At 52.8% G+C, this 57,671-nt stretch carries 47 protein-coding genes and 1 tRNA gene (1 of these 48 running past the window's edge); 18 read left to right on the forward strand and 30 right to left on the reverse strand.

Features of this window, described 5'->3' with window-relative positions:
* Window positions 1-83: 83 nt before the first annotated feature.
* The 6 genes from WCX19_RS09090 to WCX19_RS09115 all read right to left on the reverse strand — a co-directional run bounded on the left by WCX19_RS09090 (window position 84) and on the right by WCX19_RS09115 (window position 6,771).
* The gene (locus tag WCX19_RS09090; protein ID WP_373007335.1) at window positions 84-1,124 is read right to left on the reverse strand and encodes a C1 family peptidase; all 1,041 of its coding nucleotides are present in this window, start codon (window positions 1,122-1,124) and stop codon (window positions 84-86) included.
* A gap of 233 nt (window positions 1,125-1,357) precedes the next feature.
* Window positions 1,358-3,097 carry a C1 family peptidase gene (locus tag WCX19_RS09095; RefSeq protein ID WP_373007337.1) on the reverse strand — a complete coding sequence of 580 codons (1,740 nt, stop codon included), beginning with the start codon at window positions 3,095-3,097 and terminating at the stop codon, window positions 1,358-1,360.
* A gap of 107 nt (window positions 3,098-3,204) precedes the next feature.
* The gene (locus WCX19_RS09100) at window positions 3,205-3,522 is read right to left on the reverse strand and encodes a hypothetical protein (protein WP_373007339.1); all 318 of its coding nucleotides are present in this window, start codon (window positions 3,520-3,522) and stop codon (window positions 3,205-3,207) included.
* Between the two features lie 41 nt (window positions 3,523-3,563).
* Window positions 3,564-5,309 carry a C1 family peptidase gene (locus WCX19_RS09105; protein WP_373007341.1) on the reverse strand — a complete coding sequence of 582 codons (1,746 nt, stop codon included), beginning with the start codon at window positions 5,307-5,309 and terminating at the stop codon, window positions 3,564-3,566.
* Between the two features lie 710 nt (window positions 5,310-6,019).
* Window positions 6,020-6,535, reverse strand: a complete 516-nt coding sequence (locus tag WCX19_RS09110; RefSeq protein ID WP_373007343.1) for a ferredoxin-thioredoxin reductase catalytic domain-containing protein — start codon at window positions 6,533-6,535, stop codon at window positions 6,020-6,022.
* Window positions 6,532-6,771, reverse strand: a complete 240-nt coding sequence (locus tag WCX19_RS09115; RefSeq protein ID WP_373007345.1) for a glutaredoxin family protein — start codon at window positions 6,769-6,771, stop codon at window positions 6,532-6,534. The genes WCX19_RS09110 and WCX19_RS09115 overlap by 4 nt, the downstream gene beginning before the upstream one ends.
* A 323-nt stretch (window positions 6,772-7,094) precedes the next feature.
* Between WCX19_RS09115 and carA the strand changes: the two genes are divergently transcribed.
* The 4 genes from carA (at window position 7,095) to WCX19_RS09135 (ending at window position 14,504) form a co-directional block, all read left to right on the forward strand.
* The gene (gene carA / locus WCX19_RS09120) at window positions 7,095-8,150 is read left to right on the forward strand and encodes a glutamine-hydrolyzing carbamoyl-phosphate synthase small subunit (RefSeq protein ID WP_373007423.1); all 1,056 of its coding nucleotides are present in this window, start codon (window positions 7,095-7,097) and stop codon (window positions 8,148-8,150) included.
* On the forward strand, window positions 8,151-11,312 hold the full coding sequence (carB, locus tag WCX19_RS09125; protein ID WP_373007347.1) for a carbamoyl-phosphate synthase large subunit: 3,162 nt from the start codon (window positions 8,151-8,153) through the stop codon (window positions 11,310-11,312). It abuts the gene before it with no gap.
* Between the two features lie 191 nt (window positions 11,313-11,503).
* Window positions 11,504-12,106 carry a HEAT repeat domain-containing protein gene (locus WCX19_RS09130; protein WP_373007349.1) on the forward strand — a complete coding sequence of 201 codons (603 nt, stop codon included), beginning with the start codon at window positions 11,504-11,506 and terminating at the stop codon, window positions 12,104-12,106.
* A gap of 310 nt (window positions 12,107-12,416) precedes the next feature.
* Window positions 12,417-14,504, forward strand: coding sequence for a PAS domain-containing protein (locus WCX19_RS09135; RefSeq protein WP_373007351.1), 2,088 nt, complete (start codon window positions 12,417-12,419; stop codon window positions 14,502-14,504).
* A 793-nt stretch (window positions 14,505-15,297) separates the two neighbouring features.
* On the opposite strand, the gene metG is transcribed toward WCX19_RS09135, so the two are convergent.
* Entirely contained in the window at window positions 15,298-17,286 is a 1,989-nt protein-coding gene (gene metG, locus WCX19_RS09140; RefSeq protein ID WP_373007353.1) for a methionine--tRNA ligase, read from the reverse strand.
* 43 nt (window positions 17,287-17,329) lie between these two features.
* On the opposite strand from metG, the gene WCX19_RS09145 reads away from it, so the two are divergent.
* Both WCX19_RS09145 and WCX19_RS09150 read left to right on the forward strand, forming a co-directional pair.
* Window positions 17,330-18,121 (forward strand): hypothetical protein, encoded by a 792-nt coding sequence (locus WCX19_RS09145; protein ID WP_373007355.1) that lies wholly within the window; start codon window positions 17,330-17,332, stop codon window positions 18,119-18,121.
* Between the two features lie 286 nt (window positions 18,122-18,407).
* Window positions 18,408-19,997, forward strand: coding sequence for a PKD domain-containing protein (locus WCX19_RS09150; RefSeq protein WP_373007357.1), 1,590 nt, complete (start codon window positions 18,408-18,410; stop codon window positions 19,995-19,997).
* Between the two features lie 103 nt (window positions 19,998-20,100).
* Here WCX19_RS09150 and WCX19_RS09155 read toward each other — a convergent pair whose 3' ends face one another.
* The 3 genes from WCX19_RS09155 to WCX19_RS09165 form a co-directional block, all read right to left on the reverse strand.
* A complete protein-coding gene (locus tag WCX19_RS09155) occupies window positions 20,101-21,594 on the reverse strand; it encodes an RNB domain-containing ribonuclease (RefSeq protein ID WP_373007359.1) in 1,494 nt (497 codons plus the stop codon).
* A gap of 112 nt (window positions 21,595-21,706) precedes the next feature.
* Window positions 21,707-22,375, reverse strand: coding sequence for a metal-dependent hydrolase (locus WCX19_RS09160; RefSeq protein ID WP_373007361.1), 669 nt, complete (start codon window positions 22,373-22,375; stop codon window positions 21,707-21,709).
* 185 nt (window positions 22,376-22,560) lie between these two features.
* Entirely contained in the window at window positions 22,561-23,169 is a 609-nt protein-coding gene (locus WCX19_RS09165) for a response regulator receiver protein (RefSeq protein ID WP_373007363.1), read from the reverse strand.
* Between the two features lie 287 nt (window positions 23,170-23,456).
* Between WCX19_RS09165 and glyS the strand changes: the two genes are divergently transcribed.
* The 3 genes from glyS (at window position 23,457) to WCX19_RS09180 (ending at window position 28,790) form a co-directional block, all read left to right on the forward strand.
* Entirely contained in the window at window positions 23,457-25,178 is a 1,722-nt protein-coding gene (gene glyS, locus WCX19_RS09170) for a glycine--tRNA ligase (protein ID WP_373007365.1), read from the forward strand.
* 220 nt (window positions 25,179-25,398) lie between these two features.
* The gene (locus WCX19_RS09175; RefSeq protein WP_373007367.1) at window positions 25,399-27,636 is read left to right on the forward strand and encodes a DEAD/DEAH box helicase; all 2,238 of its coding nucleotides are present in this window, start codon (window positions 25,399-25,401) and stop codon (window positions 27,634-27,636) included.
* 236 nt (window positions 27,637-27,872) lie between these two features.
* Window positions 27,873-28,790 (forward strand): serine protease, encoded by a 918-nt coding sequence (locus WCX19_RS09180; RefSeq protein WP_373007369.1) that lies wholly within the window; start codon window positions 27,873-27,875, stop codon window positions 28,788-28,790.
* Between the two features lie 156 nt (window positions 28,791-28,946).
* Here the strand turns inward: WCX19_RS09180 and WCX19_RS09185 are convergent, their stop codons facing one another.
* Window positions 28,947-29,450, reverse strand: a complete 504-nt coding sequence (locus WCX19_RS09185; RefSeq protein ID WP_373007371.1) for a hypothetical protein — start codon at window positions 29,448-29,450, stop codon at window positions 28,947-28,949.
* A 488-nt stretch (window positions 29,451-29,938) separates the two neighbouring features.
* Window positions 29,939-30,370, reverse strand: coding sequence for an Sjogren's syndrome/scleroderma autoantigen 1 family protein (locus WCX19_RS09190; protein WP_373007373.1), 432 nt, complete (start codon window positions 30,368-30,370; stop codon window positions 29,939-29,941).
* 79 nt (window positions 30,371-30,449) lie between these two features.
* On the opposite strand from WCX19_RS09190, the gene WCX19_RS09195 reads away from it, so the two are divergent.
* Complete coding sequence (locus tag WCX19_RS09195; RefSeq protein WP_292424781.1) at window positions 30,450-30,713, forward strand: UPF0147 family protein; 264 nt, start codon at window positions 30,450-30,452, stop codon at window positions 30,711-30,713.
* Between the two features lie 202 nt (window positions 30,714-30,915).
* Here the strand turns inward: WCX19_RS09195 and WCX19_RS09200 are convergent, their stop codons facing one another.
* The 4 genes from WCX19_RS09200 to WCX19_RS09215 all read right to left on the reverse strand — a co-directional run bounded on the left by WCX19_RS09200 (window position 30,916) and on the right by WCX19_RS09215 (window position 34,104).
* Window positions 30,916-31,473 carry a DUF308 domain-containing protein gene (locus WCX19_RS09200; protein WP_373007375.1) on the reverse strand — a complete coding sequence of 186 codons (558 nt, stop codon included), beginning with the start codon at window positions 31,471-31,473 and terminating at the stop codon, window positions 30,916-30,918.
* 283 nt (window positions 31,474-31,756) lie between these two features.
* Window positions 31,757-32,254, reverse strand: a complete 498-nt coding sequence (locus tag WCX19_RS09205) for a hypothetical protein (protein ID WP_373007377.1) — start codon at window positions 32,252-32,254, stop codon at window positions 31,757-31,759.
* A gap of 165 nt (window positions 32,255-32,419) precedes the next feature.
* Window positions 32,420-33,682 (reverse strand): hypothetical protein, encoded by a 1,263-nt coding sequence (locus WCX19_RS09210; RefSeq protein WP_373007379.1) that lies wholly within the window; start codon window positions 33,680-33,682, stop codon window positions 32,420-32,422.
* An 80-nt stretch (window positions 33,683-33,762) separates the two neighbouring features.
* Entirely contained in the window at window positions 33,763-34,104 is a 342-nt protein-coding gene (locus WCX19_RS09215) for a hypothetical protein (RefSeq protein ID WP_373007381.1), read from the reverse strand.
* Between the two features lie 135 nt (window positions 34,105-34,239).
* Here WCX19_RS09215 and WCX19_RS09220 point away from each other — a divergent pair, with 135 nt between their 5' ends.
* On the forward strand, window positions 34,240-34,440 hold the full coding sequence (locus WCX19_RS09220) for a hypothetical protein (protein ID WP_373007383.1): 201 nt from the start codon (window positions 34,240-34,242) through the stop codon (window positions 34,438-34,440).
* Here WCX19_RS09220 and WCX19_RS09225 read toward each other — a convergent pair.
* Window positions 34,399-34,728: a hypothetical protein gene (locus WCX19_RS09225; RefSeq protein ID WP_373007385.1), complete on the reverse strand. Its 330-nt coding sequence runs from the start codon at window positions 34,726-34,728 to the stop codon at window positions 34,399-34,401. The genes WCX19_RS09220 and WCX19_RS09225 overlap by 42 nt on opposite strands.
* A 104-nt stretch (window positions 34,729-34,832) precedes the next feature.
* Here WCX19_RS09225 and WCX19_RS09230 point away from each other — a divergent pair.
* From WCX19_RS09230 to WCX19_RS09245, 4 genes are all read left to right on the forward strand, one after another.
* Window positions 34,833-34,906: transfer RNA gene (locus tag WCX19_RS09230), tRNA-Phe, on the forward strand.
* Window positions 34,907-34,937: 31 nt separating this feature from the next.
* Complete coding sequence (locus WCX19_RS09235) at window positions 34,938-35,477, forward strand: TrkA C-terminal domain-containing protein (RefSeq protein ID WP_373007387.1); 540 nt, start codon at window positions 34,938-34,940, stop codon at window positions 35,475-35,477.
* 87 nt (window positions 35,478-35,564) lie between these two features.
* Window positions 35,565-36,665: a hypothetical protein gene (locus WCX19_RS09240; RefSeq protein ID WP_373007389.1), complete on the forward strand. Its 1,101-nt coding sequence runs from the start codon at window positions 35,565-35,567 to the stop codon at window positions 36,663-36,665.
* Window positions 36,666-36,812: 147 nt separating this feature from the next.
* Window positions 36,813-38,810, forward strand: a complete 1,998-nt coding sequence (locus WCX19_RS09245; protein ID WP_373007391.1) for a cation:proton antiporter — start codon at window positions 36,813-36,815, stop codon at window positions 38,808-38,810.
* Between the two features lie 165 nt (window positions 38,811-38,975).
* Here the strand turns inward: WCX19_RS09245 and WCX19_RS09250 are convergent, their stop codons facing one another.
* The gene (locus WCX19_RS09250) at window positions 38,976-40,760 is read right to left on the reverse strand and encodes a PAS domain S-box protein (protein WP_373007393.1); all 1,785 of its coding nucleotides are present in this window, start codon (window positions 40,758-40,760) and stop codon (window positions 38,976-38,978) included.
* Between the two features lie 186 nt (window positions 40,761-40,946).
* Here WCX19_RS09250 and WCX19_RS09255 point away from each other — a divergent pair, with 186 nt between their 5' ends.
* Both WCX19_RS09255 and WCX19_RS09260 read left to right on the forward strand, forming a co-directional pair.
* The gene (locus tag WCX19_RS09255) at window positions 40,947-41,627 is read left to right on the forward strand and encodes a 2,5-diamino-6-(ribosylamino)-4(3H)-pyrimidinone 5'-phosphate reductase (RefSeq protein WP_373007395.1); all 681 of its coding nucleotides are present in this window, start codon (window positions 40,947-40,949) and stop codon (window positions 41,625-41,627) included.
* Between the two features lie 160 nt (window positions 41,628-41,787).
* Window positions 41,788-42,972, forward strand: a complete 1,185-nt coding sequence (locus tag WCX19_RS09260) for an SLC13 family permease (protein ID WP_373007397.1) — start codon at window positions 41,788-41,790, stop codon at window positions 42,970-42,972.
* Between the two features lie 189 nt (window positions 42,973-43,161).
* On the opposite strand, the gene WCX19_RS09265 is transcribed toward WCX19_RS09260, so the two are convergent.
* The 11 genes from WCX19_RS09265 to WCX19_RS09315 all read right to left on the reverse strand — a co-directional run bounded on the left by WCX19_RS09265 (window position 43,162) and on the right by WCX19_RS09315 (window position 55,393).
* The gene (locus WCX19_RS09265; protein WP_373007399.1) at window positions 43,162-44,250 is read right to left on the reverse strand and encodes a heparan-alpha-glucosaminide N-acetyltransferase domain-containing protein; all 1,089 of its coding nucleotides are present in this window, start codon (window positions 44,248-44,250) and stop codon (window positions 43,162-43,164) included.
* 1,941 nt (window positions 44,251-46,191) lie between these two features.
* Window positions 46,192-46,569 carry an MscL family protein gene (locus WCX19_RS09270; protein ID WP_373007401.1) on the reverse strand — a complete coding sequence of 126 codons (378 nt, stop codon included), beginning with the start codon at window positions 46,567-46,569 and terminating at the stop codon, window positions 46,192-46,194.
* Window positions 46,570-47,099: 530 nt separating this feature from the next.
* Window positions 47,100-48,206, reverse strand: a complete 1,107-nt coding sequence (locus WCX19_RS09275; protein ID WP_373007403.1) for a DUF362 domain-containing protein — start codon at window positions 48,204-48,206, stop codon at window positions 47,100-47,102.
* Window positions 48,207-48,715: 509 nt separating this feature from the next.
* Window positions 48,716-49,204: a ferritin gene (locus WCX19_RS09280; RefSeq protein ID WP_373007405.1), complete on the reverse strand. Its 489-nt coding sequence runs from the start codon at window positions 49,202-49,204 to the stop codon at window positions 48,716-48,718.
* Between the two features lie 254 nt (window positions 49,205-49,458).
* Window positions 49,459-49,917: a tetratricopeptide repeat protein gene (locus WCX19_RS09285; protein WP_373007407.1), complete on the reverse strand. Its 459-nt coding sequence runs from the start codon at window positions 49,915-49,917 to the stop codon at window positions 49,459-49,461.
* Window positions 49,918-49,974: 57 nt separating this feature from the next.
* Entirely contained in the window at window positions 49,975-50,973 is a 999-nt protein-coding gene (locus WCX19_RS09290) for a hypothetical protein (RefSeq protein ID WP_373007409.1), read from the reverse strand.
* A 261-nt stretch (window positions 50,974-51,234) separates the two neighbouring features.
* Window positions 51,235-51,837 (reverse strand): DUF2179 domain-containing protein, encoded by a 603-nt coding sequence (locus WCX19_RS09295; protein ID WP_373007411.1) that lies wholly within the window; start codon window positions 51,835-51,837, stop codon window positions 51,235-51,237.
* 172 nt (window positions 51,838-52,009) lie between these two features.
* Complete coding sequence (locus tag WCX19_RS09300; protein WP_373007413.1) at window positions 52,010-52,150, reverse strand: YHS domain-containing protein; 141 nt, start codon at window positions 52,148-52,150, stop codon at window positions 52,010-52,012.
* Window positions 52,123-54,597 (reverse strand): heavy metal translocating P-type ATPase, encoded by a 2,475-nt coding sequence (locus tag WCX19_RS09305; RefSeq protein WP_373007415.1) that lies wholly within the window; start codon window positions 54,595-54,597, stop codon window positions 52,123-52,125. Before WCX19_RS09305 ends, WCX19_RS09300 begins: the two co-directional genes overlap by 28 nt.
* Window positions 54,598-54,600: 3 nt before the next feature.
* Window positions 54,601-54,879, reverse strand: coding sequence for a heavy-metal-associated domain-containing protein (locus WCX19_RS09310; RefSeq protein WP_373007417.1), 279 nt, complete (start codon window positions 54,877-54,879; stop codon window positions 54,601-54,603).
* Between the two features lie 4 nt (window positions 54,880-54,883).
* A complete protein-coding gene (locus WCX19_RS09315) occupies window positions 54,884-55,393 on the reverse strand; it encodes a MarR family winged helix-turn-helix transcriptional regulator (RefSeq protein WP_373007425.1) in 510 nt (169 codons plus the stop codon).
* 244 nt (window positions 55,394-55,637) lie between these two features.
* Between WCX19_RS09315 and WCX19_RS09320 the strand changes: the two genes are divergently transcribed.
* Window positions 55,638-55,862: a ferredoxin gene (locus tag WCX19_RS09320; RefSeq protein WP_373007419.1), complete on the forward strand. Its 225-nt coding sequence runs from the start codon at window positions 55,638-55,640 to the stop codon at window positions 55,860-55,862.
* 176 nt (window positions 55,863-56,038) lie between these two features.
* Here the strand turns inward: WCX19_RS09320 and WCX19_RS09325 are convergent, their stop codons facing one another.
* On the reverse strand, window positions 56,039-57,671 hold the 3' end of the coding sequence (locus WCX19_RS09325) for a PAS domain S-box protein (protein ID WP_373007421.1). It continues 3,440 nt past the right edge of the window; 1,633 of the gene's 5,073 nt are visible here — the last part of the coding sequence; the start codon falls outside the window, past its right edge; the stop codon is at window positions 56,039-56,041.

Raw genomic sequence — 57,671 nt, forward strand, 5'->3', positions numbered from 1 at the left:
AGGTGGCAGCGTGGCAGAAATTCAGAAATAACAAAATTGCAACGGTTAATTGGCAATTTACGACTGAAGATGCCAGGGTAAAATTACGCCGCCTTTATCCGACACTTGAAAGTTGACGAGACAGTAGTGCTTTCTCCTAAAAACACCGCACTATCTTTTTTAGGATCCTTTGGGTTTGGGGGTATTGCTGAACCGAAATATTTGTCATAATACGATACATAGAAGTAGCCTTTAATACCAAATGTGGTGTTACCCCAACTGTTTTTGACAATCCATGCTCCGGGACCATCGGCGGGAGTGGTGAAGTTTGTTGCCGCATAGGTATCATCCCACCCGACAATCGTTACCGCATGCCCACCACCACCCAGTGTATCCGAAGCTGAAGCAGGCTGATAAAACGAAGTATAGGTCGCATTATAGAATGAAGCATGCCAGTATAATGATGAGGATACCGCACCCCACCGGGTCAGCGCACCTTTGATGTTGTCGTTATCTGTCCGGCTCGTGCGACCGGGGAAAAATACAACGTTCTGAACATGTATCACCGGGGAATAGGTACTTGAGCTCGTCCATACGCTCGAAGGATACGGATCTGTTGCTTCATTCACCGGACCGTTCCATCGCGTCAGATACGCGGCTGACATCGCCGTATTGCCCCCAGCCTCTTGCAGGGTACCCGGCAAGGAAAATCCGGCAAGGTTTACGAGGTTTTTCTCGGAAAAAACAGGTGTGGGCGTGGCGGGCATCTGTGTGGATTCAAGTGACGCAAATGTCGCAAAGGCCCAGCAGGTTCCGAATGGATTCTGATCTCTGACCGGACTTACCTTGTTGTAATTCCGTAAGTCATATGTTGACGGATAACTGGTAGAGCCGTATCCCGCGTTTGGTGCAAACATCTGAACGTCACTGACATCTGGACGATATATCGGGGAAGGTACCAGACCCAGACCCTGCGTGTCCCCCTGCACCTGTGAGTCATATGATTTTTCCTTCACAAAACTGATAAAATCAGGGTTGAGAGGGGCTGCATGTAATTCATCACCCGTTGCCCCCGCAATCGGAACAAACATGATCGTTAGAAGTAATGCGACAACGAGAATGACCTCTGGTTTTAACAACTTCATTGTTGAGCCTCCTTTTTTACGCTAACCTATGACACATAATAAAATCTTTGAATATAAATGATGGTCGTTTGTGCAACATCGCCCGTGCAACATTTGCCTGTACAGAATATTCAAAAGCAGTGAATAATTATCAGACAGGGTACTCATTTTGAGGCATGCAAACGGCCTCATGAATAATAATCAAGCGCTGTGCCCACGTTACCGTGATAAAAAAATTGGTTTAACCGGTACCTTTATGCCCAGTCTCCCATGGCTGGCACTACCGGGGTGTCGCCATTCAGGCCGAATTTTACCGTTTTGTCGGCCGTTCCATCGAAGTTATAATTAAGGTACCAGTATCCGGTCGAGGGACGGAATACGCCGATCCCGGTATGCCCGGCGCTGCTCCAGTTCCCCACGACGGGTATGTCGCCACTCTTGCCGAACTTTACCGATATATCGGCCGTTCCATCATTGTTGTAGTCCAGGTACCAGGTACTCGTCGAGGGTCGGAATACACCGATCTCAGAGCGACCGGCATTGTTCCAGTCTCCCACGACGGGTATGTCGCCATTCTTGCCGAACTTTACTGTTTTTTCAACGGTTCCATCGCTTTTGGCTCCCAGGTACCAGTACCCGGTCGAGGGACGGAATGTACCAATTTCTGTAGTTACCGTCGGCCCTCCTTCGTAGGTAAATTTGTCGGCTGCTGATATCGCAGATGTGCCAACAGGTGTGGTAACCGTGATGTCAACAGTTCCGGCTGTCCCGGCCGGGGCAATCGCGATGATCTGTGAATCGGTGGCAGCCGTGCCGGCAGTAAACGAGGTTGCCGGTGTGCTGCCAAACGTTACTGCGGTTGCTCCGGTAAAGCCGATCCCGTTGATAGTAACCGAAGTGCCACCGGCAATTGGGCCGGATGCCGGTGAGATTTTGCTGACTGTCGGGGCCTCGGGGGTTCCCGTGAACTCCGGATTCAGGAGATAAAACGTGTTCTCCTGATATGATGAGTTGCCGTCAGAAAGTACCGCATTGTAATTCATGTTCATATTAAGCCGGAACGTGCCATCAGTCCGGTTTGCGTTTGTGCCCCAGCTGTTCAGAACAATCCAGTACGGGTTGTCCGGATCCGTGGTGTCATAGCCAACAAGGAGCATGGCATGTCCTCCGTCATCCTGACCACTGTAGAGTGACGGATCAAACATGGACTCATTTGATTCTGAACCCCAGAAATTATCAAAACCGGTCCATCCGGCATCAGGTAAATGGAGAGAATAATACATGGGTCGTTTTGAATCCAGAGCGGACTCGATATTCGTGATGGCGGTGGAGTTCTCCACTCCAAATGTTGAAACAACGGAATAAGACACGGAATTCAATGTGTATGATGGCGAAGTCGCAATGGAACTGATGGGTACTGCAGTTGGTTTACCTTCTTTGGTATAAAAATCGCCATACGATGCATTCGTATTTGTCCAGGGAATGGGAGACTTGTCCGTATTATACCAGTCTGCAAATCCCGACGCCGATCCCCCGCTGCATGCATAGTGACCCGTGTCATTTTGATATTTCGAGTTAAGGTACTGAATGGAAAGCCGGTCACTTATTGAAGTGTTTACATTATGTTCGATCTCAAGGACCCCGGTTGATGCCCAGACCCAGCAGTTTCCGCACTGGCCCTGGTTTCTTTCTGACGGAATATAGGGAAGATAAGAAAGCAGGTTTGTTGAACGCGAGGATTGTTTTGATGTAAGATACCCTTGCGGTGCAGAATATTTTGGTGCTGCGTTGATCTGGCGCTGCATCTCATCCAGCTGGTTTTTTGTGAAATGCATGATGGTATATGTTCCCGGATCCGCAGAGGTCGCCACGGAATTACTCCCGTTTGTTCCTGCGCAGACCGGCACACCGATACCGGCAGCGATAGCCACGACCATAACAATGCACAGGATAAATACAGTCCTGTTCGTAAATTGCCTGAATGGTTTAATCATTTATTCTCACTTCCTCAAAACTCGACTGTTGGCACATTCCCTTGTTGTAGTGACAGTTCTGACCAGACTCAGACAACAGAAATACAAGTATAGTCGTACTTTTCCCGTTACATGAGCCATGTTCTCTTCACCGGGCGGCTCAATGACGGAATGCCTTTGTCCAGGCATTCAGTTATCTTTTTCTTTTTTTCGGGATGACATATATCTTCCGAAGTTATCTTTGTCCACTCAATAAAAAATGAGATAAGTACCATTGTATATCTGGGGGTCCTGCCGTGATAAAAAAAGAACAAGATTGATGGACATCCCCTCTCCCACGTGGATAATTTAACCCGTATCAAGTTTGAGAAGGCTGTTCCCGCGAGAAGGAGAAGACCTGAAAACCCGGAGGACCCCGGTTTAAAAATCCCCCGATACGTCTCCACGGTTTTCCGGAATAAAAAAAAGTGATTCTGACCGGGTACCTTTACGCCCAGTCTCCCATGGCTGGCACTACCGGGGTATCGCCATTCGAGCCGAATTTCACCGTTTTGTCGGCCGTTCCATCGAAGTTATAATTAAGGTACCAGTATCCGGTCGAGGGACGGAATACGCCGATCCCGGTGTGCCCGGCGCTGCTCCAGTTCCCCACGACAGGTATGTCGCCACTCTTGCCGAACTTTACCGATATATCGGCCGTTCCATCATTGTTGTAGTCCAGGTACCAGGTACTCGTCGAGGGACGGAATACACCGATCTCGGAGCGACCGGCATTGTTCCAGTCTCCCACGACGGGTATGTCGCCATTCTTGCCGAACTTTACTGGTTTTTCAACGGTTCCATCGCTTTTGGCTCCCAGGTACCAGTACCCGGTCGAGGGACGGAATGTACCAATTTCGGTAGTTACCGTCGGCCCTCCTTCGTAGGTAAATTTGTCGGCTGCTGATATCGCAGATGTGCCAACGGGTGTGGTAACTGTGATGTCAACGGTTCCGGCTGTCCCGGCCGGGGCAACCGCGATGATCTGTGAATCGGCGTCAGCCGTGCCGGCAGTAAACGAGGTTGCCGGTGTGCTGCCAAACTTTACTGCGGTCGCTCCGGTAAAGCCGATCCCGTTGATAGTAACTGAAGTGCCGCCGGCAATCGGGCCGTATGCCGGTGAGATTTTGCTGACGGTCGGGGCCGCCGGGGTTCCCGTGAATTCCGTATTCAGGATCTGGAACGTGTTCTGCTGATAGGAAGTCCCTTCTTTGGAGTAATATACCGCATCGTAATTCATACTCATATTGAGCCGGTACGTGCCATCGGTCCGGTTTGCGGTTGTGCCCCAGCTGTTCAGAACAATCCAGTACGGGTTGGCCGGATCCGTGGTGTCATAGCCGACAATGAGAACTGCGTGCCCACCGGTCTGAGTCTGAGCATTGTAGAGTGACGGATCAAACATGGACGTATTGGATCCTGATCTCCAGAAAGTCCTGAAATCTGTCCAACCGGCAGAAGGTAAAAAGAACGAATACCAAACGGCTTTGTTTGAATCCAGAGCGGACTCGATATTCGTGATGGCGGTGGTGTTTCCCACCTCATATGTTTGAATAGTGGAATAAGACATGGAATTCAGCGAGTAGGATGGCGAAGTCGCAATGGAACTGATAGGTACTGCAGTTGGTTCACCATCGTTGGTATAATAATCGCCATACGATGCATTCGTATTTGTCAGGGGAATGGGAGACTTGTCCGTATTATACCAGCCTGTAAAGGTGTACAGCCATCCCCCGCTGCATGCATATTTACCCGTGTCATATTCATATTTTGAGTTGAAGTACTGGATGGAAAGCCGGTCGCTTATCGAATTGTTAACATTATGTTCGATCTCAAGGGCCCCGTTTGATGCCCAGACCCAGCAGTTTCCGCAATTCCCCTGGTTTCTTTCTGATGGGATATAGGGGAGATAAGGAAGCAGGTTTGTAGAACCCGAGGATTGTTTTACTGTAAGATACCGCTGGGGTGCAGAATACTTTGGCGCTGCGTTGATCTGGCCCTGCATCTCATCCAGCTGGTCTTTTGTAAAATGCATGACGGTATATGTTCCCTGATCCGCAGCGGTCGCCACGGAATTACTCCCGGTTGTTCCTGCACAGACCGGTACACCGATACCGGCAGCGATAGCCACGACCATAACAATGCACAGGATAAATACAGTCCTGTTCGTAAATTGCCTGAATGATTTAATCATTTATTCTCACTTCCTCAAAACTTGACTGTTGGCACATTCCCTTGTTGTAGTGACCGTTCTGACCAGACTCATGCGACAGAAATACAAGTATAGTCGTACTTTTCCCGTTACATGAGCCATGTTCTCTTCACCGGGCTGCCCAATGACGGAATGCCTTTGTTCAGGCATCCAGTAACCATTTCCTTTTTTTCCGGGATGACATATATCTTCCGAAGTTATCTTTGTCCACTCAATAAAAAATGAGATAAACACCGTTGAACTGAGAACACGTACTCATCCGTTCTCTCTATCAGACAACTCAGTTGGGACTTGTTTTTTTCAAACGCAATTGACCCATGGCATATCCGGCCGGCAGAGCCAGATGACCAGACCGAATGCTGTTAAACCCTAAAATCCCAGGCATTCACCGTGCATCGTTTTAGATAGTAAAACAGAATTATCTTGAGATCTTTTTAGTCGGCGGTACAACCCGGTTTTTAGTCAGGCATTTCCCTCAAAAATCAACCATGTTTGAGTGAACCAGTCTCACCAAAACAAAGACCGGGTATTCGATGTTCATGATTCTGGGGGAACCCCCGTTCATCTGCGTTCCTGCCGGGCCGAAAATACAGACCTGCAATACTCCCCGGATAATGCAGTATTTCCCGAAAAATTAGTGTCAGTTCTGTCGTAACCGGGAAAAATGTTACCGGTTATCCGGGAAAAAAGGATCAGACAAACCGCTCAAACCGTTCCTTTGTGGCCTTGCAGATCGGGCAGATGCCCGGCGGCTGCTCACGTGCGCAGAGGTACCCACAGACCTTGCAGCGCCAGACCGGCAGCGGAAAAACAGGCCGTGTGGTTGTCGAGACAGTCTTGACAACAAGGGCCTTCCTTCGTTCAGAGCGTGGCGGACGACGCTCCGGCACCGGGGCGACATTTTGCTTGCCGGTGGCAATCAATTCGTTCACATACAGGGCGCAGTAACAGGCGCCGTGCTCTTCGACATCTGTATCCCTGTAATCGCAGGGGCAGATAATATCGAGGTCCTGGTCTTTTATACCGGAAGCAAGGCGGCAGGGGCAGGCACGGTACCCGTACCGCTGCTCGTTTTTTAACAGGCCCCGTATGAGATTTTTTACAAAATCGATATCAGGATTCAACCGGTACCCGTTTTTTTCGGCATTTGTCTTGATCCTCTCGTATTCAACGTCGATCGATATCTCTGGAATCTCCGGGACATTCATACCGCTAACGCCTCCCGGATCTCCTGCTCACGGAATCCAATGATTACACGTTTGTTATCGATCACAAGTGTAGGAAATGATCCACTGCGGTTCCACCGTTCTATCTCATCCAGTGCCTTATTCTGTTCATTCCCTTCAAGTAAATCGACGTAATCGTAATCGAATGCAAGCCCGAGTTCCTCCAGCAGCACCTTTGTTCTGTGGCACCACTGGCAGGTCGAGAGCGCGTACAGCATAATCGTGCCCCGGTTTTTTCCGTTGACATGGGTTGACGTTATAAAACACCTTCAATGAAATGAAATTGCGGCCTGTACTATTTAAAAATGGGGATACGGGCCACACGTATTTCAGAAGAGGGAGTTTTAAGTATTTCGTCGTGCCCTGACCAGACTGCCGGGTTGACAGGAAGGGTTGGGATTTTGTATCGGAATTATTCGTTCGCTCATTGTGGCAGAGTTCTGAACTGTCAATTGAGCCCTGTGTAATTGTTTCCCGACGGGTTCTTTCTGTCCTTGGCATCAGCGTTAATAACTAATCCGGCACATAAGCTATGGACATCATGAAGGCAGTTCTGGGATTCGAAGACGGGGACTTTGTTGTCGGCGAAGGATTCGGGGTGAAGGGTGAATGTGCAGGAGAACTGGTCTTTAACACCCAGATGACCGGTTACATGGAATCTCTCACCGATCCAAGTTATTTCGGGCAGATCCTGATGTTCACCTTCCCCCAGATTGGCAACTACGGTGTCGACCCCCAGAATTTCCAGAACCCGCACGTTTGTGCTCTCGGGTGTATCGCAAAAGAGATCTGCGAGAAACCCGAACATGAGCCTTCAATCAGAACTTTTTTTGTAGAAAATAACCTTCTCGGGATGACCGGTGTCGACACCCGTGCGCTGACTATCAAGGCCCGGGTGCACGGCACGATGCGGGCCGCCCTTGTCGTGGGAAGCGATGACGGCGCCTATGCGGTAGCACTTGCAAAAAAGACGCCGTCGATCAGTGATATTATCCCCATTCCCGAAGTCTCGTGCAAAGAACCTTACCATATCCCCGGTACCGGGAAACGGATCGCGGTTATCGATCTCGGGATCAAAAAGAACATGCTTACCAGCCTTTCGAAACGGAACGGGGATCTGTATGTTTTCCCGTATAATGTCACATCCGACCAGATTATGGCCTGCAAGCCCGACGCCCTCTTTGTGAGTAATGGCCCCGGAGACCCCAAGCAGGCCCCGGACGCGATCCGCTGCATCCAGGATCTCCTCGGGGATCTCCCGATTTTTGGCATCTGCATGGGTAACCAAGTCTCCGCACTTGCGCTTGGCGGTGATACCTACAAACTCAAGTTCGGCCACCGGGGGGCAAACCAGCCGGTGCGGTTTAAGGACGGCCGGATTTTCATCACTACCCAGAATCACGGGTTTGCGGTGGATGCCGGATCCCTGCCGGAAGGATGCCATGTTTCCTACACGAATGTCAATGACGGCACGGTGGAAGGCTTCGAGAACGAAGATTTGCGTCTGACCACCGTGCAGTTCCATCCTGAAGCCCACGGGGGACCCCAAGATACCGAGGCACATTTCTTTGACGCACTCTTCCGGAGGCTGGCGTAAATGCCCAGGCGGACAGATCTTAAAAAAGTGCTGATTATCGGATCGGGCCCAATCCAGATCGGCCAGGCAGCGGAGTTCGATTTCTCCGGATCCCAGGCCTGCCGTTCCCTCCGCGAAGAGGGTATCGAGATTGTGCTCGTCAACTCCAACCCGGCGACGATCATGACTGACCCGGAGATGGCAGACGAGATCTATATCGAACCGTTACGGGCGAACATCATTGCAAAGATCATCGAGAAAGAGCGCCCGGACGGTATCCTCTCGGGCATGGGCGGCCAGACCGGTCTCAACCTCACGGCTGAGCTTGCCGAGATGGGTGCCCTCAAAGGTGTCGAGATCCTCGGCACTCCGCTTGAGGCGATCTACAAAGGAGAGGACCGAGAGAAATTCCGGGATCTCATGAATGAGATCGGCGAGCCGGTGCCGAAAAGCACGGTGATCAACAGTTTAAGCCAGATTGACGATGCGATTGCACAGATCGGCCTGCCCGCAGTCGTGCGCCCCGCTTATACCCTGGGCGGTGCCGGCGGGGGTATCGGCAGAACCCGGGAAGAACTGACCCGGATCGTCGAACTCGGGCTCTCCCGGTCCCGCATTCACCAGGTACTCATCGAGCAGAGCGTGATGGGCTGGAAGGAACTGGAGTTCGAGGTCATGCGGGACTCGACGGACACCTGCGTCATCGTCTGCAGCATGGAAAATGTCGATCCGATGGGGATCCATACCGGGGAGAGCGTGGTTGTTGCACCCATCCTTACCCTCCGCGATGATGAATATCAGATGATGCGCAGCGCCGCCATCCATATTATCCGTGCCCTTGATGTCCAGGGAGGCTGCAACATCCAGTTCGCCTTCAAAGACGGCGAGTACCGGGTTATCGAGGTCAACCCCCGTGTTTCGCGGTCTTCAGCTCTCGCCTCGAAAGCAACCGGATACCCCATCGCGCGGGTGGCCGCAAAGATTGCGATCGGCCTGCACCTGGACGAGATCAAGAACTCGGTCACCGGGTGTACCGCGGCGTCGTTTGAACCGACCATCGACTATGTCGTGGTAAAGGTACCCCGCTGGCCGTTTGACAAGTTCAAGGGTGCAGACCGGACGCTCTCAACCTCCATGAAAAGCACCGGGGAAGTGATGGGGATCGGGAGAACGCTTGAGGAGGCGTTCATGAAGGCCAAGCGTTCGATCGATACTGACGTCCGGTCCCACACGAGCCAGAGCGAGATCCGTATGATCCTCTCACGCCCGACCGATGAGCGGTTCCACTGCCTCTTCGATGCATTCCGCCAGGGATTTACTGTCGATGAGATCGCAAACCTCACCACCATCGTGCCGTTTTTCCTTGAGAAAATTAAAAATATTGTTGACCTGGAAAAATGTCTTGCCGCTGGGGGCAGTGACGCTGATATCTTCCTTGCAAAGACCTACGGATTCACGAATACTGAAATTGCAGCACTCACCGGAAAAGAAGCAGGTGCGATCGAAAAACTGGTGGGCGCCCCGGTTTACAAGATGGTGGATACCTGTGCTGCAGAGTTTCCAGCGAGCACACCCTATTTCTACTCGACATGGGATTCAACAAGTGAGATTGTCCGGGACAACCGGAAGAAAGTTCTCATCCTTGGTTCAGGACCAATCCGGATCGGCCAGGGCATAGAATTTGATTATTGTACGGTACACGCAGTAAAAGCGTTGCGGGAAGAGGGCGTGGAAGTCCATATCGTCAATAACAACCCTGAAACCGTATCCACGGATTTTGATACTTCTGACCGTCTCTTCTTTGAGCCGATGCAACTCGAGGACATCACCAACATTATCAGGACAGATGAGTATTGCGGGGTGATGGTACAGTTCGGCGGCCAGAACGCAGTAAACCTCGCCGTTCCCCTTGAAAAAGAGATGAAACGGTTGGGCCTTCCTACGAAGATCCTCGGCACCTCCCCGGATGCGATGGATATTGCCGAGGATCGCGACCGGTTCAGCGTCATGCTGACCAGGTTGCAGATCCCGAGTCCTGCCAACAGCTCTGCCTATTCCGAGGCCGAAGCAAAGGATAAAGCGGAGAAGATCGGCTACCCGGTGCTTGTCCGGCCATCCTACGTTCTTGGTGGCCGGGCAATGGAAATTGTCCACGATACGGCAGAACTTGAAACCTACATGAAGGAGGCAGTAAGGGTGAGCCAGCATCACCCGGTGCTGATTGATTCATACTTAAGAAACGCGATCGAACTCGATATCGATGCGGTCTGCGATGGCGAAGAGGTTCTCATCGGAGGTATCATGGAGCACATCGAGCAGGCCGGCATTCATTCCGGGGACTCTGCCTGCGTCATCCCGACCCAGTCCCTCTCGCCAGAGATCGTTGCCACGGTTCGGGAATATACCAAAAAGATCGCGCTCGGCCTTGGCGTTGTAGGCCTTGTCAACCTCCAGATGGCTGTAAAGGACAATGTGGTCTATATCATTGAGGCCAATCCCCGTGCGAGCCGCACGGTCCCGTTTGTCTCGAAAGCGACCGGGCTCCCCATCGCAAAGATCGCCGCAAAGGTGATGATCGGAAAGAAACTGCGCGATCTGGGGTTCTGTGAAAAGAAGATCGAGCACGTGGCAGTAAAAGAGGTGCTCCTGCCGTTCAACAAACTGGTTGGCGTCGACACGATGCTCGGGCCTGAAATGAAAAGTACCGGGGAAGTAATGGGAATCGATTATGACTTCGGGCTTGCCTTTTACAAGGCCTGCATATCAGCGGATAACGAGCTCCCGCTCAAGGGAAATGTCTTTGTCTCGGTCAATATCGAGCAGAAAGATGAAGTGATCCCCATTGCCCGAAGCCTGCGCGATCACGGCCTTACCCTGTACGGCACAGCGGGCACCGTGGATTATCTTCACGAAGCGGGAGTGGAAGCCCATCTCGTGTGGAAGGTGCAGGAAGGTTCCCCGAACGTGCTCGACATGATGCACCACGGGGAGATCCAGCTTATCATCAACACCCCCCAGGACCGTCAGTCCCGGCAGGACCATTACCAGATCATGCGGGCGGCAGTCGATTTCGGTATCCCCTACATCACGACCCTTCAGGCAGCGCGTGCAGCGGCACTTGCGATCGATGCGATCAAACGCGAGAAGATGACTATCGAACCACTCAGTCATTATCTCAAATAATCTCAACGGGGTTTGAGGGTTCTCACTTTTTTTTAAGACGGTCTGATATATCCTTCCGGCAAAAAAGTTCCTGATAAGACAACTTCCGTATTTTCCAATGCAGACGACCGCAAAAATCGTGTTGGTATGGAATGTTACCTAATCACCTTACCTTAATATTTTCAAGACCGTAATAGTTCATGAGGAATATCATGGCGGATACAAATGTGCCCCCCGTTCCTGATGGGGCGGAGGATCTTACGAAGCAGGGGATAGATGTCCTGATCGATACCCTGCACAACAATGCCGACCCGACCATACGGAGACACGCCGCATACCTGCTCGGCAATGCAAGAACCACGCAGGCCATACGGCCATTAATCGAAGCGCTTGGGGATCTGGACAAATCCGTACGGGAGCAGGCGATGCTCGCGCTGGTGGCCACAGGTAAGGCCGCAACTGAACCACTTGCTGCGGCGATGAAAGACCCCAGATGGGAGACAAGGTACCGTGCGGCTGAGGCACTTGGGATACTTGCCGATGAAAAAGCAGTAAAGCCGCTCGTTCAGGGACTCAAGGACAACCGCGATCATGTACGATATATGGCGGCAAAAGGGCTCAAGGATCTGGGAGATTCCACCACAATCGATCCGCTGATCATTCTTTTAAAAGATGAGAACCGGATCGTGAGACTGATGACCGTGCGGGCACTCACTGCAATTGGCGGAAACAGGGTCCAGGCTGCCCTCAGGGAGGCGCTAGCCACCGAGACCGATGAGACGGTTAAAGGAGCAATGAACGAGGCGTTGAAATAACCCGGCCGGGTAAAACCCCGACACCCCGCCGCTACAATGATGAACTGAGGGGAAACGGTGTACGGTAAGCCGTTTGCCGGGAATCATGGTCCCTCCCGCAGAATTGTCAATGCCGGATTAAAGAATCACCTTTTTTGATACCATCCTACAGTCGTGCAGGATCAATTGCGTATCTTTATGGCGTCGCAGGAGTGAATACAATATTTGAAAGCCATTAACAACCCGTGTACCGGCATGGTGATGACACTTGGGACCTCATGAACCTCCTTCTGGAAATAACCGTTCTTTCTCCCATTCACTTTTAATCGTGATGGTGGTTCTTGTCATCTGCCTGGTCGGTCTCATGACCGCCTATGATTATATCAATCTGAAAAGTAGTATCGAAAATGAATTTTCTACTCTCCAGGACCAGACGGAACTGAGTATCACGGCAGCATTACGGCTGACGGACACTACCACCACCATTATGGATAACCAGCTCAACCGGCAGATGAGGGGCGGGTTTGACATACTCTCTGCCGAGTATAATCGTTCCGGTGAAAATCCGGCGGCCATGAACCTTGTAAAAGTCAAAGAAGCTTTGGGTGAAGGGTATGATATCTATATCATCAACGAGTCCGGCGTAATCGTATATACCACCTATCCCCCGGAACAGGGGGAGGATTTCCGGAAAATTCCCTATTTTTATGAATACCTGACAAAGGTCAGGATGTCGCAGGGTTTCTTTCCCGATCGCGTAGTACACGAGATGCTGGACACCGGCAAGTACCGTAAATATGCTTACGAGGCCACCCCGGATCACAAGTACGTCATGGAGCTTGGCTATTCCACACCCTCTTTTAAGGATATCAACCTCAAACTGGATGATAAGCATAATATTGCGGAGTCTGTTTCTGTCAATCCCTATATCGATCAGTTCCGCATTTTTGATATGATGGGACGGAATACTGATGACAACAGCCTGCCGGACAACCGCACGGAAGAGTTTATCACACAAGTGATTGCCAGCCGGCAGACCATGGAAATCGATGACCCGGCAAACCACCAGAAGATCCGGGCCCTTTTTGTCGATCTCAAAGACCCTCAGTATGGTTCTGATATGAGCAGGATCGTAGAGATCACCTACAATACCGGCCGTGTTCAGGATGCCCTTAACCATCTCGTTTTTATCCACCTCCTGTTTGGAGGTTTTGCCCTCCTTATCGGGTGTGCCCTTGCCTACGCATTCTCCCGCCAGATGAACCGTCCGATTGTAAAAATTGCCCGTGATGCTGATATTATCGCCAGTGGGGATTTTGAACACCGGATCGGTACGACCCAGGCCCGGGAATTTGTGATCCTTGAAAAGAGCATTAATACGATGGTGGATTCGCTCAAGGCCACAACCCAGACACTCAAAGATGAAGAGATCTTCCACAGGGACCTGATCGACCAGATGCCCATGGGAATCTTCATTAAAAAAATGGATACCCGCCGGTATGTTTTCTGGAACCGTAAAAACGAGGAAATCTTTGAGCGGCCGGCATCGGAAATAATTGGAAAGTCGGATGAGGAAATATTCCCCGCAGCAATGGCGGCACAGATAAAGGGAGAGGACGCTGAAGCGCTTACCTCCCGGCTGGAGATCAAGTGTAAGAAGGTCACGACCCGGACACACGGAGAGCGTGTTATCCATATGATTATCGTGCCGATCTATGACTCGAAGAAATCAGTGAGATACATGCTCGGCATCACAGAAGATGTAACCGAGGAGGTCACGAACCTTAAAAAAGACCTGATATTCAGCATCACCCGAAGTGATATTCTCGATCAGCTTGCCCTCATCATGACCTATCTTGAGAGGGCCCAGCTCAAGACCACTCATGAGGACATGCAGATGTTCTTTGACAAGACCATTGGATCCGTGGAATCAATTAAGAATCAGATCGCATATGAGGGAACTCTCCAGAACCCCGGTTTCATCACACCAAGATGGCAATCAGTAAATGAGGCATTTGCCGAAGCGGTCCGGATGCTACCAAAGAACAGCGTTGATATCAGGGTCGATGCAGGGAATACCGAGCTCTTTGCTGATCCGTTACTTCCCCGGATCTTTTTCACCATTCTGTCCCAGTCATTCCGGCGCGGTGGATCGAAACTCTCGAATATACAAATGACTGCCCACAGAAGCGGGGAATCCCTCATACTGGTCTACGAGGACAACGTAGAGGGGATCCCCGCTGGCGAAAAAGAGCGGATTTTCGAATTCGGGTACAGCCACGAAAATATCGTCAGCCTCTTTTTGACCCGCGAACTGCTCGGTTTTACGGGCATCACCATCACTGAGACAAGTGAACCGGGAAAAGGTATGCGTTTTGAGATTGTGGTACCAAAGGGACGGTTTAGATCGGGGAAGTAGATCAAGACAAGTCTCCCCCGGCCTTTTACCAGGATTACTGGATTTGGCTTTTATCCGTACGATCATAATTCCTGAGGCCCAGTACTTCTCTAACTTTTCCTTTGCAAATATCAGAATTTTTTAACAGGATTTGCCGAAGCGATTCCCGGTCCACTGGGGGTACCCCCTCCATGCCAGCCCGGGGTGGCACCCCCCACTCCCAAAAAAGAGAGGTACCCCCCCTGTCCGGGCATAAGAGGGCCCCTGCCCCCTTTTTTCGGCATTTCCAAAACCTGTGCTTCGCGTGGAGTTATCGTTTGAAGGCTTGTTTCGCCGGCCGATGGCTTAGTGGGGTAGGGGCCTCTTTTCTTGCAAGGGGGTACCCCCCGCTCCCAAAAAAGAGAGGTACCCCCACCCCCCGACCAATTTTTTTAAAGTATGATCCCCCATCCCCCTCTTGTGGCCCGGGAGGGGGGGCTGTCAAAAAAGGGCACTTCTGCTTCCAGATCTGCTTATACGAATTTTTGGGGGATGTTTATTCAACTTGAAAATAGAGAAGTACTGAGGCCGGAAAGATACCCTGTCCACGGGTACTATCGGACGGGTTTATCTCATAAAAACGGGAACTGGGATCCCGGTGAAATTATCCAAAATATTAATTCGGGCAGGGACTGGTCGGTCGAGACTACGTGATTCATTCGCACACGTTGTATGCGCCCCTCAATAAAACAGGGCTCCCATTGGAAAGCAGCAGCATTTTCATAAACCACCCTTCAGGGATTCCATTGCAAAAAAAAGCGAAGATCCAAAAAAATTATCGGATCTTTGTGCCCGGCTCAACGGGTTTCTCCGGTGCGAGGAGCGATGCCGCATCCCCGGCTGCGAGGATCATACCGTTGCTTTCCACACCGAATATCTTTGCCGGCGCCAGGTTTGTGAGCACAACAACGTTTTTTCCCACCAGTTCTTCCGGTTTGTAGAACTGTGCGATCCCGCTCACGATCTGCCGTGTTTCTCCCCCGACATCCACCTGGAGTTTTAAGAGCTTGCTTGACTTTGGGATCGCCTCAGCCGCAAGCACTTTTCCGGTCTTCATCTCAACTTTACTGAAATCATCGATTGAAATCATCGGTGTCTTCTCCATTTTTTTATTCGCTTCTTTGACGCGCTGCTGGAGCACTGCGTCCAGTCCTGCAATCTGTTTTTCTTCGAGCTTGCTAAAGAGGGGAGCCGGAGCCTTAAGAGCCCGCTCAGGGACTATCCCCATCGCCTCGTCTATCCGGTGGGCTGCCACCATATCATCATACCCGAGCTGTGCCCAGCACTCCTGTGCCTTTCCCGGCATCACAGGCTCGATCAATAATGCAAGGGCTTTTGCGATCTGGATACCGTTTTTTATCACCTGCGCGGCAGCGGCACGATCGGTTTTGATCAGTTTCCACGGTGCATTGGTCTGGATATAGGTATTCCCGAACGCGGCAAGTGCCAGGATTGTATCTACAGCGCCCTTGAATTCGTATTCCTGCATCTGCTTATCCACACTTGCCAGGCATTTCCCGATTTCAGCGGTGATCGCCGGGTCAACTACCCCGGCTGGCACCCCGCCATACTCTTTATGTGCAAAGAAGAGCGTACGGTGCACGAAGTTCCCCAGGATGTTGACCACTTCATTGTTGATCCGTTCGCCAAAGACTTTCCACGAAAAGTTGAGTTCCTTTGTGTGGCTTGTGTACGCAAGCAGGTAGTAACGCAGGTAATCGGCAGGGAGACCCTTATCGAGATAATCCTCGTTTGTCCAGACCACGTAGCCCCGGGACTTCGAGAACTTGTGGTCGTCGACTTTTACCATCCCGCTTGCAACAACGGCATACGGCTCGCCATACCCGGCGCCTTTTAAGAGGGCCGGCCAGAAGATGCAGTGGTGGTAGATGATATCCCCGCCAATGAAATGCGTGACCCGGTTTTCCCCGCACCAGTACCGCTTCCAGTCTTTTTTGGCTTTTGCGGCCCACTCTTCGGTAAACGCGATATAACCGATCGGCGCATCGACCCAGACATATACCACAAGATCATTGCGGCCGGGGAATTTTACACCCCATTCGAGCGTGCGGGTGATACACCAGTCGTGCAATTCGTCCTTGATCCAGCCAATCGCATAGTTCTTCGCGTTGCTCGTGCCTTTGAGCTGGTCGAGGAACGGCAGGAGGTAATCCTTGAACGCAGAAAGTTTGAAGAAATAATGTTCCTGGTCGCGGAACTCTGCCTTTGTCCCGCAGACCTTGCAGACCGGATCCTTAATCTCACCCGGTTCAAGATGCTTGCCGCAGCCCTGGTCGCACTCGTCTCCCCGTGCCTGCTTGCCGCAGTAAGGACAGGTGCCTTCCACGTACCTGTCCGGGAGGAACCGTTTGCATTTCGGGCAGTATGCCTGGTGGACGACCTGCTTGTAGACATAGCCGTTTTTCACGAGCCGGCTCATGATTTCCTGCGTCCGGTGATGGTTCGCGGGGTCGTCAGTCATGCCGAAATAGTCGAAGTTGACCCCGATCCTCCTGAAGGTCTCATCGAAGTGCTTGTGATACCGTTCGGAAAGCGCCCGGGGAGAGGTCCCCTGCTCTTCTGCCGAGACCACGATCGGTGTCCCGTGGTTATCCGAACCCGAGACAAACACGACTTCTTCGCCCGTCCGCCGCATGTAGCGGACGTAGCAGTCGGCAGGGACATACGTTCGCAGATGACCGAGATGGCAGGGCCCGTTCGTATACGGGAGCCCGCAGGTAACCAGCAGCGGAGCTTTTGTCATTGAAGGTACTTTTTAGCATCTGATACGTAATAATTCCTGTACCATGGCAAAGATCATACCACTGGAGACACGGGCATTTGGTGCGGAACCCGGGGTGCCGGATATCCCCGCGCTTGCCGACTGGGTCGCGGACCACCGGGGGATCGCCGCAGACCTGCACGCGTACCGGCTCGACCGGTCTCTTGCACCGCAGATTGCAGCGGGCATTACCCGGCCCTGCGCCGGTGGCCTCTTCTGCGGGGAGAGATTACGCGAGAGTCTCTGTGGTATTTCAGGGAATACAATCACTGATGAAATATGTGTGGAAACCGGCACGGTAAGCGAGGACGCAGTTCGTATCGTTTCGCAGAAAAAGGGCGTCTGGTGTGCGATCCCTGCCCCACACGACCTGGGGATCACAGATGGGTACTACCACGATGAGGATGAGTGGAACGATGCTCTTGCCGGAGCATACCGCACGGTTATGCGGGCGATGCGGGACGCAGGGATCGGGGGGCACATACTCCTTTGCGGGAAGATGAACGAAGCCGGGATCTCACTTTTGTCCCGGGAGAATGTTTTCTTTTTCCCAACTGCCCCGGACAAGGAAAGTCTCCAGATCCTTATGGAGTACCAGCGCAGGGTCGCGGTGGGAAAAAAAATGCTAGAGACCGTATTCGATCTTGCAAACGAGTACGATCTCCACCAGCTGATCGTGATGGATCCGGATGACGAGGCCATCCGGCTCGCGTTGTCGAACCTTGATCCGGACCAGGTTATGGCCGGGGGCTACTGCGCAGATGCGTGCGACACGTACTGGGGAAAACTCGTGGAGTCGGCTGTATATCGGAAATGAGAGGCTCTTTTCCCGGGGGGCCAGGTCAGATATTTTGCCAGTACGACTTTTTAAAGAATCCCGGTATACACCGGATGATGCATTTTTATAGACCCCTTTTCACCTTTTGTATTCCCTGATTACCCCCGTCTTTCTACAACTGCTGGTTTTTTGAGGTGTACCGGGGGATTCTGGAGCAAACACTAATAACAACAGGAAATATCAATGTTACATTAAAAGAGATGGATAATATGCAGTTCTCTGGTCTCATCGCATCCCCGGAAAAAAAAGCATCGGACGGTTCAGCATGAAACCCATACCTGTATTTTTAGGATTCATTGTTCTTGTCACGCTGGTATTTCTTGTAAGCCCGGTATCCGCAGATAAACCTGTGGCCTCATACATATCGAATGAAACTCAAGGACCCATCCCGCTGTCGGTGCAGTTCATGGACTCTTCCTTAAATTCGCCGACTTCATGGACATGGCTGTTCGGTGACAGCGGAACCTCCACCAGCCAGAACCCGACGCATACCTATACAACTGCCGGTACTTATACCGTCACACTTATCGCCACAAACTCAGCAGGCAGTGATACCCTCACTAAAACCGGGTACATAACCGCAACGAAAGGGGCATCAGTTCCCTCCGTATCATTTGTTGCTAATGTGACATCAGGATCCCTGCCGCTTTCAGTACAATTCCTTGATTCCTCAACCAACTCCCCAACGGCATGGTTATGGTCATTTGGAGATGGGGGAACTTCTACACTTTCAAACCCGGCACACACCTACACAACAGAAGGGATGTACACGGTCACCCTCACTGCCACCAACTCTGCGGGAAGCAATACTTTTTCCCAGAATGGATACATCACCGCAAACAGGGTAACAGACTCTCCCAACCCCTTATTCAAATCGACGGCAACTTCGGGTTATGCACCCTTAACTGTCCAGTTTGTGGATGGTTCAAGCAACTCCCCGACGGCATGGGTATGGTCATTCGGGGATGGGGGGACTTCTACGCTCCAGAACCCGGCACATACCTACACAACGGTCGGTTCATATACGGTCACCCTCACTGCCACCAACTCTGCGGGAAGCAATACCTTTTCCCAGGCCGGATACGTCACAGTACAAGCTGCGATTCCCATCACCTCTTTTACGGCAAACGTGACTTCCGGCGTTAAACCCCTGACCGTCCAGTTTACCGATACCTCAACAAATGCCCCGACAGGATGGTACTGGTCCTTTGGGGATGGGGGGACTTCTACACTCCAGAACCCGGTGTATACGTTTACCTCTGTTGGATCGTATGCCGTTTCACTGGGTGTCTCGAACTCTGCAGGCAGCAACAGTACTACCTCGTCAGGGTACATCACCGTCACGAATGTCGCATCCGCCCCGATCGCCTCGTTTACCTCTGACAAACGATCCGGGTCCGCTCCGCTCACCGTCAAGTTCACGGATACCTCAACAAATTCTCCGACAGGATGGCAGTGGTCGTTTGGTGACGGGATACAGTATACCGGGCCGAACCCCTCGCATACCTATACAAAAAGCGGCACCTATACTGTCATTCTGATGGCAGAAAACTCAGGAGGCTACACCACCAGCACCCAGTCGGGGTATATCACCGTTTCTGCACCGGTTACCACGGCGACTCCGACTCAACTTTCCACAACAGTCTCCCCGACTCAGACCACTGCCACAATACAACCGACAGCGACACAGAACGCAACCAGGACCACAGCCCCAACAGGATCGCAAGCATTACCGTCGTGGACACTACCCCTGATAGGAGTTGTGATACTGGTACTTGTCATCAGTGCACTTGTTCTTCGTGCAAAAGGACGGTCCGGGGGTGGAAAAAGGAGAATCCGGGGCAGGGACCTGTAAGGCAGTTTGCGTTGCTGTCACAAAATTCCCCTCTTTTTCTTAAAAATAAAAGATGATAACCGGTTCAGGTTGCCAAAAAAAGGTACGGGAAATTCCCTTGCCATTATACCATTTTTTCCCGGCCGACGCATTCAAAATCGATAAACCCGTTATAGGGATCGGTTTTTAAAAGCCGTACACGCACTTTCTGGCCGACAAGAAGCCCCCGTTCGCCCTTCACGACCCGGCCTTCGGCCGGGGGTGCAAGGAGCCGGACATACGTTCCCTTGTCAGAGGCACCGGTTACCAGGGCGTCGAAGCTTTTGCCGATACTGTCCTGGAGCAGCATGGCAGCAACGGACTTTCTCATGAACCGTTTGACCTTCTTTGACGCCTTCTCCCGATCGGTCAGCCACAGGGCCTGGTCAGAGAGTTCTGCGGGAGAATAAGGACAGGTTTTTCCCAACAGGATTGCTTTTACCAGGCGCTGGTTGATGATATCCACGTAGCGCCGGTTCGGAGCCGTTGCATGGGTGTAATCGATGACCGCAAGGGCAAAGTGGCCGGCCGGCGTGGCGCCCGGTGCAAGCATCATGTACTCGCCGGGCCCCAGCAGTTTTACCACGGCAAGGGACAGGTCGGGGAAATGAAGGGGATCGGCGGCCTTCTCTTTGAGGAGAAACTTTGCAAGCGCTTTTGCATCCGGCGTCTCCGGGAGGGTCTCACCAAGGGTGGCAGCGGCAAGGATGATTCCGGCCCAGTTCCGGGGGGTCTTTACGACTCTCTGGATCATCGGCACACCGGCAGCACCAAGCCTAGCGACCATCGTCCCGTTTGCCGCGACCATGAACTCCTCGATCAAGGCCCGGGCCGGATTCGGTATCAGGGCAACGAGCCCCCGGACCTCGCCGTTTTCCATAACCACTTCGGGCTCTACGGTATCGAGCTCAAGTGCCCCCTGCTCGCGGCGGTATTTCCGCAGGAGTTGTGCCGCCTCGTTCTGGAGGCGGAGCTGCTCTTCAAGCCCTGCTACCTCCCGCACACCATTCGGGAGGGGCCCTGTCCCTTCGAGCCAGTTGCCCACATCGGTGTACACGAGTTTTGCCTTGTTGCAGACCAGCGCCCGGTGCACCTCGCCGGGAGAGAAACTCCCGTCGGGTCTGACGGTAAACTCAATGATGACGGCCATCCGGTCCTTTCCCTGCAACAGGGACGTTATCCCGTACGAGAGCCGTTCGGGCAGCATCGGAAAGGTGAGGATACCGGTATAGATCGTGGTCCCGTTGTGGGCGGCATATTCATCGGTGGGAGACTGTTTCTGTACGTACGAATCGACATCGGCGATGGCAACCTGTACCCGGATCGTGCCGTCAGGATTGCGCTCGCAGTACTCCAGCTGGTCGAGATCCTGTGAATCATAGTTGTCAATCGAGGACCACAGGAGCGTGCGGAGGTCGTGAGTGTCTTTTTGGATGTCAGAAAAGACCCGCTCGTGCATTGCGTTAACATCGTCAATTACATGAGGGGGGAACCGGGGTTCAAAACCGTATTTTTCCATCGCATGTAATGCAATGGTTTTGAGATCGATATCGTGGTGGGGGGGGCGGTGATCTTTCATAGTAACTGTTTGAGTAGTTCTCTTCTTGGTGCATAAAATCTTCTGGAGCCACACCGGATTCACGGGGGATCTCTACCCGCACGGTGGTGTGTCACAATCAGGGGTTGATCGTTTACGATGTGGGGGAAAACTCGATGCTCTCACCGGGTTTGAGGATCTTTACCGTGAGATCGGTTGTCCGTTCAAGCGCAGTTTTGAACGGCACCGGGTCGACCCGGATCTTATCCCGTGGGTTGTAGTGGATGGGTATCACGGTCTTTGCGCCGACGAAGTTTGCCGCCATCATTGCTTCGGATATACCCATCGTGTATCGCCCGTCAATCGGGAGAAGCGCGACATCGGGATGATACAATTCCCCGATCAGTTTCATATCCGAGAAAAGCGCGGTGTCTCCCGCGTGGTACACGGATACACCGTCCATCCGGATCACGTAACCTGCTGCGGCACCGCCGGGGAGGTTACCTGCAGCCGAGTCGATCCCGGCTGAATGCACCGCAGGTGTCATGGTAAAGGAAACTCCATTCACCGTGATCGTTCCCCCGAGGTTCATCCCTTCGGCAGGGACGCCCTGCGCCTGGAGATAATGAGCAATCTCGCTGATGGCGACCACGGTTTTTCCAAGTGTCGCCGCTTCGCCAAGATGATCATAGTGCCCGTGGGTGACCGCAACAATGTCCGGGGACGTGGATGCAACGCTGCTTTCAGGTATGTAAGGATCGATCAGAACTTTTTGTGTGCCCGAAAGTAATACGCAGGAATGGCCAAGCCAGGTAAGATGCATATATGCAGATAGAGGCGCCGGAGGATGAAATTTTTTATGGCTGCGTGATCGTGTGGCTGCCGCAACTCTGGTACATTTCTGATTTTTTTACAATAATTTGATCGCGTTGATTAAACATGAACAGCGGACAAGCCGAGACAATATTCTCTATAAAAAAAGAATTCCGGGGTGTGGGGAAATACCCGTTACGTCACATCAATCAGTTCTGCTTCGGTGATATCGATGGATTCACCCAGATTGTCGGCCGTGGCACTCCGGGTCATCTGCTCGGAAAGATCGCGGTCTTCCATCACGTCCCGGATCCGGCAGATATACGAATCGATGGTCGGGTCTTCCTGTTCCTCGATTACATGCCGGTATTCGCGCAGGGTTGACGGGCTGACACCGAGTTCATCGGAAACTTCCTTCATCGTCTTTCCCGATTCGACCAGAGTTTCCATCTTTGCCTTGTCAAATGGCATCCTGAAATCAAGTTCTCTGAAGAGTTTGAGCCGGACACGTGCCCGGGCAACCGTCTTACTGAGTTTCTCATCACCGAGCTCGCGGGCGATCTCGGTGTCGTTCTTTCCCGCGTAAAAGGAGGTAACGAGCTTGGCGAGCTGGATCGGCTTGAGCGAAGTCTTGAAGATTCCCTGCTCGATGATCTCCCGCATCACCAGCGCGACCTCGCGTTCAATTGCATCGCTATCCCTGAGGGTGCCATGAATATTTTTCATCGGCTCGACAATTTTTGTCTTGCCGGACATGGTGCTGAAAAGTTCCAGCAGCTGTGTTTTCCGTTTGTCTTCCGTCATTGCATACCCCGTCTTGGGATTAGGATATACAATACTTTGTCAACTATTTAATCCTATCTTACTGTTCTTTTGACCAGAAACCTTTTATTTGGCTCTGGATCGCACATCCCGCCACCCATTGTTTTCTACAGGAAGCCCGTCTCCGGGCCCGGATATTCCGGGTAACCCGGGCTCCTTTAAAAAAAACATACGACAGGAACGGTCACAGGCTGCCACGGGAACCGGACACGAGCCTTTTTGTCAGGAGTCGTGCAACTGTATAAGAGAAGAAACGACAGTGATTCTCCATGAGCGATGTTTTTGAGAATGTGATGGATCTGGCCAAGCGCCGCGGGTTTATCTGGCCCACCTCGGAGTGTTACGGGGCAGTGGCCGGTTTTATCGATTACGGTCCGCTCGGCGCGATGATGAAGCGGCGGATCGAGAATATCTGGCGGCATTTTTACGTTGTCCAGGAAGGATATTACGAGATCGAGTGCCCGACGATCGCACAGGAAGCGGTCTTTATCGCATCCGGGCATGTGAAGGGATTCTCCGACAAGATGTGCCAGTGCCCGCACTGTAAGGAATACCTGCGGGCGGACCACGTGGCCGATGGCGGCGGGGTACACGGGGCGGCGACGATGGACAACGCGACCCTTGCCGCTGCGATTGCCAGCTGCAAGTGCCCGGCCTGCGAGGAAGTCCTCGGGAATGTCGATGTCTATAATTTCAACCTGATGTTCCAGACCTCGATCGGCCCCGGTTCCCAGCGGGTCGGCTACCTCCGGCCCGAGACCGCACAGGGCATGTTCGTCGATTTTTCCCGGCTCCTCAGGTTCTACCGGGACAAACTGCCCTTTGGCGCGGTACAGATCGGGAAATCCTACCGGAACGAGATCTCGCCCCGGCAGGGCATGATCCGGCTCCGCGAATTCACGCAGGCAGAAGCCGAGATTTTCGTCCACCCGAACGAGAAGAACCATCACCCGTCATTCAAGAGATATACGGATTATCGTATGCCCCTCCTGACCTATACCCACCAGCAGAACTGCGAACCTGCGGTCGAGATGTCGATGAGGGAGGCAGTGGATAAGGGCATCATCGCAAACGAGTACGTCGCATACTATGTCGCTCTCACCCACGACCTGCTGGTCACGGTGGGTATCCGGCCGGACCGGCTCCGGTTCCGCCAGCACCTTCCCGACGAGCGGGCTCATTATGCGACCGACTGCTGGGACGCAGAGGTGTACTCGGAGCGCTTCGGCTGGGTCGAGACGGTCGGGATTGCCGACCGGACCAACTACGACCTCAACGCCCACGCAAAGCAGAGCGGCACTTCGATGACGGTCTTCATCCAGTACGACACGCCAAAGAAAGTCGAACGCCGGCGGATCATCCCGAACATGGGCGTGCTCGGCAAGCAGTACCGGCAGAAGGCAAAGGCGATCTTTGCCGCCCTTGAGACCGCGACACCGACTCCCGAAGGGGCCGATGTCACCGTCGACGGCGAGACGATCCACATCCCCGCAGACCTCTTCGAGGTCAGGGACGAGGTCATTGATGTCAGAGGCGAGGAAGTCGTGCCCCACGTGATCGAACCCTCGTACGGGATCGACCGTATGTGCTATGCCGTGCTCGAACAGGCGTACGCCGAGGATACCGCTGACGGCGAGAAACGCGTTGTTCTCCGGCTCTCCCCGCAGGTCGCTCCCGTGCAGGTCGCGGTCTTCCCACTCATGACCCGCGACGGGCTTGACACGCTCTCAGAGGAGATCACGACCACGCTCCAGAAGCAGGGCATCCTCGCGGAGTACGACGACTCCGGTGCCATCGGCCGCCGGTACCGCCGGCAGGACGAGATCGGCACCCCGTTTGCGATCACGGTCGATTACGAATCAAAGGAGACGCACACAGTCACCGTCAGGGACCGGGACAGTATGAAGCAGGTAAGGATCGCCATCGACAAACTCCCCGCGATCATCCCGGCACTCGTGAACGGAAGCATGAAGTTTGCGGCGCTTGAGTAAGCGATTTTCTTTTTCTTTTTTTTAATATTACTGAATAATGACAGGGGCTGATGCTCCAAATTATGAGGGGGGCCGCCACCCTGCCATGACGTGGAGTGGCCCTGATATGGGGAGCCCTCGTTAGGATTAGAGCGTGGAAGAGGAGACTCTCCTTGTTAACACTCTTTTTCTCCGCACAATTTCCTATATTACCCCAGCCCGCCAAATCTTTCACCATTACATGACCTGCATCAGCCATCCCCTCATCCGGCCCGACAGCATCGAGTCCCGCGAGTACCAGCTCGCGATCGCGATGAAGGCACTGGATGCCAATACGATGGTGATCCTCCCGACGGGTCTTGGGAAGACCGCGGTCGCCCTGATCGTTGCCGCATCCCGGCTCTACAACGAGAAGGGACGGGTGCTGATGCTTGCCCCGACAAAACCGCTCGTGGAGCAGCACCTCCGGTTTTTCGAGAAATTTCTTGTGGCAAAGAGCCCGGCCGGTCCTGACATCTCTCCCTTTGCGATGTTTACCGGGGAAGCTCCTCCTGCGGAACGCACTGCCGACTGGGAGCGGGCGCAGGTAATTTTTGCAACGCCGCAGGTGATAAAAAACGATCTCATCGCGGGACGCTATACCTTAAAGGACGTGACCCTGATGATTGTCGACGAGTGTCACCGGGCGTCGGGCAACTACGCGTACGTGTTCCTGGCCCGCAGGTATCACGACACCGCCGACAAGCCCCTGATCCTTGCCATGACCGCATCGCCCGGAAGTGCCGAGGTGAAGATCCAGGATATCTGCTCAAACCTCGGCATCGTCCAGATCGAGAACCGGACAGAGAACGACCCCGACGTCAGTCCCTATGTCCACGAGCGCGACGTCGAGATCCGCCAGATCGATCTCCCCGGGGAATTAAAACAGGCGATCCATGCGATTCACACGCTGATCGATGACCGGCTCGCGCTCCTTGCCTCGCTTGGTTTTGCCGTCCCGAAAAGGGAACACCTCTCGATGAAGGAACTTAACGGTATCAACGCCCAGATCCAGCAGAGGATCCAGAACCGCGACCCGGCGGCATACTCGGCAGCCTCGGTCTACGCGGAGTGCATGAAACTCAAGCATGCCGTGACCCTTGCCGAATCCCAGGGAAGTGAAGTGTTCAAGGGGTACATCGCAAAACTGGTCGCCGAAGGGGTAAGTGCGGGAGGCAGCAAGGCGAGCCAGCGGCTGAGCAAAGATCAGGTTTTTCGCGGGCTCTTTGACCGGACACTTGGCTGGACCGCGGAACTGCACCCCAAACCCGCCATCGTTCTCGAACTTGTAAAAGAGCAGCTCGGACTCCACCCCGACAGCCGGATCATTATCTTTGCCACATTCAGGGATACCGTTCAGCTTCTCGTGGACTATCTTTCCAAAAACGGGATCGCCTGCGAGCGGTTCGTGGGCCAGGCAACAAAGGATGCGGAAAAAGGGCTCTCGCAGAAGAAACAGATCGCTGCTCTCACCCGGTTCCGGGAAGGGGAGTTTAAGGTGCTTGTCGCAACTTCGGTTGGGGAGGAGGGCCTTGACGTCCCCTCGACTGACATGGTGATCTTCTACGAGGCCGTGCCCTCCGAGATCCGGTCCATCCAGCGCAAAGGGCGCACCGGGCGATCTGCCGCAGGAAGGGTTGTCGTCCTCGTGACGAAAGGCACGTCCGATGAGGTGTTTCGGTTCGTGAGCCAGTCAAAGGAACGCCGGATGCAAAAGAGCATGCACCAGATGAGCGGCCATTCGGTCCCACTCCAAAAACCTGTCGCGGTCGAACAGGCACTCATCGAAGAGTTCACACCGCAGGGCCCTGCGATCCGCGTTGATGACCGCGAGACCTCGTCAAAAGTGGTGGAGGTATTATCTGAAATGGGAGCGGCGATCCGGCTCGAACGCCTGCCGCAGGGAGATTACGCGATCGGCGACCGTATCCTCGTCGAGCGCAAGACCGCCAAAGATTTTGTCGACACCCTCATCAACCGCGACCTGCTCGGGCAGGCAAAGGCGCTTGCCGACGCGGTGCCCCGGCCCATCCTTGTAATTGAAGGCGGCGACATCTACACGCAAAGGGACATGAACCCGAACGCGCTTCGGGGGGTACTTGCCGCGCTCACCGTCGATATGGGAATTACGCTTCTCTTTACAAGGGACGAGCAGGACACCGCCCAGATGCTCTTTGTGATCGCAAAACGCGAGGAGGGCGAGCGGGGGGAGCACAAGGTCCACCCGCACAAGTCATTCAGGTCTGCAAAAGAGGAGCAGGAGTATATCATCTCCGCGTTTCCCGATATCGGGATGAAAAATGCCCGGCTGTTGTTATCCCATTTTGGTTCCATCCAGGGGATTGCGGATGCTTCATTAGAGGAACTGGTGGCGGTGAAGGGGATTGGGGAGAAGACCGGCGGGAAGATCTTCGAATTGTGCCGGAGAAAGTACGGGTAGCTGTAGAAATCTTTTTTGGAGTCCCGTTTCACCCGTATTGGGATCTCCCACGTACATCCTGTACATATGAAAAATGTGCGATGCCCTGCCGCCGACCAAAAAGGGCGCCCCGCGACGGCTTCAATTACCGTGAAGATCCATTGTATTGTTATAAAATTGCGTAAATGTTACCCGAAATCGAAGACATGAAATTTGAAATACCCAATATTAAATAGTCATTATTTTAACTTTGTTTCATGGAAGTTTCTAGCATTGCTGAACAATTACTATTTAACACAGTAAGAATCGAAACCCAAGACTCTAATGGTGTTCTTCAGGTAGGAACGGGTTTTATTTTTGAATATGGAAAAAAAGGAGAGTCAGAAAACAGCCTGACTTGGGTTACACAATATCTTGTTACTTGCAAACATGTTGTTGAAAATAGTGTTTCCGGAAGATTAACATTTTCATCACTAAAATCAGAAAAAGAGGTGAGACTTGGAGAGAAAATACGGTTTGTCGAAAATGAAAAATTCGGGAAAGCGTGGTATACAAATAGTAATCCGAATATCGATATTGCGATTTTTCCAATTCTTGAACTAATGCTCTTCTTTTCGACAATAAAAGATCCTGTTTTTTATCGTGCTATTAATAAAGATCTGATACCCGACGAAACAACACTAACTGAAATTGATGCATTAGAAGAGGTCATTTTTGTTGGTTATCCCTGGGGGTTATGGGACGAAAAGAACAATTTGCCAATTTTTAGAAAAGGGATAACAGCTTCTCCAATTACACTTGATTTTAATGGAGAGAAAAAATTTTTAATTGATGCATCGGTTTTTCCCGGATCTAGCGGAAGTCCAGTCTTTCTTTTTAACCAAGGATCACATAATCCGAAATCAGGGGGAATCCGAATGGGAACTCGATTAAAATTTCTAGGAGTGGTATCTGAGGCGTATTTTCGAGAGGTTGAAGGAAAGATCGAATATGTTACAAAGCCCGCAGTTAGGCAAAAAAATGAAAACGCGAATCCTGTTCCCATTACTAATCAATTCCTAAACATTGGTATTGTTTTCAAGGCCTCCACAATTGTAGATACCATTGAAGAATTTTTACCACAGTATCAGAAATGGCGGGAAAAAATGATGGTAAATTTGAAAAAGTCTGAATAACTCATTCTTGAATCCGTTTTCGTCCCTATCCGATCCAAATTTCTTTTTTCATTAACTAATCTGGCAATCTGCCCCGCCGTGCCCCGCGAGAGGCCCTGAGGCGGGGAGCCCTCGTTGTGAAGTTGAATGCCCGGACTTCCTTTAAATTAGAAATCGTTATGCCAACCCCGGCACCGAATCCACCCACTCCGCCACCTTCTTTCGGATAGCGTTGTCAGTATACGACGAGACCGTAACCCGGCTCCGTGCAATACTCAGGGAATACACCTCGCCGCCTGGATCACAGCACCGGATCGTGACCGAGAAGAGGTCGTCATCTGAGAGATGGCGGACTTTGCCACGGTGGGAGAGGTTGTTTGCCACATTCGAGATGACCGCTGCTATCCCGGTCTGGTAACCCTCGACCGAATCGTACATGTCGATTGCGGCGCCGATCCTCTTCTTCTTGTCATTGAGGTACACGAACTTTGCTGTATACATCTCCCGGACCTTCTCGACCGGGCGATGGTTTTTCCGTGCAGAACGGTAGGATGTGCAACCCAGAGGATTTTTCAGGAGCAGGGCCTGGACGATCCGGTCAAACTCTTCGATAGTGGCAATTGGCCGTTTCAGGTTGTGGCACGCGCTCTTGCTTCCCGGTTTGGGTCTGAATTCTGCCATCTCTCTCCTGCCCCTGCCAGCCCCGGCCGTATCCGGCATCCGTTGCCTGGTCCGGCGGGGCTGGTTGTCAGTAAAGAGAAATGAACCGGGTCGGATAAATTCTTGCCGGTTCTGTAGGGGGTCGGGAATAAAAATAGTACAACGCGGGCGGGAGGATCCTTTACCGAAACTATTTCACAAAACCGAATTTATTCAGGAGATATATGGTAGTTCAGGTTCTGTTCTGGCCGGTTAAGTTACCGCATATTTTGCCCGGTCCCTGCACTAATTCTTTATCAGACCCCCTACATAGATCGATAACACCGACACAGGATTCTGATCAGTTAATCCATTTTTTCAGAAGAGAAAATAGGTAATATCCCAAAAAAAATTATCTCATTTCAATGCAGGGGGTCAGACAATAAATTAGTGTGCAGACACCCGGTATACTGCCCTGCCCCGGAATACCGCGAAGATACAAACGATTAAAAAAAAGGTTCGGCCCGGCTTTACAACCGGCACAAAATCTCAATCGCTTCTGTCCCGGTCTTCACCGAGGTCATAAGCGTCAGGATATGGTTGGGATCTTTCTCGTTGTTGATCCGTTCGCAGAGCGCATGGATCGTCATTGCGATCTCTTCAGCAAGCATGCCCCCGTCCCCATCCTCACACGTACAGGACTCAGCGTCGTGATCCTCGCCGCAGGTGCAGCCTGCATCATGTTCGTGGGAATGGGGCGCTGCTGTTGCCGGCGCTGCAGGGGCCTTTGTGCTCTTCGCGGGTTGTGCCGTCACAGGCTTCTTTTCGGCGCAGACCACGCAGAACGTCTTTTTCTTGTACTCGAACATCGGGCACCCGCAGGTGGGGCAGGTCTTCTCAAGCATCTTTCCTCCTTTGAGGAGGTACTCGGCCATAATCTCGTCGTCTCTTCTTTCTGCCATACCATCACCGTCTGTTGTAATATCCAAACTATATATGCGAGTTTAACGTATTAACTACAGGTACACGGTTGGTGATACCATGCCGAATCCAGAAAAAACAATCGAAAACTGTATCCTGATGCTGCAGCACATTCAGGAGGACAGCACTATTCCCAGAAATATCCGGCGCGTTGCTGACGAGACCCGGTTGCTGCTTTCCAATAACACCAAGGCAATGGGCCTGCGCGCTGCGGAAGCAATCTCAAAAATCGATGAAATCTCAAACGATCCAAACATGCCCATCCATGCACGGACACGTATCTGGGAACTGGTCTCCCAGCTTGAAACAATCCCGCTGGACTAGACTGCTGGCGCTATTTTCATCCGTCTTTAATCCTTTTTCTTCATCCGGCTTTTGTGTCTTCTCTTTTATCGGGAAGCCGGGCATTCCCGGGCACCATAGAGACCGGCCTTGCAACCCGGTAAACCACTATCTGCCCCATTACACCTTTGCAGCAGGAGATGTTCCCGGGTCTGACCGGGATAAAAAAAAGGATGTGTTGATGTCAGTCTGCTGGCAGGGCACGGATACAATATCCAAGAGCGATACCGACAATACCATAAACTACCAGGATTACCCCCACCCAGAGTACCATCAGGATAACACCGAAAATGGGGAGGACGCAGATTAAAAGTCCGATGATGATCGACAGGATGCCCTGCAGGGCAAAGAGTCCGCGGTGCGCCATCTGAGATTCACCGACTGCAAGCACGAGCCCGATAATACCCCCCAGAAAGAGGGCAATGCCAGCGATGATGATGATCACTTCTCCCATGACAATGGGATGGATGATCGTGGCGATGCCAAAGAAGAAACCGATAATGGCAAGCAGGGCAAGGAGCAGGGAAGATTTCCAGCCGCCCGGTGAAAGTGCGGAGAGCATGAGGGCGGTAAACGAGACAAGGAGGATAAGAATCCCGATGAGTTCAACCAGCACCGTGGCGGATATCTTCGGGAACAGTATGACAAGGAGACCAAATATCACCGAGAGTACGCCAAGAAGGACAATCGATACCCACTTAACGCCGGTGACATTTTCATCAGGAAGTGCATTTGTAGCCATAGTTAACACTAATCCCTTCCTGACTGCCGACAAATAAATATTTGTATTATACTTTTCATGCAATCACAAAAGACGGGAGCGCTTAACCCTGGAAGATCAATAATGGAGGTGGGAGCACAGGTATCTAAAAAAAACAGTTCCGATTGAGACTGGCTCAAAACCCTATGTCTCACATTCAGGCACTTCTTTTAAGGCGCGGGGGATGCTTGCAAGGACTGGGTATACCCAAAAAGAAAACTGTAAAAAAAATTCCCGGACCCGCCATCGGCGGAAAAATCCGGATTTATGCAACCGTATGTGAAACTGAGGGGACGCTGATCTGGTTATTGTAGGCGGTCTGGTAGCCGTCGGGGAAGGTGATGGTCGTCACATCGGGTGACAAGTCAGGCGAGATGAGCGCGGCAAACCAGTATTGTTTGAGCACATTTTCTGCATTGGCAAATGAGAATCCCGGTGTTATCATGGTCTTAATGCCGTTGGACTGGCGGATCTCGGCAAAGGACGGAATGATCACTTCGGCAGAGGAACTGTCCGCCTTTACCACCGTAACCTCCTTACCGGAATTGTTCTCAAGAGCCTTTTTGAGTTCAACACCGGGATTTGCGATATTGACAAACACCGCAGCCTGTTCCGCGAACGTGAGCTCATACTGGAAATCCACATGCGCATCACCGTTCGCATCAAGGTTGATGGTAAGCGACTTTGCAGTCATTGCCTGTGCGGGCATGACCGCGAATGCAAGAATGCAAACGCATCCTATGAGAAGATAGACGGATTTCATAGTCAGGTTTACATTACATTTTTCCGTATAAAATCTTGTTTGTTGCCTTCCCTTCGTATTGCGACGGGGAACACCTGACATACCTGGGATAAAACCATGCTGACTAAAACTATCCGCGAAGGAAGTGAACTGCACTGCAGTCCCGCAAAAATTAAAAAAAACAGGTCACCGGTTTTTATTCCGGCTCGCTGCAATCATGACAAGTGCACCGGCTCCGATCACCGCACCCAGCGTCACCGAAAGCGGGAGCGGGGTGTGTGTCGTGGGAACTGCGGTCGTTTTTGTCGTGGTAGTCACGGCGGATTTCGTGAGCGTCGCGTGAATCGGGACTGTCTCCCCACCGGCGGGATGCTGGGTGATAGTGCCGGACACCGAAGAATAGCCGGTCTTTTCTACCCGGTAGGTGCTAAATGGCGTTGCGGTGGTAGACACGGTAACATACAGCACGCCGTTTGAAATTACTCCCTGGTACGTGTTGTCAAAGTATACCCGTGCGCCATCGACATTACAGTACACCGCATAGGTTCCCTGTCCGGAACCAACAGGTGCCACGGTCGTGGTCACAACGGGAGTCAGGGAGACATAGATGTCTTTTGTCTGCCCTGCAGAGGGTACTGACGACAGGGAGCCGGTCGCTGTCGCGTACCCGTTTGCGCTTACTGAATACGCAGAGTAAGGCGCCCCGGTCGTATACACCATAACACTGAGCTCGCCGTTTGAGATGAGGCCTTTGTACGTCTTATCGAAGTATACCGATGCACCATTCACGCTGCAGTGAATAGTGTACCATCCGGTGCTTCCTCCGATCGTGGTCGACACGGTGGTCGGGATGGCAGTGACCGGTTTGGGATTGAGGGTCGGGTACAGATCAATTGTCTGGTCATCAGACGGCATGGACGCAATCGAACCAGAATAGGTATAATACCCGGATGCTGTTACCGAATACGAGGTGTAAGGTGTGCCGGTGGTGCTCACTTCAAACGTGTAGACACCATTTGCAATCGTCCCTTTGGTTACCCCGTTAAATGCCACCGTGGCCCCGTCAACATCGCAGTGAACCGCAAACCAACCTTTTCCGCTACCGGTGGGCTTCTGCGTAAGATCTGCACCAATGATGATGTCAGCGGTTTGTCCGTCTGCAGGAGCAGGAATACTTCCCGTCAAATCATAATATCCGTCTTTCGTGATTTTGTACGTAGAGAATGAGTCATCGTACGGGATTTCAAACGCACCGCTGCTGATTGTCCCCATGTTATTCCCATTGATATAGACTGAAGCGCCATTTGCAGTACACGACGATGAACTTGCAACATTCTGGCACTGGAATACCACGGAAATGCCGCCACCGAGGTTTGAAGCCGCAACCGGTGCGGTAAGAGCCAGGCACACGACGATAAATATCGCACCGTATGTAAACTGTTTTTTCATAGTAAAACACGTCCGGAAAAATTTAATTACCGTTAGAAAAGATTTCTATTAATAGTATTCTTTTTAAAGAAGCGAACAAATTAAACCGATTCTGCAATCTTCACAAGTTCGTCAAAGTGCCGGCTCTTCTTAAAAAGCCACCAGGTAAACCGTTCGACAACGGTAAAGGAGAAACTCCCTCCCGCTGCACCCGGGTGTCCGCCGCCACCGAACTCACGGGCAATCAGGTGACTGATCGGGGGCACAGAACGGAGCGAGAACTTCCCGTCTTTCCCGATGATCACTTCGATATCGGTGTTCTTTTTGCCCCGGATGAAATGCGCTGTCTCGCTTGGGTACCCGTACATCGGGGCAAACGCGATCCGGTACTTTTTTCCAAGGATGGTGGTGTGCCGCAGACTCCGCTCCATCATGGCATCCATCTCGGCCTTGATCTCCGCATACTCCGCTTCGATCAGCGCGTCGGAGAAAATTCCCGCAACAAGGCAGTCGCGGACATACTCCCGGTTTTTCTTTCTCTGGAGTACCTGTCCAAGAACGGCTGAACGGGGATCCCTGTGTTTCCAGAGATCGTAATCGCAGACGACCCGGGCAACCTCCAGCGCTACCGGGTTCTCCGGTGCAAGATCCCGTGCGACGATCCCGGTTGCGCAGATATCCGTATCGATATGAAGGAGGGAAACCTGTTTTTTTATTCCTGTGATCTCCTCCTCGCGCTAGCGGTGATGATCCCGCCACTCAATCGCCCAGCCGTTTGACCGTGCCCTGCCCACAACTGCTTCCATGTCCCCCTGGCAGCCAAGGTCAGATATCGAGAGCAGGTCGCCTTTCCCGGGGCAGGACGCGATAATGGAGAAGAGGCGGGCAAACTTTCCCACCGAACTCCAAACCGTAAACACACCGTCCTTACCGAACTTCATCCGGTGGATCGCATCTGCTCCGACCGCATCGAGATCGTTATGCGTCAGGTGAACGACATGGGCGGTGCGTGAGGCAACGGCATGGCTAAGACCAGAGTCATCCTCGAACGGGGCGGAAGGCGGCATCTGATTAATACTGGCATGGCGGGGGATAAATAAGAGTGGTCAGGGGTTATACCACCATACCGAGCATATCATTTATTAATTCCAACTGCCAATATTTGTGTCCTGCCCTAGTAGCTCAGACTGGGAGAGCGCCAGACTGAAGATCTGGTTGTCCCCGGTTCAAATCCGGGCTGGGGCACTTATCTTTTATTAATTTTACCGGCGAGCGAATGCGGTTATCCGCCCGGGGAAATTGCCGCACGCGCCACGTCAACGATGTGCAGAACCTGCTGGACCTGGGAGCAGACGAGGTGATCCCAGAGGAGTTCGAGACCTCGGTGAGGATCTTTGCCCGCGTGCTCGCAAAATATACCCTGCCCGAGAACGATATCGATACCCTGACAAAAATTATCCGCAGCGGTGGATACCGGATGTTCACCCGGGCAACCTCCCGAAAGTCGGCCGGGGCAAACAATCCCGGGACGGCTTTAGAAGATCTCCACATCCACACCCTTCAGGTTACCAAAAGCTCGGAGGCTGCCGGGAAAACCCTGCGGGAACTGGATGCGTGGAACACGTATGGCATCGGGGTACTTGCGGTCCGGCGCAACACGTTTTCGATTACCGCCCCCGGCCCGGATCTGCGGGTGCAGCCCGGGGATTACCTTATCCTGTACGGTGCCGATGAAAACCTGAAAAAATTCCTGCCACAGATTGGAAACGACACAACCTGTCCACCGGCCGATCACAAACATACCCCTTCAGTATAACAACGCTCCGGGAAATGGCCTCCCTTTGTACAACACAGCAACACCGCAACAAAACACATATCATGAATCATCTATAACAGAACTGCAATGAAACGCTGTACCCCACTCCTGTTCGTACTCCTTGTAATCCTCATCCTGTCTGCCGGCTGTACCGGAACCTCACCGGTCTCATCGACTTCTTCCGGCTCGTCCACTACCGGTACGGGTACCGGCGGTATCAGTGTGGATGTCAGCGCAATGGATACAATCCTTGCCTCTACGTACCTCCAGATGCCCAACCTCGATATGACATTTATCGATTTCGATATCACGAACCCCACGGGCAGCCCCCAGACGGTCACCGTAGAATCGGAGATCCCGGGCTATACCGAGAAGTCAATCAACACCGTCGAGGTTCCTGCTCACGGGAACCTAACGGTCGGGCAGACTCCATCACTCCGCTCCAGTGCAATCCCCCAGGAGATGACATCCGCAACGCTCCACTACAAGGTCGCCCTTGCAGACGGGACACGCATCGATGAGCAGACCAAACCTATAAAAATCTACGCGAAAGACACGATGGTCTGGTCAGTTTTTGATGGCGATCAATGGAATGATATGACACCGTACATCGCCGCGTGGGTGACCCCGCATGCAGCAGAGATCGACCCCCTCGTGCGTACGGCTGCCGAGTACAATCCAGAGAAGTCGATGAACGGGTACCAGTGCGGAGATAGCTGCACGGATAAAGAGTGGGAATCTGACACGAATGCCCAGGTCAAAGCGATCTTTACGGCGCTCAAGAACGATTACCAGATCACCTATATCAACTCACCCCTTGCCTACGGAAGGGAGAGCGACGCCGCCCAGCGCGTCCGGCTGCCAAAAGAATCCCTGGCATCAAAATCGGCCAACTGTATTGACGGCACAGTCCTGTATGCATCAGCCCTTGAATCCATTGGCATGAACCCCCATATCATCATCCTGCCCACCCACGCGTTCGTCTGCTATGATACGAAACCTGATTCCCCGGGACAGTTCTCCTGCCTTGAGACAACGATGACCGGTTCATCAACGTTCGAAGAAGCGGTCGAATCCGCGAATCAGGAATATCAGGCTGAAATTACGAACGGGAATTTCAAGTCGGGCAATTCACAGGATCTTTCCATTGACAGTTTGAGGAAGGAAGGCATCCTCCCGATGCAGTAAACAGATGCACGTAAAAAAAACCGGCGGGACTCCGACAGGAGACCCCCTATGCTTTTTTTGCCTGCAGGACGATCGTCCCTCCCGTAACATATAATTATTCTCACGCCGGTAATTGTATACTGTATTTACCTGTGAGGGGTGTTTTTCATGGACATAATGCTTGCCCTCGTCGTTGTCATTATTTTGTCCATTTTCCTGCTGTACCTTGGCCAGCGTTTTAAGATGCCCAGCATCGTGAGTTTTCTCGTTATCGGGATGCTGGTCGGGCCGTTTGGTTTTGCACTTATTACCGACCAGTCTGTCATCGATACGATCGGTGAGGTCGGTATCATCCTTCTGCTCTTTACCATCGGTCTTGAATTCTCATTCCAGACCCTGCTCCGATCCTGGCGTGCGGTCATTATCGGAGGGGTTGTCCAGGTATGCACGACGATTGTCGCGATAACCCTGATCACCCTCGCATTCCAGATGCCCTTTAACGAGGCCCTGATCTTCGGCTTTATCGTCTCCCTCTCAAGTACGGCCATCGTGATGAAAATCCTTCAGGAGAAAGGCGAGGTTGATACGATCCAGGGCAGGACACTTCTCGGGATTTTGATCTTCCAGGACCTTGCCATCATCCCGATGATGCTCGTGCTGCCCCTTCTTGCGGGAAACGACAGCGGCATAGACCTTTCCACAGCGCCCTACCAGGTAGCAAAAATTGCCCTGATCATCCTTACGATCGTTGTCCTTGGGTACTGGGTCATCCCGCGTGTGCTCTTTAAGGTGGCAAAGGAGCGGAGCCGCGAACTCTTCCTTTTTACGATAGCCGGTATCTGCGTTGTTATTGCCTGGCTCACAAACGAGGCAGGGCTGTCATTTACGCTGGGCGCGTTCATCGGCGGCCTGATCGTCGGGGAGTCTGATTATAATATCGATGCACTGGGCCATATCATCCCGTTCCGCGATGTCTTTGCGGCCATCTTCTTCCTCTCGATAGGAATGCTCCTTAACACGGCAACGGTCCTTGACAATTTCGGCTATGTCGCCCTGATCATCCTGGGGATCTTCTGTGTCAAGGTCCTGACCGGTGTCTTCTCGGCAGCGGTTCTCGGGATGCAGACCCGGGTCTGTGTCTTCTGCGGCCTCGCGCTCGCCCAGATCGGGGAATTCTCGTTCGTGCTCGCGAAAAGCGGCCTCGACGCCGGGGTCATACAGACTGCGGTCTACCAGCTTTTCCTTGCCGGGGCGATCGTCACGATGGCGTTTACCCCGTTTGCCATGAGCGCTTCCCCGAAGGTTGTCGATCTGCTCTACCGGCTCTTCCCGAAATGGCTGGGACACCAAAAAGCCGTTTTACCAAGTGAGATAGCACCCGAAGAGGGGCTCTCAGATCATATCGTTATCGCAGGCTATGGGATCACCGGAAAAAGCGTGGCCCGGGCGGCGACACTCGCCGGCATTCCCTATATGGTGATCGAACTCAATCCCGAGATCATCAGGGAGGAGCGCTCCCAGTACCGGCCCAACTTTATCTTCGGGGATGCCGTACAGGAAGAAGTGCTCGAACATGCGGGTATCCAGAATGCACGGACGCTCATTGTGGCAGTCTCCGAGGAGGAGGCGATCCCCCGTATTATCCATACGGCCCGGCAGCTCTCCCCTCATGTGCATATCCTCGCACGGACACGGCATGTCAGGAACGCGCAACACCTTCTCGATCTCGGTGCAGATGAGGTTATTTCCGAGGAGTTTGAATCGGCTCTTGAAATCTTTACCCGCGCCCTGAAACGCTACCAGATCCCGGAAGAGGAGGTCGTAAGGATCATCGAACGGTCAAAGCGCCTGGGTAATGCCCTTTTTACCCGGTGCACCGACCCGGCCCAACACCAGAAGGTACAGAATTTCGAGACGCTTTTCAAGGCAACCCATGTCCACACCGTACGGGTGGAGGCCGGGTCCCAGGTGGAAGGAAAGGCCATCGTGGATCTTGACCTGAAAGACCGGTTTGGGATCCGGGAATTCGGGTTCCGCAGGGGGACGATGCGGTTTACCCAGCCCGAACCGACCCAGCGCCTTGAAGCAGGGGATACGCTGGTCTTTTTCATCTCCGATGAGAAGGCAGGAAAAATTATCCCGCTTTTCTCTACCGGGAATAAATAACACCTGGCACGGGAAGGGCCGTCATGACAGGGAAACGGCATTTTTTTGGTTCCTTGCGAAACAGACATGTCCAACGGAAAGGTACCGACACGAACCTCCCGGGAAACAACATCGGGATAACGGTTCGGCGGGAAACGTCTTTTTTTCCCTGCGGCAAACCCCACTTTATTTTAAAACGTTTTTGGGGAGATGCAGGGTAAAGATGCTCCCGGCACCCGGTGTACTTTTAAATGTGATATCTCCCCCGTGAATCTCCATGATCTTTTTTGATACGGCTAGTGAGAGCCCGATCCGGCCGAACTTTCGTGAAAGATTCGTCGCATCGGCAAGCTGGAACGGTTCGAATATCGAACCCTGTGCCTGGGGGGGGATCCCGATTCCATTATCTCTGATGGTTATATGATGGAAGGGATCGATCTCATCAGAATGGTAACCGATAACAACGGTACGTGGCGGGCTGGAATACCGTACAGCATTGGAGATGAGGGAATCCACAACGACAAAAATCCGGTTCATATCCGCCATAACGTTAAGATCCGTAGGCACACTCACCGAAATATCAGCCTGTGCGGCGTACCCGTTGGTATCGATGACCGTCTGAATAATTTCTACCATGGAAAAACTGGTGCAGGTGATCTGGAGGTTCCCGGATTCAAGAACCGAGAGGTCGAGCATCCTGTTGATGATCTGTCGTTCGCGGTCGGCACTTGCAAGGCAGCGTCCCAGGAGTTTTCTGGTCTCTTCAGTGAGCCCGGCACCTTTTGAGTCGTCGAGAAGGAGATTGAGATATCCGATAATCGGCTGGAGGGGTGTCCTGAGCTCGTGGGCGATAGTCATCATGATTCCCCGGCGCCGCTCATTATCGATCGCGATCTTGTCCTCAAGCTGCTGTTTTTCCGTGGTATTGATCACGTTGATGAGCACGGCGGGTTTTCCAAAGTGCCGGATGGGTGTGGTAGTAAGTTCGGTTTTACGGAGTTCCCCCGATGCGGTTCGAAATCCAAAGTCGCACGTGGCGGAGACTCCGTCCTGCTCTTCCCACTCTTTTACCCGGTCACGGCATGAGGCCCGGTCGTGTTCATCGGCAAACGTGCAGAAGTGTTTTCCTGAAAATCCGGATGCCGGGACTCCCAGGAACCGGCTGAACGCGGGGTTGGCGTAGCGGATAATACCATCCTGGACGATCAGGATTCCAACAGGAGAGTTCTCGGTGAGCTGCTGGTATTTTATCAGATTGTCGGTGCTCGCTTTTTCGGCAAGTTTTCGGGCGTTAATACTGACCGCCGTGCAACTAATGGTGTCGGTATCCAACAGGCTCCATGACAGGTTTACCCAGCAGGAGGCATCATCCTTTGTTTTGAGGCGGGTCTCGAAATCCTCAATATCCGTGTTCAGGTTCATCCGTACCTGGAACTGCTCCACGTCTACCGGGGAGAAAATGATCTCCGAAAACTTCATGGCCCGCAGTTCCTGTTCGGTAAAACCCAGCATATCGGCAAATTTCCGGTTGCAGCGCCGTATGGCTTCATTCCGATGGTCAAAGATGACAATCCCGAGCTGGGAATGTTCAAAAACTGCACGGTATTGTGTTTCTTCTTTACGGGCACGCTCGATCAAAAACGCGAGAATGCCGGCGATACCGACAAAGAGCACGGCCTGAACGGTAATGGCAGTAAGCCCAACCGGGTCAGGATACCAGAACACGTACCCGGTAATTTCGTACGCACCTGCACAGATTGCCGAAACGATGATCCCGCGCCGGGGGAACGCGTAGACTGCATAGATGATGGGAATAAAGAAGAGCTGGGTGGTGAGGATATCGATATTAAGGGCAAACGCAAGAACCGTCGTCAGGATACAAAGTGCGACCAGCAGCGTGATCGCACCACCACGCAACAGGTTTACCCTTTCAAACGTGAACCTCTGATGCTGCGGAGATGTACCAGCCATTGACATTCACGTTTTTTCTTTTGTTGATATATATGCATCCCCCATGAAAATCGGGGCTGGGTTTGCGGACCATGCCCAAAATATTATGACGGAAACATACACCAGCCCGATGCCAGTGTTCTTTTGCGGCATGCTGATTTTTTAAAGGTGGGGTATAAAAATCACAAAAACAAGAACACTATTCGTATGCGCCCCTCGGTTGTTGTCAACGTGGCGATGAGTGCGGACGGGAAACTGTCGACCCGCGAACGCCGGCAGGTAAAGATCTCCGGTGCAGATGATTTTGCCCGGGTCGACCGGCTCAAGGCGGGCTGCGATGCGGTGATGGTCGGGATCGGGACGGTTCTTGCCGACGACCCTTCGCTCACGGTAAAAAACCCGGACCTGAAAAGCCGGCGGCAGCAGGAGGGAAAAGCGGAGCACCCGGTGAGGGTCATAATCGACAGCCGGGCCCGGATCTCTCCTGACGCTTCGGTGCTCAACAAAGGCGATGGCCTGCGGGTAGTGGCGGTCTCGGGGCGTGCAGACCCGGGCCGGGTGGACGTGCTCCGGGCAAAAGCGGCGGTCATCGTCGCCGGGGATGAGGAGGTCGACCTCGCCCGGGTGCTCGATGAACTCGGGGCGATGGGGATCCGGCGCCTCATGGTGGAGGGCGGCGGGACGCTTATCGCCGGCCTCATCCGGGCCCGGCTTGTTAATGAGATCTATACCTATGTCGGGAGCATCGTTATCGGCGGGAAGGACTCGCCGACCCTCGCGGACGGCCCGGGCTGGACTCAAGAAACCGAGTTTGCCCGGCTCGTGCTCGCGGATGTCACCCGGATGGACGACGGCATCCTCCTCCACTGGACAGTAAAACCGCAGTAAGGGGTTTTTCCTAAATCCGGGAATTCTTTTTTCATCCGTCAGGTGCCGCTCCGTTCAGAACCGATGCCAAGGCTCATCACCCGGCCCGGGGAAATATTTCTCCACGTATATCGCGATCATTGTCCTTGCCGCCGTCTTTTGCCTCATCGCGGTACGGCAGGTGGGAAGATTTACCTTTAGGATCTGGCAGGTGATGCTCGGGGGAGCGGTCGCCGTCCTCCTTCTTGGCCAGATCGCGCCCGCCGATGCGCTCGCCGCGATAAACATCGACGTGATGGGCTTTCTGTTCGGGATGTTTGTCGTGGGGGAAGCACTCTCCCGGAGCGGGTACCTCGACTGGCTCTCATCCCGGTTCTTCCGGCACGCGAAATCCCCGGGCCAGCTCCTCGCCCTTGTGATCTTCGGCTTCGGGGTGCTCTCGGCGTTGTTGATGAACGACACGCTCGCGATCATCGGGACGCCGCTCGTGCTCGGGCTTGCCTCCCGGTGCCGTCTCCCGAAAAAACTGCTGCTCTTTGCCCTCGCGTTTGCGATCACGACCGGCGGCGTGGCAAGTCCGATAGGAAACCCCCAGAACCTGCTCGTCGCGACGAGCAGCGGCATGACCGCACCATTTGTCACGTTTGCCTTCTGGCTCTTCCTCCCGACCATCGCGAGCCTCGCCGCCGCGTGGCTGGTGCTCCGTCTCTCTTACCGCAGGGAGTTTTCCCCGGCCGCACCCGCCGCCTGCGACCCGGAGCCGGCTGCCATCCCCGACCCGGCGCTCACCCGGATCGTCAAGTGCTCGCTTGCGATCCTCATCGGCCTTGCCCTCGCAAATATTGCCGCGTCGCTTGTCACCGGCGCAATTGTCATCCCCCTGCCGCTGATCGGCCTTGCCGCCGCCCTCCCGATTATCATCCTTTCGGGAGAGCGGGTCACGGTGCTCAAAGCGATCGACTGGTGCACGCTCGTCTTCTTTGCCGCGATGTTTGTCCTGATGGCCGCCGTCTGGCAGACCGGCTTTTTCCAGTCGCTTGCCGGAGTCGCAGGAGTCACCTCCGTCCCCGCGATCCTCGGAACGAGCGTCGTCATCAGCCAGTTCATCTCGAACGTACCCTTCGTCGCCCTCTTCCAGCCCCTCATCATGCAGGCCGGGGGAACAACTGCACAGCTCATGGCGCTTGCCGCCGGGAGCACGATTGCGGGGAACCTCACGATCCTCGGGGCGGCGAGCAACGTGATCATTATCCAGCAGGCTGAGGCCCGGGGGGAGACGCTGACGTTTTGGGAGTTTGCGAAGATCGGGGTGCCACTGACGGTGATCCAGGTGGGGATTTATGCGGTGTGCCTGGGGGTGGTGTGAGGGAGGGAGTGTGATCGGTTTGGGGGGATGGTCGTAATTCCCAAAGAATCTAAAAAAACCCGCATGAAGTCAAAGATTTCGCACCAAAGCAATGAAAATTTTGCACTCCAAACACGAATTTCCATTTGCCTGCTCTATCGACTGAAGTTTTCAAAATTTTCATGACAAAATATTACAGGATCTTTTCCCTTATCCCCCGATAAGGAAGCGGACCAGAAAGGGCTGGTTACGCCAGGTTTTCCGGACCCACCGGAGAAGGTATGCGAGGAGGATCATACCGATAAGAAGGACGAAGTACACTTCAAGGTACTGGAGCAGAGGCAAACGGATTTGAAGCGGGGCGATGACTTTCTGAATGATCGTATAGTGGATAAGGTAGATAGCAAGCGAACATTCACCGGTTACCCGAAGGGGATCCAGAAGGGAGTAGTATCCCGGGAGGTGATCGAGAACCGTCAATGCAAGGAGGAAAACCCCGGCACTGAACAGTAAAAGGCCGATAACCGGGGGATAGAATAATTCGACATAGCCATCCCGCAGGGCCTGGGCGCCGGGGAAAAGAACCCAGAGGATCCCACCCCCGATAAGGAGACCCGTGGCGTACAGTCCCTCACAATTAAATCGGAACGAGCGGACTTCACCCTTACCCCAGCGGTACATACCAACCTCGGCACCGAACAGTGCGAGGGCGGCCCAGGGGAAGATCGGGAACCAGCCGTCAACAAACCAGGACTTCACGATATCCAACGGTCCGGGAACCGGCGTGCCGGGAACTGCCGGGGAAAAAAGCGAGAACGTGGGATCGATGACGGCCGTGTTATACCCTAAACCGGCCCAGAGAACGGGTGCCATAAGGAGGATTGCGACAATGACGATCCAGCGTTTCCGTTCCGGCAGACCGAGATAGAGGTAGGCGAGCGGGAGCGAAATCCCGATGAGGTACAGGACATCCATATCGATGAACGGGATGTACTTGAACACCAGCACCTGAAGAAGAGCCGCGACGAGAATCACGAGGCCACCCCGAAGCGCAATGTACCCGAATGACCGGCCTTTACCGGTCCGCGACAACGCAACCATCATGCCTGCCGTGACAATGAACAGCGGGGCCGCAAGAGAACAAAGAAACCGGAACCAGCCGGGTACCGGGGGCATGAAGAGTGCCGGGACAAGGTTTGCCAGGATCATGAGGACAATCGCAAGACCCCGGAGAATGTCGATGGGTATATCGCGAAAGGAGCCGCGTTTCGGAGCGGCATCAGGACATGCATTTTCCATGAGAACATTTCCTTGCGATCGGGTAATAAAGCTGGTGTTTTGTAAAATTTTTTCCGATCATGATGATACCAGTGGGGGATTTGCGAAGGGGTGTAGGCCGACTGGTGTGGCAAGGGGTCCGGTACATGCCAGTGAGGGTTTGCGCAACCCAGGTAATACGTGACGGTTCGGCTACTCCGGAACGAAAAAAGGCAAGTGCCCACCCGGCACGAGCGGACCGGGTGGAGGCCCCGGGTTCTTCCGACCGTTGTCGGTGAGATTAAATGGTGGGGGCCGGACGATTACACAAACCCGCAACGCAAGGCAGGTAGTATCATCCTCCGGTCATCCCCTCTTTATAAAGGGGGGTATAGCCGGACCCACGGTTTCCCAGGATCGTTTCTCCGACGTAAGAGGTCCCGAGCCGGATCCAAGGCCGGGATGTTCCAGGGGAAGTGGTGCCAACACCTGATAAAATTATCGATATAAATCGTTATTTTTTGAAACGGGGCGTTTTAAACGGGAAAAAACCGTGCAATTTAGCGGCCTTTCTTTGAGCGTGAAAAACCGGCTGATCCGCAAGGTTGTCCGGGACTTCGGACAGGCCCGGAGGGGCAGTATGGCCGAAAAATAAAGGGGGTTTCATACCGGGAAAAAGCGACCCGGTTTTTTTTGGGGAAAATACCGGGATCTGCCACTATTATGCTCCGGAAATACCCGGAAAGGTATCATAAGGGTGGGATGCAGCGATTTTGATGGTTTTTGCCGTCGGGGACGGGGAGAATTCCCTGAGGGTGATGCAACACCGGGATTTTTGATTCCGTATTTTTTCTCCGGCTTCTTTGTTGTGGGCATGATTTTTCCGGGAAAGAGCGTGCTTCCCAGGGGTTCACACCCCCGCCGCACGGGCATCTCCCGGTTGTGATGATGCCTCCCTGCTGTTTGAAGGAGATTTGTGGCAAAGCGATCTTTTCCAGAAATTTATTCACGTGCCCGCCACGGGGGCTTCCCTTTTTGGTGCGGCAGAACTCTTCGCTTGTTTGGGGGGGTATGGATCCATCAGCCCCCATCATCATATCTGGCCGGACAATGGATCTGCCAAACATTTCTGGAAAAGATCCAGGTCCATCTGTCCTTCTCTATTTTCACGTTGAAAGAACAACCGCCGAAAATTCGTATGAGCCAGATCTGGAAGCGGGAGAACCCTTTTTTGGCAGCCGCCACCCTCCCTTTATGCCAGGAGGGGGTACTCCCCCCATTTGTACAAAGGTGACACCCCCCACTCCCGGGCAACAAGAGGGAGGTGGGGGTATCATGCTTTTAAAAAATCGGTCGGGGGGAGGGGGTACCTCTCATTTTTGGGAACGGGGGGTGCCCCCTTGCAGGAAAAGAGGCCCCTACCCCCACTAAGCCATTGGCCGACAAAATATACTTTCAGACGATAACTCCACGCGAAGCGCAGGTTTTGGAAATGTCGGAAAGGGGGGGTAGGCCTCCTCTTATGCCCGGACCGGGGGGTGGGGGTATCGTGCTTTTAAAAAATTGGTCGGGGGGTCAGGGTACCTCCCGGTTTTGGGAGCGGGGGATGCCACCCCGGGCTGGTTGAGGGGGGTACCCCCAATGGATTGTGAATCACTTCGGCAAGTCCTATTAAAAATTCTGATGTGTGTAAAGGAAAATTTAGAGAAGTACTGGACCTGTGAGTTGACAGGTTCGGAAGGCCGGGATGCTTGCCTTGGGGGGGGATGATCATTCAATGTTTATTGGGATAATTTAGAGAAGTACTGAATCTGATAATTCCGGAAAATGTCCGGCTCAGGCAGCCAAAGATTTTCAAAAAAAAAAGAACGGGTGGAATCAGCCCAGATCCTCGCCAACTACATACTCTTCAACCCCGGATATTTTCTCAAATATAAGAGGATAAAAAAAATTCCGGATAGGTACTATCTTTCATCAGGTAGATCACACTTTCTTTGAAACGTCTCCCTTCATGATGTACTTCACGAGGATGAATATCACCAGCGCAATGATAATGAAATTTATCAGGGCACCGGCAAAATCACCCGGCATAAATTTGATCGGTCCGACCTGAAGGACCGCACTCTGCCAGTCCCCGCCGGGAATAATGACTCCGACAAATGGCATGATAATATCCTTCACCAGTGCCGTGACCAGCGTCGATGCTGCCGAGCCGATGACAAATGCGACTGCAAGACCGATGACCTGGTATTTGTTCAGGAATTCCATGAATTCTGCACTGAATCCCTGTGCACCCTTGTGAATGTTCAATACACCTGATTTGAGTTCTTTTTGTGTATCTTCAGTCTTCTTTAGGTCCATCGTGTACCTCACACGGGATACATACATCCCTGCATTTTGTTGATGCGTTTACCCATATTATCATTTGTATATCCGGTTTTTCATGTTCGGTGTTTTTAATAAAATGCGAAATGACACGACATATTACTCATGAATTTCTCCTTCTCCGCCGCATGATTCACCAGCCGGAAAGGGAGCATTCATCATCGATGGGGAACAAGGGGCACCCATTATTATCATCATCGCCCGGCCGGACACATATGATCCAACCGCCCGTACTCCTCTAATGGGAAGTCATGGGAGATAGTCACCAAAAAAGAAGGCTCTTCTCCCGATTCAGGAGGAATACGTCCTAAAAAAACTGCACTCCCCGGGTATTGCAAAAATAATTGATCGGGAAATTCCCAAAACCCGTCACCACAACATGAGTCCCCACCCCCTGTCCGGGGAGAGAGGGGGCTGCCCCTTCCGGGCATGGTATCGGGAGTACTCCCGGACCGGAAACCTGGAAAGACTCCAAAAAAAGACCGTACAAGGTCACGAAAAAAAGTTCAGAGCCGGACCAGTTCGTAATCGCGGCTGCCCATACCCAGCTCTTCTGCGTACTGCAACTGACGTTTGCCGTCCGTGTTCGGCCGCATCCCGGAAAACTTATCTTCGCCCGGGGGGTGGTGGGTGGAAAGGAATGACTCCGCATATCCCTGCTGCTGGTTCACGAGGTCGCAGGCCGCCGCATCGATCGCCACCGGGTCTTTTGATGCAAGGATGCCGATGTCCGGGACGATCGATGCATCGCTCCACGGGGTGCAGTCACAGTCCGGTGTGATCCGGGTCAGGAAACTGATGTACCCCACCTTACCCCCTTTACCCTGCACCGCCCCGTACGCATATTCGATCAGCCGCTCGGTAAAGAGCGGGATTTCGGTCTCCCAGTCGATATCGATTGCATGCGAGGGGCAGACGGTCATACACTCGAAACAGCCGATACAGAGATTAAAGTCGATTTTGGATTTTTCCTCAATGAGTGTGATCGCCGATTTCGGGCAGGACGCCACGCACTTCCCGCACCCGATGCAGAGATCGCGGATTGAAAATGGCTTAGCCTGGTGCTGCGCCCGTTTTCCTTCGGGCGGAGCGCAGCCCATCGCGAGGTTTTTGAGCGCCCCGCCAAACCCTGCCACCTCATGTCCCTTGAAATGGGTCATCACGATCATGCTGTCCGCCGCAACAATGTCACCCGCGATCGAGACCGATTCAAAGTGCTTTTTATTGATAGCGACAGGGGCGACGTTTTTCCCGCAGAGCCCGTCAGCAATAATCACCGGCGCCCCGACCACCGCGTAGTCGAAACCGTGGAGTATCGCCGTCGTGATATGGTCGACCGCGTTTGAACGGCTCCCAAGGTAGAGCGTATTTGTATCCGTCACAAACGGCAGACCCCCCGCCGCTTTTACCCTCTCCACGACCTGCCGGACAAAAACCGGGCTGATATATGCATCACTACCCTGTTCCCCGAAATGCAGTTTAATCGCCGTGCGGTCCCGCTTATGGATACAGGACGAAAAACCGGCAACCTCAAAGAGCCGACGGATTTTTGTCTCGGTATTCTCCTCATTCGATCGTGCCCGGAGGCTGGCAAACCAGACCCTGCTTTTCATTTCCGGATCATCCCGGATCGATTATTGTCACGCACACGTATCTATAATTCGCGTCCGGTCAGACTATTGCATCGGGGTTTTGTTTCCGGTACCGGTCCTTATTGTACCTTATCCGATCCCGGGCAGGTCAAAAAAGAGGAGGCCGCTCGCATCCCCGGGAAGCACTCACCGTTATTGGTGTCGGGCGCTTTTTTCCCGTGAGCGTTCCACCCTGCACAATGACCGGATACTTGTTCTGCCGGATGATCGGGAACTCTTTTTAAAAAAAAATACGAAGTCCTGTTGACCTCAGGCATATCGTGACCGATAATGATCGCATCAAATGTCTCGTCGTTTAAGTGGGCGATGAAGTCTTTTCCTTGAGCTGGTGGTCCGGACCTTCTCCCGAACCACGCTAAAAATCGGCGCGTGACACATGAGCATGTCTTTCTCATCGTCAATGATAATGACCGGGCCACTTCTGACGTTGCCCATCCCCATGTGGCAAAAGATAAAAAAAGAATGTGTCGTTATTTTCGCTTTGCAAGCTCGTGATCGAGATAGAAAAGGTGCCCGGGTACATCCCCGACGGATTTTATCTTCTCGCAGATCATGGCTGCATTTGCCTCTTCTTCAACCTGTTCCTTCACAAACCACTGGAGCATCTCGAACGTCGCATGGTCTTTTTCCCGGATGGCAATGTCGACAAGGTTGTTTATCATGCCGGTCACCTTCTGTTCGTGCGCATACACCTCTTCAAAGACCTTGCCGGCCGAAGTCCACTTCGCTTTTGGTGCCTCGATCGTATCAAGAACGACCTTTCCCTGTCGTGCAATGATATAATCGTAGAACTTCATTGCATGGGCCCGCTCCTCCTTTGCCTGGATCATCATCCACCCGGCAAACCCTTTGAGATTGAGGGTCTCAAAATAGGCAGACATACCCAGGTAGAGATATGACGAATAAAGTTCGCGGTTAACCTGCCGGTTCAGTGCTTCTTCAATGGTTTTTGACAACATTCTCTAAAATCCTCCCTGTATGCGATGTGATTGATTTGTTTTTTAATAATGCTATCGCAGGTGACAATTTGCCGTCGGGGGTATTGATATTGTGCAGGGTGTCTCTCCAGTTGCTGTTACCGGGTAAAAAAGACAAAACTGTTTTCCCATCGGGTGCGGTTTATGAAAATTAAGAAAAAAACCTTGTGGCCGCCGCCACGTGAAGAGACTAAAGGAGATCACAAGCGGTCTTTAAGCCGGTTATTACCCGCCAGTTATTTTCGGATGCGTTTACTCTCATCCTTGATATCGAGGATGATCTCCAGTTCGAGCGATTTTCCATAGGCGATCTCCGCCTCCTCGCTCTTTCCCAACTCTTCAAGGCAGATCCCTTTGATATACCAGGCGGAGGCGTCGTTTGCGTTGAGGGTGGACGCCCGGGTGGAGGCGGCAAGGGACGCGGCATACTGTTCGAGATGATACAATGCAAGCGCCTTTTTAGTCCAAGCATCTGCGTAATTCGGGTTGATGGACAGTGCCCGCTCACAATCGGCAATTGCATCCGCAAACTTTTCCATCTCAATTTTCGCCGATGCACAGAGGCACCAGATCCCGGCATTCTTCGGGTCAATCTTGATTGCCTGGTCCAGGACAGCAAGTGCCTCCCGGTATTTGGTCTGCCGGATGTAATGTTCAGCCCTTGTTAAGAGATGAGCCACTTCACTTACCGTCACGATGCGACACCTCACGGGTTATTTTGGAAAATTTTTCAGGTCTTTCCATTATTATCACTACTGATCTTCAATCAGGTCGCCAAAGATTTTTTTAAGAGCTGCCTGCTCATAGGTCGCAACCTGTTCCTGTGCGGCAAGCAGGTGTTTGGGCTTCTCCCAGATAAACCAGTCCTTCATCGACATGTAGTTGAGCAGCTCATTGGTCATGTTGACACCGGTCTGGTAGAGGTTTGCATAGTAATCAAGGGATCTCTCCCCGTTCCAGTCCACGGCCAGGTGTTTTTCCATGATTTTAAGCATGTTGTCGCCAAAAAACTTGGACTGGTACCAGGCGGTGTGGGTCCATCGGGTCGTAAGCATCTCCTTTACTTCGAGATGGTCGAATTTTTTCATCTGGGGAATGTTAATCACCGGCATAAGTTTATCCGCCGGGAGGGTTTTTGCCAGGTAAAGATCCCTTGCATAGAACATGGATTTATCGAGCACGAAATATCGCCGGGGAATGATCTCCATCATGTCCGACATCTCATCCATATCCTGCTTGCCATCTTTTAAAAGGATATAGAGCTGGGTTTTCCTCAACTGCTCCATACGGTAATAGACCCGGGCATTGACGATCGGGTTCCAGGGAAGTTCGTTTATATCCTCAAGGAACTGCCGATAGAGCATAAAAAGCATTTCAAGGAGTTTTTTTACCGGGAGCTTCTTGTCCTTCTTTGCCTCGTCCTTGAGTGCGTCAAGGTAGATCTGGCGCATGCCGGTATAGACTGAATCCTGGGTAAACGAGCAGACTTTGTATCCGGATTTTTTTGCTGCTGCCCCTTTGATGAGCAGGTAGGTACACTGCTTTGCGATGACAAAATCCTTTAACAGTCCGATGTAGTTTGCAGGGAAGATAATGATGTTCTTATCGAGATTGTAAGTATAAACATCGATGAGCGTTCCGCCCGGTGCTGCTTCGGGTTTCCTTAAAAGAGTAATCCCGGTATCCAGCATCCGCTCGGTTTCGCTGACGAACGCACGGATGGGCTTGGACAGGGGCATATTGGTCTTCATGACCAATCACCCGGCCATATCTGCAAACGACAGCGACCCGACATGTGCCTTACACCTGTAACTGGTAGTCTTTACTTTAGACAGGGAAAAAAGTTAGGTTATGCGCTCATGTCACGAATTCAAGCGTCCGGATCCTAAAAAAACCCGCATGAAGTCAAAGACTTCGCACCAAAGCAATGAAAATTTTGCACTCCAAACTCGAATTTCCATTTGTCTGCTCTATCGACTGAAGTTTTCAAAATTTTCATGACAAAGTGTTTATCACATTTTCTTTCGCGGTTTTGCAAGAGTATGTATAAATCCGGTGAACGGGTTATGTTTTCTGGGGCGGAAAACCCCCTGGTTGACGTACCGGACATCTTCGATGGAGAAGAACGCATCAGGGTTCGTCTCTTCAATGTGCCGGGTGATCCGTGGGACATCATCGCGGTTCACGAGAGACATAATCATTTTGACACCGCCTCGCGATCCTTTTGCATCAAGGCTGGTGGTGCCATAATGTTCAGCCTGTAAAAATTCCGTGATTTCCTCTCCGGATTCGTCGGTGGTGATAATGCGCATAATCACCATGCCGATCGAGAGCTTCTCTTCAAGGATGAGACCCACATACGTGCCGAGCGCAAACCCGAAGGCATAGGCGAGGAAGTAGGCAATGTTGGACAGGTTGTTGAGCACGCCAACGATAGCAAGCAGCCAGATGATAATCTCAAAGAACGCGATAATAGGTGCGAGGTACTTGATCCCCTTGGAGACTAAAACGATCCGGAGCGTCTCCATGCAGACGTTTGCTATTTGCGCGATGAAGATGAGCGTCGGCAGGATAAACCATGCATAGATGTCAGGACTGATGATGAAAAACGCCATGCAAACGCCTCAGGTCACATTATCCCGTGTATTACCGGGGAAACCAGTATATTAAATTAAAAGTTGCCGTCGTTTGTATATCAAGGTTATTCAAAGTCGGGTCAAAATACGGGGAAATTGGGAATATTTACATGATCGCGTAGATGAGTGTGCCCGGTTCCTTCCCGGGCCCTCACGCGTACTTTGCGGGATCAGCATCAAATTTCTTCTTGCAGCCCGGGGCACAGAAATAATATCTCTTCCCTTTGTAATCGCTCGTGAACTTTGCCGTCTTCTCATCGACGGTCATCTTGCAGATCGGGTCGATTGCCATTCTTTCATCACCAATTGATCTTTCTTTTTTGCTTCCGGTATATACCCTTTGAGGAGGAGTGAGAGGGTCACGACAGTCACCGAACTTGCAGCCATCGCAAGGGCGGCAAGTTCCGGCCTGAACACAAAACCGAAGAACGGGTAGAGAAGACCGGCTCCCACCGGGATAAGGGCCGCGTTGTAGGCAAAGGCCCAGAAGATGTTCCCCCGGATCCTGCCCATCACTTTTTTCGAGAGTTCGAGCGCCGCTACCGCATCGAGCAGGTCGTCCCGCACAAGGACGATCTCCCCGCTTTCGATGGCGATATCGGTTCCGCTGCCGATAGCGATTCCCACGTCTGCCTGGGCAAGCGCCGGGGCGTCGTTGATCCCGTCGCCGACAAACGCGACATGTTCTCCCCGGTCCTGCAGGGCTTTTACTTCTGCAGCTTTTCCTCCCGGGAGGACTTCGGCTACCACCCGGTCGATCCCGATCGTACGGGCGATGGCTTCTGCAGTGCGCCGGTTGTCCCCGGTTACCATGACGACGGCGATCCCGTGGGCCTTTAAGCGCCGGACTGCTTCTGCACTCGTTTCCTTAAGCGTGTCCGCGATCGCGATAATGCCCGCGAGCTCGTGGCCGATAGCGACAAGAATAACGGTCTTACCGTCCTGCTCGAAATTACGGATTTTCGCATCTATACCCTCAGGGAGCACGATGCCGTTTTCCTGCATGAGCGTGCGGTTGCCAACGAGCACTTCTTCGCCAAGCACCCGCGCTCGGACTCCTTTCCCCCCTTCGGTGTCAAACTTCTCCACATCGCCGATCGCGATACCCTTTGCCTGCGCAGCGCGGATGACCGCCCGGGCGAGCGGGTGGTCCGAGTTCTTCTCGACGGCCGCAGCAAGGGAGAGGAGCGTATCTTCCGTGACGCCGGTTGCTGCGAGATCGGTCACTTCCGGTTTTCCCCGGGTAAGCGTACCGGTCTTGTCGAAGATCACGGTTGTGACCTTCTCTGCAAGTTCGAGCGCCTCGCCGTTTTTGATGAGGATCCCAAGTTCCGCACCCCTGCCAATCCCCACCGTCACCGCTGTCGGTGTGGCAAGGCCAAGTGCACACGGGCAGGCGACGACGAGCACAGAGATGAGGGCTGTGAGGGAAAAAAGCAGGGTCGAATGGAGCACGAAGTACCACACGATAAACGCCGACGCGGCGATGAGGAGGACAGCCGGGATGAAGTATGTGACTGCGACATCCGCGATTCTTTGCACGGGCGGCTTTGACCCCTGAGCGTCCTCGACGAGTTGCAGGATCTGTGCAAGTACGGTCTCTTTCCCGATCTTTGTCGCTTTTACCGACAGGACGCCGTTCGTGCTGATCGTGCCGCCGACCACCCGGCTCCCTTTGGTCTTTAACGGCGGGACCGGTTCACCGGTGATCATTGATTCATCAACATAACTTTCACCGGCCACGACCTCGCCGTCAACCGGAATCCTGCTACCGGGTTTTACCATCACGATGTCGCCGACAACGAGATCCTCAATGGCAATCTCGATCTCTTTCCCATCACGGATGACCATCGCGGTTTTTGCCTGGAGCCCGGCCAGTTTCCGGATTGCCTCCGAGGTCCGGCCTTTCGCCCGCGCTTCAAGGTACCGCCCGAGCATCAGAAACGCGGCAAGCATGATCGCCGTGTCGTAGAACATGAACTCGTGGGTGAGCACGACCGAGAACGTGCCCATCACGCTTGCGACATACGCGACGCCGGTACCCATCGCGTACATCACATCCATGGAGAGGGTTTTGTTTTTGAGTGCCGTCCATGCGGCTTTGAAGATGGGATACGCGACGTAGAAGAAGACCGGCGTCGAGACCACGAGCATGAAGTATGCAAGTGCCTGCATGGAGATGCCAAGCGGCACCCACATGAGTACCATAAGAGGGATGCTGACCGCAAACCCGACGGAAAACCGCATCAGTTTGTCGTGGAGGTCGGCATCCCGGGCCGCCGTTTCCGCCTCGTCGCTGACCTGCCCGGCTATCCCAAGGTACTGGTACCCGTCGTCCTCGATTGCCTTTTTCATGTCCTCGACTGATGTCAGGGACGGGTTGTAGGTAACATATGCCTGTTCGTTTCCGAGATTCACGTTCGCGGCGACGACCCCGGGCAGTCCCCGAAGGGCAGCCTCGATGGTCTGGACGCAGGTGGCGCACATCATGCCGCCGACCTTGAGCACCACTTCACGGTGGGTCACTTCGTAGCCGGCGTCGCGGACGGCTTTTTCGAGATCGGTAATTTTGACCTTGGAAGGATCGAACTCCACGCGGGCGGTCCCGGTCCCGAAGTTTACCTGCGCCTTCGTGACGTTTTTAACCCCGGCAAGTGCTTCTTCTACGGCGATAGCGCAGGTGGCGCAGTGCATTCCGGTAATTTTGATGTCCGCTTTTTTCTTTTCAGGCTCAGCCATGTTTCAGGCCTCCCCGGTATAGCCGAGGTACTGGTATCCTGCTCCCACGATGGCCTTTTTCATATCGTCCGGTGAAGAGCGCGAAGGATCAAACACGACAGCCACCTGTTTTTTCTCAAGGCTGACGGTTGCACGGGTAACCCCGGGCAACCTGCCGAGAGCGGCCTCAGTCCTTTTTATACAGTGGCCGCACATCATACCGCCGACGTTTATCACGATCTCCTTCATGGCCGCTGTGCCTGCGCTGCCCGGCTCCGGTTTATTCCTCTCCTGTTCCGTCATGGTGTTAAGCCTCTGATAATGAGCGGATCTTTTGCGGTGTTTCGGCCGAAAGTTCCCCGATCCGTTCGTCATAAATTATCTCGAACGCGCAAAACACCCGGCCCATGGTGGCCCGCTCATCTTCACTTAAGGGGCCGATCCGTTCGATGATTCGTTCATATAACTGCGCGTGGATCTGCGCGTGGCTGTCATATGCTATCCGGCCCTGCCCGGTCAGTTCGAGAGTGACCTCTTTTTCATTGCGGACGCCCCGGATCTTGCGCACGAGCCCACGTCTGGTCAGTTTTGTGATCACCTGCGATGCCGCGGAAGGTGTGACCCCAAGGACATCGGCAATGATCCTGACATTATTCTCAGGAGTGCTCCCGATTGCCTGAATGGTGTGGATCTCGGTAAGAAAAAGCGGTTCGCTCACCCCGAACTTACAGGGGCTGCTCTCCATGATATTCATCTTGTTCCAGATCCTCATCCAGCACCGGTACAGTTCCGGTAATTCGGGTGCAGTCAGGTTCATGTATGTCACTTAATTATTCACTTAATGATTAAGTTATTAATTAATATTTCCCGCGTCGGGAAATTTCATGTATCGGCGTCGGTAACGAAAGCTGGAAGGGAAGGAGATCAAAAAAGAATGCGAAAAACTTTCCTAAGAAGAAGGCAGGTCTACCCCGCAAGTCCGAATGTGTTATTCGTACGGGTGGAATGTTTATTGCGTATGGCACCGACATGCAGGATTATATGCGGTGCAGGGGATTTTTATGAAAGTGACGATCGATCGGATGCAGTGCGTCGCTTGCGGTTCGTGCTGGGATACATGCCCGACACTTTTTGTGCAGAACGAGAAGGATTCGTTTAGCGAGATCGTCGAGGAATTCCGGGAGAATGGGGATCTTGGGACCAGTGTTGCGCTTCCCGGTACCATCGACTGCGCACGCGATGCTGCCGATCTCTGCCCGTCGCAGATCATAGCTCTCGTGGAGTGATCGGCCTCTTCCCGGCGGATAAAAACCTGCAATAACCGGGTTTTTCCCTTTTATATGACTGAGGTCGATTCAGTTCCGCACACGGTCGCTCACGGAGTTGTTCGTTTGTGCTGCCTTCCCCGTACATATGGTTTGGTTCATTACAAGATGCGATCCCGGTTTTTTGGATACATAGATCAGGAGGATTCTTTTAAAGCGATCTTCTCACGACATTCCGGGTTGAACCGGTAGTTTCCGTTGGGAACGCAGATCTCAAATCTTGCCCCTTTGCCGGGTTCCCCGGTTTCCTTAATCGTAATATTTGTCAGAGAAAGAATTTCCCGGACAAGGAACATCCCCAGGCCGGTATTTCTCCCGAATCCCCGCTCGAAGATTCGCTCCTTTTCATCAGCAGCAACGCCAATCCCGTTATCCTCCCATACCACTAGGAGATCCCCGCCCGACTTTTGGGAGGATACCCGGATTTCAGTCACGTGTTCCCCGTGTCGGATGGAGTTGTCAAGGAGGTTAAAAAAAACCTTTTCGAGCATCGGATCGGCAAATACTTCCACGCCAAGCAATTCTGCGTTCAGGGTAACCGTTGCCGGGACATATGTGCGGGGCATGACCGTGTCCACTGCTATCCACTGCGGTTCTTTGGTACCAAGATCCTGGTAGATCCGGGTAAACCCGATCTGCGACTGGATCTCTGTAATAGCGGATTCCATTTTCCCGAGATATGCACCAATCGTGGGGTCGCTGGATTTCATTTCTGCAAGTTTAAGATACCCGAGGGAGGCTGTAATCTTGTTGTTGATATCGTGCCGGGTTATGCTGCCGAGGAGGTTGAGGCGGTGGTTCGCCAGACGAAGTGCATCTCCCGCACTCTTGCGTTCGGTGACATCATGGCAGATGCCCTGGATTGCAACAACCTTGCCCCCGGCATCGTGTACCGGAGATTCCGTTGTAGCATACCACCGCCATGTGCCGTTCTTGTGCCGCATCCGGAATTCAAGCCCGCTTTTCTTTTCTCCCGTCATGATAGTCTGCCGGATGGCTTCACGGATACAGGGAAAATCCTCGGGATGAACAAAGGCAGCAGCGGATTTTCCGATGAATTCGCTGGTCTCATATCCCAGTAATTCCGTACACTGAGGGGAGACGTAGGTGAAAATACCGTCAGGAGTTATTGAATACATGATATCAATTGCATTCTCGACAAACGAGCGGAACTTCTCCTCACTCTCCCGGAGTGCCTCTTCAGCCACTTTGCGTTCGGTAATATCCTGGTTTACGCCATGGGTCTTGATTGTCCGGCCTTTGGCATCCTTTGTTACCCCGACACACATCTCAATGTGCCGGATCCCGCCATCCTCACGAATAATCCGGTATTCCCTTTTTGACACGTAATGCGGGTCGGTGGTATTTCTGGTTTTTTCATCTTCCTCGGCAAGGATACCACGATCGTCCGGGTAAACGATATCCTTCAGGTATGCCTCCGCCGTCATATGCTGGATGCCCTTATGGTTCGGATTGGTACCATACAGGGTTGAGAACCGGTCATCGAACGTCAGAATACCCGTATTGAGATTGCACTCCCAGTTCACCAGGTTTGCAAGATCCATTGCTTCTGCAAGCATGCGCTGGCTTTTTACCAGTTTATCGTAATTCCGCTGGAGTTTTTCTTCGGCTGCTGACAGCTGCTTGTTTGTTGCATGCAGTTTTTCGTTGCGCCGGACAATCCCTTCTTCGGCTGCTTTACGATCCGTAATATCGGAATGCATCGCAAAAGAACCCCGGAACGTGCCGTCCGGGTCCAGGATCGGGGTC

This window comes from Methanoregula sp., assembly GCF_041663825.1.
GTDB lineage: Archaea > Halobacteriota > Methanomicrobia > Methanomicrobiales > Methanospirillaceae > Methanoregula.

Bases quoted from the DNA above. Each gene is read 5' to 3' on its own strand.
- WCX19_RS09090 (WP_373007335.1), bottom strand. From the start codon at position 1,124: ATGAAGTTGTTAAAACCAGAGGTCATTCTCGTTGTCGCATTACTTCTA.
- WCX19_RS09095 (WP_373007337.1), bottom strand. From the start codon at position 3,097: ATGATTAAACCATTCAGGCAATTTACGAACAGGACTGTATTTATCCTG.
- WCX19_RS09105 (WP_373007341.1), bottom strand. From the start codon at position 5,309: ATGATTAAATCATTCAGGCAATTTACGAACAGGACTGTATTTATCCTG.
- WCX19_RS09110 (WP_373007343.1), bottom strand. From the start codon at position 6,535: ATGAATGTCCCGGAGATTCCAGAGATATCGATCGACGTTGAATACGAG.
- WCX19_RS09115 (WP_373007345.1), bottom strand. From the start codon at position 6,771: ATGCTGTACGCGCTCTCGACCTGCCAGTGGTGCCACAGAACAAAGGTG.
- carA (WP_373007423.1), top strand. From the start codon at position 7,095: ATGAAGGCAGTTCTGGGATTCGAAGACGGGGACTTTGTTGTCGGCGAA.
- carB (WP_373007347.1), top strand. From the start codon at position 8,151: ATGCCCAGGCGGACAGATCTTAAAAAAGTGCTGATTATCGGATCGGGC.
- WCX19_RS09130 (WP_373007349.1), top strand. From the start codon at position 11,504: ATGGCGGATACAAATGTGCCCCCCGTTCCTGATGGGGCGGAGGATCTT.
- WCX19_RS09135 (WP_373007351.1), top strand. From the start codon at position 12,417: ATGGTGGTTCTTGTCATCTGCCTGGTCGGTCTCATGACCGCCTATGAT.
- metG (WP_373007353.1), bottom strand. From the start codon at position 17,286: ATGACAAAAGCTCCGCTGCTGGTTACCTGCGGGCTCCCGTATACGAAC.
- WCX19_RS09145 (WP_373007355.1), top strand. From the start codon at position 17,330: ATGGCAAAGATCATACCACTGGAGACACGGGCATTTGGTGCGGAACCC.
- WCX19_RS09150 (WP_373007357.1), top strand. From the start codon at position 18,408: ATGAAACCCATACCTGTATTTTTAGGATTCATTGTTCTTGTCACGCTG.
- WCX19_RS09155 (WP_373007359.1), bottom strand. From the start codon at position 21,594: ATGAAAGATCACCGCCCCCCCCACCACGATATCGATCTCAAAACCATT.
- WCX19_RS09160 (WP_373007361.1), bottom strand. From the start codon at position 22,375: ATGCATCTTACCTGGCTTGGCCATTCCTGCGTATTACTTTCGGGCACA.
- WCX19_RS09165 (WP_373007363.1), bottom strand. From the start codon at position 23,169: ATGACGGAAGACAAACGGAAAACACAGCTGCTGGAACTTTTCAGCACC.
- glyS (WP_373007365.1), top strand. From the start codon at position 23,457: ATGAGCGATGTTTTTGAGAATGTGATGGATCTGGCCAAGCGCCGCGGG.
- WCX19_RS09175 (WP_373007367.1), top strand. From the start codon at position 25,399: ATGACCTGCATCAGCCATCCCCTCATCCGGCCCGACAGCATCGAGTCC.
- WCX19_RS09180 (WP_373007369.1), top strand. From the start codon at position 27,873: ATGGAAGTTTCTAGCATTGCTGAACAATTACTATTTAACACAGTAAGA.
- WCX19_RS09185 (WP_373007371.1), bottom strand. From the start codon at position 29,450: ATGGCAGAATTCAGACCCAAACCGGGAAGCAAGAGCGCGTGCCACAAC.
- WCX19_RS09190 (WP_373007373.1), bottom strand. From the start codon at position 30,370: ATGGCAGAAAGAAGAGACGACGAGATTATGGCCGAGTACCTCCTCAAA.
- WCX19_RS09195 (WP_292424781.1), top strand. From the start codon at position 30,450: ATGCCGAATCCAGAAAAAACAATCGAAAACTGTATCCTGATGCTGCAG.
- WCX19_RS09200 (WP_373007375.1), bottom strand. From the start codon at position 31,473: ATGGCTACAAATGCACTTCCTGATGAAAATGTCACCGGCGTTAAGTGG.
- WCX19_RS09205 (WP_373007377.1), bottom strand. From the start codon at position 32,254: ATGAAATCCGTCTATCTTCTCATAGGATGCGTTTGCATTCTTGCATTC.
- WCX19_RS09210 (WP_373007379.1), bottom strand. From the start codon at position 33,682: ATGAAAAAACAGTTTACATACGGTGCGATATTTATCGTCGTGTGCCTG.
- WCX19_RS09215 (WP_373007381.1), bottom strand. From the start codon at position 34,104: ATGGATGCCATGATGGAGCGGAGTCTGCGGCACACCACCATCCTTGGA.
- WCX19_RS09225 (WP_373007385.1), bottom strand. From the start codon at position 34,728: ATGCCGCCTTCCGCCCCGTTCGAGGATGACTCTGGTCTTAGCCATGCC.
- WCX19_RS09235 (WP_373007387.1), top strand. From the start codon at position 34,938: ATGCGGTTATCCGCCCGGGGAAATTGCCGCACGCGCCACGTCAACGAT.
- WCX19_RS09240 (WP_373007389.1), top strand. From the start codon at position 35,565: ATGAAACGCTGTACCCCACTCCTGTTCGTACTCCTTGTAATCCTCATC.
- WCX19_RS09245 (WP_373007391.1), top strand. From the start codon at position 36,813: ATGGACATAATGCTTGCCCTCGTCGTTGTCATTATTTTGTCCATTTTC.
- WCX19_RS09250 (WP_373007393.1), bottom strand. From the start codon at position 40,760: ATGGCTGGTACATCTCCGCAGCATCAGAGGTTCACGTTTGAAAGGGTA.
- WCX19_RS09255 (WP_373007395.1), top strand. From the start codon at position 40,947: ATGCGCCCCTCGGTTGTTGTCAACGTGGCGATGAGTGCGGACGGGAAA.
- WCX19_RS09265 (WP_373007399.1), bottom strand. From the start codon at position 44,250: ATGGAAAATGCATGTCCTGATGCCGCTCCGAAACGCGGCTCCTTTCGC.
- WCX19_RS09270 (WP_373007401.1), bottom strand. From the start codon at position 46,569: ATGGACCTAAAGAAGACTGAAGATACACAAAAAGAACTCAAATCAGGT.
- WCX19_RS09275 (WP_373007403.1), bottom strand. From the start codon at position 48,206: ATGAAAAGCAGGGTCTGGTTTGCCAGCCTCCGGGCACGATCGAATGAG.
- WCX19_RS09280 (WP_373007405.1), bottom strand. From the start codon at position 49,204: ATGTTGTCAAAAACCATTGAAGAAGCACTGAACCGGCAGGTTAACCGC.
- WCX19_RS09290 (WP_373007409.1), bottom strand. From the start codon at position 50,973: ATGAAGACCAATATGCCCCTGTCCAAGCCCATCCGTGCGTTCGTCAGC.
- WCX19_RS09295 (WP_373007411.1), bottom strand. From the start codon at position 51,837: ATGGCGTTTTTCATCATCAGTCCTGACATCTATGCATGGTTTATCCTG.
- WCX19_RS09300 (WP_373007413.1), bottom strand. From the start codon at position 52,150: ATGGCAATCGACCCGATCTGCAAGATGACCGTCGATGAGAAGACGGCA.
- WCX19_RS09305 (WP_373007415.1), bottom strand. From the start codon at position 54,597: ATGGCTGAGCCTGAAAAGAAAAAAGCGGACATCAAAATTACCGGAATG.
- WCX19_RS09310 (WP_373007417.1), bottom strand. From the start codon at position 54,879: ATGACGGAACAGGAGAGGAATAAACCGGAGCCGGGCAGCGCAGGCACA.
- WCX19_RS09315 (WP_373007425.1), bottom strand. From the start codon at position 55,393: ATGAACCTGACTGCACCCGAATTACCGGAACTGTACCGGTGCTGGATG.
- WCX19_RS09320 (WP_373007419.1), top strand. From the start codon at position 55,638: ATGAAAGTGACGATCGATCGGATGCAGTGCGTCGCTTGCGGTTCGTGC.